At 61.8% G+C, this 57,671-nt stretch carries 21 protein-coding genes and 2 pseudogenes (2 of these 23 running past the window's edge); 11 read left to right on the top strand and 12 right to left on the bottom strand.

Annotation, left to right across the window (positions count from 1 at the left end; translation table 11 throughout):
• Both katG and ACI514_RS13210 read right to left on the bottom strand, forming a co-directional pair.
• Positions 1 to 1,546, bottom strand: partial view of a catalase/peroxidase HPI gene (katG, locus tag ACI514_RS13215; protein ID WP_405124022.1) — the 5' portion only. The gene continues 722 nt to the left of window position 1, outside the view; the window shows 1,546 of its 2,268 coding nt (coding positions 1-1,546); it begins with the start codon at positions 1,544 to 1,546; the stop codon falls past the left edge of the window.
• Between the two features lie 151 nt (positions 1,547 to 1,697).
• The gene (locus ACI514_RS13210; RefSeq protein WP_160057475.1) at positions 1,698 to 3,908 is read right to left on the bottom strand and encodes an LTA synthase family protein; all 2,211 of its coding nucleotides are present in this window, start codon (positions 3,906 to 3,908) and stop codon (positions 1,698 to 1,700) included.
• A 419-nt stretch (positions 3,909 to 4,327) separates the two neighbouring features.
• Between ACI514_RS13210 and ACI514_RS13205 the strand changes: the two genes are divergently transcribed.
• The gene (locus ACI514_RS13205) at positions 4,328 to 5,344 is read left to right on the top strand and encodes an ABC transporter substrate-binding protein (protein ID WP_127928543.1); all 1,017 of its coding nucleotides are present in this window, start codon (positions 4,328 to 4,330) and stop codon (positions 5,342 to 5,344) included.
• A 37-nt stretch (positions 5,345 to 5,381) separates the two neighbouring features.
• Here the strand turns inward: ACI514_RS13205 and ACI514_RS13200 are convergent, their stop codons facing one another.
• Both ACI514_RS13200 and ACI514_RS13195 read right to left on the bottom strand, forming a co-directional pair.
• Positions 5,382 to 5,579 carry a helix-turn-helix transcriptional regulator gene (locus tag ACI514_RS13200; RefSeq protein ID WP_160057476.1) on the bottom strand — a complete coding sequence of 66 codons (198 nt, stop codon included), beginning with the start codon at positions 5,577 to 5,579 and terminating at the stop codon, positions 5,382 to 5,384.
• A complete protein-coding gene (locus ACI514_RS13195) occupies positions 5,576 to 5,950 on the bottom strand; it encodes a hypothetical protein (protein ID WP_102899169.1) in 375 nt (124 codons plus the stop codon). Before ACI514_RS13195 ends, ACI514_RS13200 begins: the two co-directional genes overlap by 4 nt.
• A 234-nt stretch (positions 5,951 to 6,184) precedes the next feature.
• Between ACI514_RS13195 and ACI514_RS13190 the strand changes: the two genes are divergently transcribed.
• Complete coding sequence (locus ACI514_RS13190) at positions 6,185 to 6,685, top strand: hypothetical protein (RefSeq protein WP_160057477.1); 501 nt, start codon at positions 6,185 to 6,187, stop codon at positions 6,683 to 6,685.
• Positions 6,686 to 6,763: 78 nt separating this feature from the next.
• Here the strand turns inward: ACI514_RS13190 and ACI514_RS13185 are convergent, their stop codons facing one another.
• The 4 genes from ACI514_RS13185 to ACI514_RS13170 form a co-directional block, all read right to left on the bottom strand.
• The gene (locus ACI514_RS13185) at positions 6,764 to 7,243 is read right to left on the bottom strand and encodes a copper chaperone PCu(A)C (RefSeq protein ID WP_405124021.1); all 480 of its coding nucleotides are present in this window, start codon (positions 7,241 to 7,243) and stop codon (positions 6,764 to 6,766) included.
• Positions 7,243 to 7,848 (bottom strand): SCO family protein, encoded by a 606-nt coding sequence (locus tag ACI514_RS13180; protein WP_008079652.1) that lies wholly within the window; start codon positions 7,846 to 7,848, stop codon positions 7,243 to 7,245. The genes ACI514_RS13185 and ACI514_RS13180 overlap by 1 nt, the downstream gene beginning before the upstream one ends.
• Positions 7,849 to 8,004: 156 nt before the next feature.
• Positions 8,005 to 9,399: an efflux transporter outer membrane subunit gene (locus ACI514_RS13175; protein ID WP_405124020.1), complete on the bottom strand. Its 1,395-nt coding sequence runs from the start codon at positions 9,397 to 9,399 to the stop codon at positions 8,005 to 8,007.
• A 32-nt stretch (positions 9,400 to 9,431) separates the two neighbouring features.
• Complete coding sequence (locus tag ACI514_RS13170) at positions 9,432 to 10,226, bottom strand: helix-turn-helix transcriptional regulator (protein ID WP_405124019.1); 795 nt, start codon at positions 10,224 to 10,226, stop codon at positions 9,432 to 9,434.
• Between the two features lie 486 nt (positions 10,227 to 10,712).
• Between ACI514_RS13170 and ACI514_RS13165 the strand changes: the two genes are divergently transcribed.
• The 8 genes and pseudogenes from ACI514_RS13165 to ACI514_RS13130 all read left to right on the top strand — a co-directional run bounded on the left by ACI514_RS13165 (position 10,713) and on the right by ACI514_RS13130 (position 52,375).
• Complete coding sequence (locus tag ACI514_RS13165; RefSeq protein ID WP_405124018.1) at positions 10,713 to 17,123, top strand: amino acid adenylation domain-containing protein; 6,411 nt, start codon at positions 10,713 to 10,715, stop codon at positions 17,121 to 17,123.
• 259 nt (positions 17,124 to 17,382) lie between these two features.
• On the top strand, positions 17,383 to 30,399 hold the full coding sequence (locus ACI514_RS13160; protein ID WP_405124017.1) for an amino acid adenylation domain-containing protein: 13,017 nt from the start codon (positions 17,383 to 17,385) through the stop codon (positions 30,397 to 30,399).
• A pseudogene (locus ACI514_RS13155) lies at positions 30,396 to 30,491 on the top strand (hypothetical protein); the annotation flags it as partial. The gene ACI514_RS13160 and the pseudogene ACI514_RS13155, both read left to right, overlap by 4 nt.
• Before the next feature lie 96 nt (positions 30,492 to 30,587).
• Positions 30,588 to 46,493 (top strand): annotated as a pseudogene (locus ACI514_RS13150) (non-ribosomal peptide synthase/polyketide synthase); the annotation flags it as partial.
• A gap of 15 nt (positions 46,494 to 46,508) precedes the next feature.
• Positions 46,509 to 48,239, top strand: coding sequence for an alpha/beta fold hydrolase (locus tag ACI514_RS13145; protein ID WP_405124221.1), 1,731 nt, complete (start codon positions 46,509 to 46,511; stop codon positions 48,237 to 48,239).
• Between the two features lie 66 nt (positions 48,240 to 48,305).
• Positions 48,306 to 49,454 carry a macrolide transporter subunit MacA gene (gene macA, locus ACI514_RS13140; protein ID WP_405124016.1) on the top strand — a complete coding sequence of 383 codons (1,149 nt, stop codon included), beginning with the start codon at positions 48,306 to 48,308 and terminating at the stop codon, positions 49,452 to 49,454.
• A 2-nt stretch (positions 49,455 to 49,456) separates the two neighbouring features.
• Positions 49,457 to 51,415, top strand: coding sequence for a MacB family efflux pump subunit (locus ACI514_RS13135; protein WP_405124015.1), 1,959 nt, complete (start codon positions 49,457 to 49,459; stop codon positions 51,413 to 51,415).
• 594 nt (positions 51,416 to 52,009) lie between these two features.
• Positions 52,010 to 52,375, top strand: coding sequence for a DUF6124 family protein (locus tag ACI514_RS13130; RefSeq protein WP_405124014.1), 366 nt, complete (start codon positions 52,010 to 52,012; stop codon positions 52,373 to 52,375).
• 314 nt (positions 52,376 to 52,689) lie between these two features.
• On the opposite strand, the gene ACI514_RS13125 is transcribed toward ACI514_RS13130, so the two are convergent.
• Positions 52,690 to 53,436, bottom strand: a complete 747-nt coding sequence (locus ACI514_RS13125; RefSeq protein WP_405124013.1) for a response regulator transcription factor — start codon at positions 53,434 to 53,436, stop codon at positions 52,690 to 52,692.
• Positions 53,437 to 53,568: 132 nt separating this feature from the next.
• Positions 53,569 to 55,158: a sensor domain-containing diguanylate cyclase gene (locus ACI514_RS13120; RefSeq protein ID WP_160057487.1), complete on the bottom strand. Its 1,590-nt coding sequence runs from the start codon at positions 55,156 to 55,158 to the stop codon at positions 53,569 to 53,571.
• Positions 55,159 to 55,369: 211 nt separating this feature from the next.
• On the opposite strand from ACI514_RS13120, the gene ycaC reads away from it, so the two are divergent.
• Positions 55,370 to 56,002, top strand: a complete 633-nt coding sequence (gene ycaC, locus ACI514_RS13115; RefSeq protein ID WP_007916011.1) for an isochorismate family cysteine hydrolase YcaC — start codon at positions 55,370 to 55,372, stop codon at positions 56,000 to 56,002.
• A gap of 85 nt (positions 56,003 to 56,087) precedes the next feature.
• Here the strand turns inward: ycaC and ACI514_RS13110 are convergent, their stop codons facing one another.
• Positions 56,088 to 57,110 (bottom strand): alpha/beta hydrolase, encoded by a 1,023-nt coding sequence (locus ACI514_RS13110; protein WP_405124012.1) that lies wholly within the window; start codon positions 57,108 to 57,110, stop codon positions 56,088 to 56,090.
• 180 nt (positions 57,111 to 57,290) lie between these two features.
• On the bottom strand, positions 57,291 to 57,671 hold the final stretch of the coding sequence (locus ACI514_RS13105) for an MFS transporter (RefSeq protein WP_405124011.1). It continues 876 nt past the right edge of the window; only the last 381 of its 1,257 coding nucleotides appear in the window; its start codon lies off the right edge, out of view; the stop codon is at positions 57,291 to 57,293.

Raw genomic sequence — 57,671 nt, 5'->3', positions numbered from 1 at the left:
GACGCAGGCGACCACCGTTGGCGCCGCCGCGCTTGTCTGAGCCGCGGAACGTCGAGAGTGCCGCCCAGGCGGTGGAGACCAGTTGCGACACCGACAGGCCTGAGGCGAGTACTTTGCTTTTCAGCGCCGCCGCATCGCTGTCGTCGATCAGCGGATGAGTGACATCCGGAATCGGATCCTGCCACAGCAATTCTTCGCTCGGCAGTTCCGGGCCGAGGTAGCGCGACAGCGGGCCCATGTCGCGGTGGATCAGTTTGTACCAGGCGCGGGCGAAGGCGTCGGCCAATTGATCCGGGTTGGCGAGGAAGCGCCGCGAGATCTGCTCGTAGGCCGGATCGAAACGCAGCGCCAGGTCGGAGGTGAGCATGGTCGGCGAAAGTTTTTTGCTCGGATCATGGGCATGCGGAACGGTGCCAGCACCGGCGCCGTTTTTCGGAATCCACTGGTGCGCACCAGCCGGGCTTTTGCTCAACTCCCACTCGAAACCGAACAGGTTTTCCAGGTAGTTGTTGCTCCACTTTGTCGGTGTGGTGGTCCAGGTCACTTCGAGGCCGCTGGTGATGGTATCGCCACCCTTGCCGGTGCCGAACGCGTTGCGCCAGCCGAGGCCCTGTTCTTCGAGGCCGGCCGCTTCCGGTTCCGGCCCGACGTTATCGGCAGGGCCGGCACCGTGGGTTTTCCCGAAGGCGTGGCCGCCGGCGATCAACGCGACGGTTTCTTCATCGTTCATGGCCATGCGGCCAAAGGTTTCGCGGATATCGTGGGCCGACGCGACCGGGTCCGGATTGCCTTCCGGACCTTCGGGGTTTACGTAAATCAGGCCCATTTGCACCGCAGCGAGCGGGTTTTCCAGATTGCGTTCGCCCTGATCGGTGCGGCTTTCCTCTTTACCGTGTAAATCCGGCTCGGCGACCAGCGTGCCGTCTCCGGGCTCCTGCATGGCGGACTTGTCTTTGCCATAACGGCTGTCGCCACCCAGCCATTCGTGTTCCGAACCCCAGTAGACGTCTTCGTCCGGCTCCCACACATCGGGGCGGCCACCGGAGAAACCGAAGGTCTTGAAGCCCATGGATTCCAGCGCAACGTTACCGGTCAGAACGATCAGGTCGGCCCAGGAAATATTGCGGCCATATTTCTGTTTGATCGGCCACAGCAGGCGGCGGGCCTTGTCGAGGCTGACGTTGTCCGGCCAGCTGTTCAGCGGCGCAAAACGTTGCTGGCCGGAGCCGGCGCCACCACGGCCATCGGCGGTGCGATAGGTGCCGGCGCTGTGCCAGGCCATGCGGATGAAGAGGGGGCCGTAGTGGCCGAAGTCGGCCGGCCACCAGTCCTGGGAGTCGGTCATCAGCGCATTGAGATCTTGTTTCAGGGCTTGAAAGTCGAGGCTCTTGAAGGCTTTGGCGTAGTCGAAATCCTTGCCCAGTGGGTCGGACTTTGGCGAATGCTGACTGAGGATTTTCAGGTTGAGTTGATTCGGCCACCAGTCACGGTTCGTCGTACCACCACCGGCGGCGTGGTTGAACGGGCATTTCGATTCGTTTGCCATGTTCGGGTCCTTATCAGGTCTGCTACGGCCGGCTCGTGCCGACTTCGGACTAGTAAGGCTAGACCCGACTTGGGGAGTCAGCTAATAGGCCGACTATTGGACATTGATAGTCAGAACCTTTTACTGCGCGCTCGCCCGTATAGAACCTTGGTCAGGTGGATTGGGCGGTGTCGTCCTCCGGCACGTCGTCGAGAATATCCTCTTGCCCCGGCAATTCAGTAATCACACTGAAGTCCGTCACCTCAACCGCACCCAACCCATACCCCAGCAAATGGAAAGAAAACGCTTTGCGCTCTTGCGGGTTGTCGAAGCTGAAATTCATTTGCAGTGGCTGGTCGGCGGTTGCCACCATCTCCTGTGGCAAACCGATCTGTACGTCCTGTTCAAACTCCTTGGCCTTGAGCTGAATGTACGCAGCCTGCTGCGGGTCGACTGAACGTACGGTCAGGCGCACGCGGGTGTGCGAGCCTTTGGGCATTTCCAGGTACTGTGCGCCGATCAGATTGTCGGCCCAGTCATCCTTGATCTGCGCCTGCAGCGGGATGACGTTGGTGCTGCCGAACTGATAGCGATGATTGAGCGGCGTACGCAGCAGTGACAGGTCCAGCGCATTGGCGCGGGCGGCGATCTGCCGGGCCGGGTGGCCGCTGTAGTTGCCTTTGTATGTGGCACTTTCGGCGATGAAGCCGGCGCTTTCGTAATAGCGGCAACGGCGTGGCATGTCGCACTCGGAGAAGATCCCCTGACCGTTGTGATAACGCAGCTTGCCGTTGGTGAACGACATGATTTCGCGGCCGCTGTCGTAGTCGCGAAACAGCGAACGACCGCTCAGCGCGGAGGGCACCGGCAAGTCGAAGTAGTCGAGGATCGAGGTGCTCAGATCGACGTGGCCATACACGCCTTTATTCAGCCGCGGCAGCTGTTCTTGCTCCGGCGCCAAGGTCAGATTGAAGCCCCATGAAGAGGCCAGGCGCACGCCGTCGATGCCGTGGGATTCGTCGGAAGTGATCACCACCAGCGTGTCTTTCAGAACGCCCTGATGTTCGAGGCCGCTGAGGAACTGTTCCAGCGCATCGTCGAGATAACCGACGGCGGCTTGTTTCGGCGTTTCGTAGCGCTCCAGATATTCCTCAGGCGCGGAGTAGGGCTGATGGGTGCCGACGGTCAGCAACGTCAGCATCCACGGCTTTTTCTGCTTTTTCAGTTGGCCGACATAGTCCAGCGCGCCTTCGAAAAATGCCTTGTCATCCTTGCCCCACGGGAATTCCAGATAGTTGCTGTTGCTGAACCACTCCAGACCGTGGGTCGCATCAAAACCGATGTGCGGCATGATCTTGTCTTTGGCCATGAAACGCAGGCCGGCACCTTGCAGATAGTGCGTGCTGAAGCCGTGCTCCCGCAGTTGCGCCGGCAGGCAGGCCTGATTGCGTTCGTTGAGGGTGAGCATTTCCACGCCTTTGGGCGTGCCGTTGTTGAGTTTGTCGTAGTCACCGCAAAGCATCGCGTACAGACCGCGAATGGTCTGGTGGGTATGCAGCACGTAATCCGGGGTGTTCATGCCGCGCTCGGCCCAGCGGCTGAGGTTGGGCATCAGGTCTTCCTGATAGTGGCTGCCGATGGCCTCGCGGTTGGCGCGGATGTAGGCGCCGGGAATGCCTTCGAGGGCGATGATCAGTACGTTGCGCGCCTGACCTGGTACGGCCAGCAGTTTCTGCCCGTTGAGGTCGACGTCGGTGAGTCCGGCCATGGCCGGCGCGGGTTCTTCGACATCGCCATCGAGCCATTCCTCGGCCCGGATCTGCAGATCGGCCACTTCGGTCGCCAGCAACTGGTGCGGCAGATTGTACTGGCGCCACGGATCCGCTTCGCTTGGCCACAGGTTTTGCGCGCCCCAGTGCGCGGCGAACAGCGCCAGCGGCGCGCCCCAGACCGCGCGGGGCAGGGCTGGACGCTGCATGCCACGGCCGGCAAATTGAGTCAGCAGCCAAAACAGCAGGGCGAGCAGCAAGGTGATGCCCAATGCCGGATGCGCCAGCCCGCCGCCGGTGGAGTTCTCGACGAACTGCGGATCGATCAGGTAATGAATATCCGAAGGTGTCGGCAGACGCCCGACCGCGCTGACCAGCTCAGCCGTCGCCACCGCCAGCAATCCCCAGAACACCAATACCGGCAAGGCCAGCCACCACGCCCGGCGATGCAGCAACACCACCAACAGGCTGCCAATGGCCAGGTCCGACACATAGCCCAGCGGTGTTGACCAGCCCAGTGCTGCACGCAGGCACACCGGCACAATCAACACGAGAAAAATCAGCGAAAAGAGGCGGGCATACGGCTGCCGCAACCGGTTAAAAAGAGCGCTCACAAAAAAAGACCTTCCAGCCATTAAATCGTCATAAAAGTGTGCGCGATGATACCAAGGGTGGGCTGTCTGATCGCCCTTTTAAACGCTCAACTGATGCGCTGGTGCGCGAGCTTTCGAAGGTGATGTCGCGTCTGCAGCCCTGACCGGCCCTCGCGTGGCACGGCAATCGACGATATTGAGGCTGGTGGATTTATTGTTTCAGGCTGTTTAACCCTTCGAGCCGCCACCGAATTCCAATGTAGGAGCTGCGGGACGCTGCGATCTTTTGATCTTGTTATCGAAACCCGGAATCAAAAGATCGCAGCCTCATTCCGCTCAACAACCCGTGCTATCGATATGCGATAAAGATATTTAATTTCTATTTTTTATAGCGATAAAGTCAGGCCTTTCAGCAAACCACCCCATGCTGCGAGGTTGTCATGGCCACACCGTTCAAACGTTCCGCACTGACTCTGCTGGCCGCTTCTCTGGCCGCGAGTGCGTTGTTCAGCACCGGCGCTCAGGCCGAAGGCAAGATCAGCATCGCCCAGCAATTCGGCATCGGTTACCTGATTCTCGATGTGGTGCGCGATCAGAACCTCATCGAAAAACACGGCAAGGAGCAGGGCCTCGATATCAAGGTCGACTGGAACAGCATTTCCGGCGCTACAGCAATGAACGAGGCGCTGCTGACTGGTTCGCTCGATGTGGTTTCGGCGGGCGTGCCGCCGATGCTCACCGTGTGGGATCGCACCAAAGGCAAACAGAACGTCAAAGCCATCGCCGCACTGGGTTCGATGCCCAACTATTTGTTGACCAATAACCCGAACATCAAGACGCTCAAGGACTTCACCGACAAGGACCGAATTGCTGTGCCGGCCGCCGGTGTCGGCTTCCAGTCGCGTACTTTGCAGATCGAAACCGCCAAGGAGTTCGGTGACGCGCAGTACAAGAAATTCGATGACATCTCAGTCAGCCTGCCGCACCCCGATGCGACCGCCGCGCTGATCGCCGGCGGCTCGGAAATCAACTCGCACTTCTCCAGTCCGCCGTTCCAGTACCAGGCTTTGCAGAATCCCAACGTACACAAAGTGCTGAGCTCCTATGACGTGCTCGGCGGCCAGGCGACGTTCAACGTGCTCTACACCACAGAAAAATTCCACGACGAAAACCCGAAGACCTACAAGGCGTTCTACGACGCGCTGGCCGAGGCCGAGAAGATCATCAAGGCCGACAAACCGGCGGCGGCTCAGGCTTATATCCGTGTCGAGCAGTCGAAACTACCGCTGGCCCTGGTTGAGCAAATCGTCAAAGACCCGGAAATCGATTTCACCGTGGTGCCGCAGCGCACCTTTATCTACGCCGAGAAATTGCAGGAACTGGGCGTGCTGAAGAACAAGGCCGACAGCTGGAAGGATTACTTCTTTGAAGAGGCGCATGGCGGCGCGGGGAGTTGATACAACAGGGGGCAACGTGTGTTGCCCCTTTTTTCATTCAAGGTTCGCCATCATCAAAAATGCTTTCAATCGGCATCTCGAACGCCCGGGCAATCTGAAAAGCCAATGGCAGACTCGGGTCGTAGCGTTCGTTTTCAATCGCGTTGATGGTCTGACGCGACACGCTCAGGCGTTCAGCCAGATCGACTTGCGACCACTTGCGCTCGGCGCGCAATTCCTTAAGGCGGTTTTTCATTGGTAGCGGCGTCGCGCAATTTGCAGGCCGACAATCCACATCAGCCCCATCACCGGCCACACACACGTCCACGGAATGTGCGGAGCGCCGACGTTTTCCAGAAAACCGTAGCTGAAGGTCAACAGTGCCGAGGCGGCGAAGGCGAAGCCCAGCGCTTCGAACTGGATGCGCAGATGCATTTCGTCCATGCGCCGCATGTTGCGCACAATGGCCCAGCACATCAGTCCCGCCGGAATGATCGGCGTCAGTGCGACGGCCGAGCGCAGCACGATGGGGGCGTCCATCAGGTATTGCGAGGCAATCAATGAGGCTGTCAGGACCAGCATGTAGATGATTAATGCTGCGCCCAATTCGAGGTAGTACCGGTTCATTCTTCACTTCCTATGTAAAAGACCCTTTACATGGTCGCTGAAGATTTATTCGATGTAAAGCACACTTTCCATCATGGCTGGTAGCCTAGAACAGACTCATGCCGGAGGATTTTCGCCTAGGTCAGTAGCTTAAAAGCACGCCTTCTGGACAGCGTAATAACCACTCAGTAGCATTCGAGCCCAACGGATTATCCCTTCGCACGTCGTCCGACGTGGAACGCTCAAGGAATCGACATGCGCGACACCCGCATTGACCAAAAACGAACGGTCGTGACCCAGGTCAACGGCGAGATTCACTATGAAACCCAGATCAGTTTCAGCTCCACGTCGCTCGTCGATGGCGACATTCGGGGGCATCGTGCTGAAGGCAATCAGCTAGACATTCCGGTGGCCGGGGCGGACTTCGCTTGGCGCATTGATCTGGATGGCGTGCATAGAGTGCCGGTGACGCAGCAGGCAGCGGTTGAACCGGTTGAACCGTTGCCTGCTGATGACAGCTTGAAGCTGTTCACCTCGAAAAACGTGTGGATCACCCTCGGGCTGTGGTTCTTCGTCAGTTCGGTGTTCGGTTGGCTGGGGATTGTGGCGGCAGGCGGATATCTCGGTTACCAGTGGCGTGAGGTGGAAAAGCGCAAGGGACAGTTGGCCAAGGCGCCCGTAGAGAAAGCCGTGACCCGTTCCGGCTCGGGGATGTCACGGGAAAGCGTGCGCAAGGCATTGGCCCGCAAGCGTTAATTCGGCACACATCAAAAACAAAAAAAGGGGCGGCCTGATCATCGATCGGGCCGCCCCTTTTTTACTGCCGCTCAGTGATCAATGCATCTTGCTGTGATCGTGACCTTCCATGTTGGTCAGCGCACGAACCGGTGCCTTAACTTCGATGGTTTGTTTCTCGCCCTTGGCGTTTTCCACGGTCAGGGTCAGCGGCACTGTTTCGCCTTCCTTAAGCTGACCGGTCAGGCCCATCAGCATCACGTGGTAGCCGTTCGGATCAAGCTTGACGGCTTTGCCGGCCGGCAGCTCGACGAACTTCACCGGGCCCATGCTCATGACGTCGTTCTTCATGGTCATTTCGTGGATCTGCACATCTTTGGCCACCGGCGTCGCGACGCTGAGCAACTTGCTGTCGCTGTCGGCGGTGAGGGTCATGAACGCGCCGCTGGCGGTCTGGGTTGGCACGGTGGCACGCACCCAGGCGTCGTCGACTTTGGTCTGCGCGGAGACCTGGAACGCCAGGCCCAGCAGAGACAGACCGATAACAGCGCGTTTGAGGTGGTTCAGAACAGGTTGCATCAGCAAACCTCCATAACAGTAAGCAAATCTTCCGTGCATTGTTCTGCCGAAAGCGAGGTGGACAGACCCAGGCGCAAGCCGCCATTGGAGTCGTAAACGTAACTGGTGGCGGTGTGCGAGATGGTGTACGTGTCGCCGGCCGGGACTTTCTCGTAGAACACGTCGAATTCCTTGGCCGTGGCCGCGGTTTCCTCAAGCGTGCCGTACAGCGCAACGAAGGTCGGGTCGAAGGCTTTCATGTAGGCGTCGAGGATTTCCGGGGTGTCGCGCTCGGGATCGAGGCTGATGAAGATCACCTGCAAGCGATCGCCATCGGCGCCCATCAGTTTCTTGATTTTTGCTGCGCGGGCGAGGGTGGTCGGGCAGACCGCCGGGCACTGGGTGAAACCGAAGAAGACCATCGGCATCATGCCGCGAAAGCTCGACAGCGTCATGGTTTCGCCGTCGGTGTTCTTCAGTTTGAAGGTGCGCCCCATGATCTTGTTACTCAGATCCTTGCCGTACTTGTACGACAGTTGGCCGCGGGTGTCGCAGCCGGCGAGCAGGCCTAGCCCGAGCACGCCCATTCCCGCAAGCACCTTGCGGCGAGTCAACAAAGCCGTCATCTAATACCGCCTTTTGCAGCCCGTCAGTCAGCAGGACTGGCGGGGGGTTAACCGTAAAAGCGGCGCATGATACCAAACTGAGGGCAGAGGCCGGCCACGGATCGCCGCACGGCACAGGATCGAGCGACAAAAGGTGTAAGAAAAAGTGACGATGGCTCACTGCATTCGCGACTCGTCAGCGCTCCAGCCACCGCCCAGCGCGGTGTACAGATTGACCTCGGCGACCAGTTGCGCAAGGCGATCGGTGATCAGACCCTGCTGCGAACTGAACAACGAACGCTGCGCATCGAGGAACGTCAGGCTGCTGTCGACGCCATTCTGATAACGGTTCTGCGCCAGGTTGTAATAGGTCTGCGTGGCCGCGACCAGATCGCGCTGCGCCTGCAATTGCTGCTGATACGTACTGCGCGCGGCGAGGCCGTCGGCGACCTCCTGAAACGCGGTCTGAATCGATTTTTCGTATTCGGCCACTGCGACGTCTTTCTGCAACTTCGAATAATCGAGACTCGCGCGCAGGCCGCCGGCATTGAAGATCGGCAGGCTGATCTGCGGTTGAAAGCTCCATGCGCCCGAGCCACTGCCGAACAATCCGGACAGGTCACGACTGGAGGTGCCGGCATTCGCCGTCAGGCTGACACTGGGAAAAAACGCCGCCCGCGCTGCGCCGATATTGGCGTTGGCGGCCTTGAGTTTGTATTCAGCCTGGAGAATGTCCGGACGGCGCTGCAACAGGTCCGAAGGCAGTCCGGCCGGCAGTTGTTGCACCAGATCGCTGGCCAGCGGACGGCCGGGCAGGGCGTCCGGCACCGGTGCGCCGACCAGCAAGGTCAAGCTGTTCAAGTCTTGGGCGACCTGACGCTGGTAGCGCGCCAGATTGGCCCGGGAACTGTCGACGCTGGTCTGCGCCTGCGCCTGTTCCAGCGCCGACGATTTGCCGGCCTCGCGATTGCGCGTGGTCAGGTGCAGGCTCTGCTCATCGGCGGCAAGGGTGTCGCGGGTCAGTTCCAGCAGTTCCTGATCGGCGCGCCAGGTCAGGTAAGCGTTGGCGACGTTGGCCACCAGACTCAGCTCGGCACTGCGCCGCGCTTCTTCAGTCGAGAGCCAGGTCTGCAAGGCCTCCTCGCTGAGGCTGCGCACGCGCCCGAAGAAATCCAGTTCATAGGCGCTGATGCCGAGGTTGGCCGAGTACGTCGAGTTGATCAGCGCTTTGCCCTGGGTCACGCTCGGCGGCATCCGCTGGCGCAACTCGTTGGCGTTGGCCGACACCGCCGGGAACAGGTCGGCGCGCTGAATGCGGTATTGCGCCTGAAAGGCTTCGACGTTAAGAGCCGCCACGCGCAGGTCGCGGTTGTTGACCAAGGCGCTTTCAATCAGCTGTTGCAGCGCCGGGTCGGTGAACAGTGTGCGCCAGTCTTCGCCGTTCCTGGCCGCTTGCGTTGCTGTCGGATATTGCGCGGCGGTGGGGGATGCGGGGCGCTGATACTCGGGAATCAATGAACAACCGCCCATCAGCACCGCGATGGACAGCAGGGAAAGTCGCAACGTCAACATCGAACTGCCTCATGCATATAAGAGCGTTGTGCTCAGGCCCCGGCCATCCATTTCGCCAGACCATGGCGGCCACTGACGCCGAGTTTGGCGGTGGCACGCTTGAGATACGTCTCGATCGAACTGTTTTTGACTCGCAGTTTTTCCGCCATTTGCGGCACGGTGCCGCCGGTCAACAAACCGAGGCAGACTTCTTTTTCGCGCACCGACAGGGCGATGTCGCTGAGCGCCAAGCGCTCATCGAACACTTGCGCCAGCGGTGCCTGATCCAGCTCGGCCAAGGGTTGGCGAGGTTGCCTGGCAAGGATCTGCCGGCTGATCTGTGCGTGGCGTTCGATCAGTGGCAGCAGGGTGTCGGACAGACTTTTCAGAAACGACAACTCCGGCAGGGAAAACACCCGTTGTGTATGCGGTCGGTAAAACGAAATCACGCAACGGCGGTTGGACGTGCGCGAGACCAGATTGCATTGATGGGCGCTGTGTTGCGGATGGCGCGGCTGCAGCGAGGCTTTCAGTTGAATCAGCAGAGAGTCGTTCATCTCGATCATTTTCTGCAACAGCGGATGATCGTCGGGGCTTTCCAACGGATCGGCCGGTGCACAGGTCTGCGTCAGACCGGCACTGCCCAACGGTTTGATCTCGACCACGCTGGCCTGTCGCTCATCCAGCGTCCACTCACTGAGATCTACCCGGTTGACCGGCACCAGCGTGTCGACCAACTGGAACATGTTCGTGGCGAAGTGATCATCGCCGGTACTGGCAATCAGTTCACCGAGTTGCCAGTAGAAATGCGGGTTTTCGGTGTTGCGAATAGTGCCGGTCAGATTCATATCCTTCATCCCTGGTTCAGAGCCATCACTGAATCGTCTGCCGTCTCTGTAAAAGCCGCCCACGCAGTCATTTCTCCTTGAACATGATCTGGAGCGGGATTTAAGCCTATGGATTTGTCCTACGTCTGTAGGGGAAAACAGGGACACAAAGTGCCACTATTTCTGAATCTTGGCGCCGGGGTTCTGACGCCGCTGAACCCAGGTGTACCGGCATGAGTGACTGTTCAGTCACGCTCAAGCCCCGGAAAACCTGGCGAAGGGGAGTTCTGATCGGCAGCGCTCGGGCAAATGGCGGCGCTGCTATGTGGTTTTTTTCCTACAAGCTTTTCAGTATTTCCTCTCCGAGCTTTTCGACAGTGCCTACGATAAACACGCCCGTAACGTCAGACAGGCGTGTTCGAGCCTCGCGGTTGTCCGGGTTTCAGGTGTCATGTCAGCCTCGGGGCCGATGCTTGAATACCGGCAAAATCACATGAGAAGGATCTTATGCAGCCTACTTCTGCCAACGTGGCGGACGATCTGTCCGTGCCTGTCGAGACATTCGCGCTGACTGCCGCTCAACGGGATATCTGGCTGGACCAACTGAGCCGTGGAGATTCGCCGCTGTATAACATTGGCGGTTATGTGGAGCTGACCGGGCCGCTGGATCCGGCATTGCTGCAATCGGCGCTTGAGTGTCTGGTGGAAGCGAATGATGCCTTGCGCATTGTTCTGCGATCGGAAGTTGGTCACGACGGGCTGCCGTTGCAAGGGTTTGCCCAGGCGTTGCCGGTGGCCATGCCGCTGCATGACTTCAGTGGACACCCCGATCCGCAGTCGGCGGCCCGCACGCTGGTCGAAGAGCAGATGGCGCATGCCTTCGTGTTGCACGGGCAAGCGTTGTTCCGCTTCACTCTGATTCGCCTCGATCGCGATCGCCACTGGTTGGCAGCGCAGGCCCACCACTTGATTATCGATGGCTGGGCTTTCGCTCTGCTGTTCAAGTCGCTGGGCGACATCTACAGCGCGTTGTGCCTTGGCGAGCGTCCGAGTGGGGCGGCACCGTCCTACGTCGGCTTTATCGAAGATGACGCGCGCTACCACCAGTCACCCCGTTATGAGCGAGATCAACGCTACTGGCTGGACAAGTACCGCAGCTTGCCCGAACCCTTGTTGACTGCCCGCCATCGCGAATCCCTCGACGTTGAAGCCGCCCCCAGTCGCATCCACGTCGAGGCTTTTCCAACCGTGCTGCACGAGCGCATGAAGGACTGCGCGCGGCAATTGGGTGGCTCGGCCTTTCACGTGTTGCTGGCGGCGCTGCACGTGTATTTCAGTCGCACCGCGCAACGTGACGAGTGGGTGGTCGGGTTGCCGATTCTCAATCGCTCCGGTGCCCGCTTCAAAAGCACTCTAGGGTTATTCACCCAGGTCAGTGCAATGCGTATGGAGTTTGGCCGGGCACTGTCATTTGGTGAATTGATCAAGGCGATCGGCGCTGGCCTGAAGCAGGATTTCCGCCATCAGCGCTACCCGCTGAGCGAGATGAACCGCGCGCTGGGCCTGTTGCGTGAAGACCGTGCGCAACTGTTCGAACTGTCGGTGTCGTACGAACAGGACGACCATGACTACCGTTACGGTGAGGCGTCGGGACACTCGGTCAAGGTCTCCAACCAGTACGAGGCGACACCGCTGGCCCTTCACCTGCGCAGCAACCGTTACACCGATAAGGCCTGGTTGCATCTGGTGTACTCGCCGGCCTGTTTCACGGCAGACGAGATCGCGTCGTTGACCGAACACTTGTTGTTGATACTGGAGCAAGGCCTGGAATGCCCTGCGCTGGCAATCGCCGATTTCAACCTCAATAGCCCGGCAGAGCTGGCCCTGCTCGATGAGTGGAACGACACCCGAGTCAGTTATCCGCAGGGCCAGCTGATTCAACGGCGATTTGAATCCCGAGTGACCGAACAACCGGACGCTGTGGTCGCGACTTGTCAGGGGCGGACGCTGAGCTACGCCGAACTGAACCGGCAAGCCAACGCGTTGGCCCATCATCTGCTGGGCCTCGGTGTACGGCCGGATGACCGGGTAGCGATCGTTGCCCGCAGAGGCCTCGATACATTGGTCGGGTTGCTGGCGATTCTCAAGGCTGGCGCCGCTTATGTGCCGATTGACCCGGCGCATCCGCCCGAGCGCCTGAGCTATTTGCTCAGTGACAGCGCTCCGGTGGCGTTGCTGAGCCAAAGCGATCTGCGTGAGCGTTTGCCCGCCACAGCGCTGCCGGTGATCGAGCTCAATCGGCGCGAATGGTCGCTCGATAACATGGTCGATCCCGACGTGCCGGGGTTGACCACGAAAAACCTCGCTTATGTAATTTACACCTCCGGCTCAACCGGATTGCCCAAAGGTGTGATGGTCGAGCACCGCACACTCGGCAATCTGGTCGACTGGCACTGCGAGGCATTCGGTCTCGGCACCGGACAGCACACTTCGAGCCTCGCCGGCTTCGGTTTCGACGCGATGGCGTGGGAGGTCTGGCCGGCGTTGTGTGCCGGGGCGACATTGCACTTGTCGCCCGCAAGCGAAGGCAACGAAGACATCGACGCGCTGCTCGACTGGTGGCGTGCGCAGCCGCTGGACGTGAGCTTCCTGCCAACGCCGATTGCCGAATACGCTTTCAGCAAACAACTCGACCACCCGACCTTGCGCACCTTGCTGATCGGCGGTGATCGTCTGCGCCAGTTCAACCGTGCGCCGGGTTTTGCGGTGGTCAACAACTACGGGCCGACCGAAGCCACGGTGGTCGCCACCTCGGGGCTGATCATGTCCGGGCAGGCGTTGCACATCGGCAAACCAGTGAGCAATGCCACGGCGTATTTGCTCGATGATCAGCAGCGCCCGCTGCCGATCGGCATCATCGGCGAGCTGTATGTCGGCGGCGCCGGGGTTGCCCGGGGCTATCTGAATCGCCCGGAGCTGACCGCCGAACGCTTTCTCGACGACCCGTTCAGTGCACAGCCGGATGCGCGCATGTATCGCACCGGCGATCTCGCCCGCTGGCGCGCCGACGGCAATCTTGAGTACATCGGTCGCAACGATGACCAGGTGAAAGTCCGTGGCGTGCGTGTCGAACTGGGCGAAATCGAAGCGGCACTCGCCAGCCATGACGCGGTGCAGGAAGCCGTGGCGTTGGTGCGTGACGGCCAGCTATTGGCGTGGTTCACCGAACGTGAAACGCTGGACATCCTGCAACTGCACGCGCACCTGACATCGCGCTTGCCAGCCGCGATGCTGCCGGCCGCCTATATCCGTCTGGCGACGTTGCCGCTGACGGCCAACGGCAAGCTCGATCGCCAGGCCTTGCCGGCGCCGGGGCCGGAAGCGCTGATCCGGCGGCAATACGAGGCGCCCCAAGGTGACGTAGAAATTGCTTTGGCACAGATCTGGGCCGAGGTCTTGCAAGTCGAACGGGTAGGGCGTCACGACCACTTCTTTGAGCTGGGCGGCCACTCTTTGCTCGCCGTCGGCCTGATCGAACGCATGCGCCAGATTGGCATGAGCAGCGATGTTCGCGTGTTGTTCAGCCAACCGACACTGGCCGCATTGGCAGCAGCGGAGGGCAGCGGCCGCGAAGTCGAGGTGCCGGCCAACCGCATTGCGCCCGATTGCACGCACATCACGCCGGATCTGCTGCCGCTGGTGCAACTGGATCAGCCGATGATCGAGCGCATTGTCGCGACGGTGCCGGGTGGTGCCGCCAATGTGCAGGACATCTACCCCTTGGCGCCGTTGCAGGAAGGCATTCTCTATCACCACATCACCGCTGCGCAGGGTGATCCGTACCTGCTGCAATCGCTGCTGGCGTTCGACAGCCTCGAGCGGGTCGAGGCCTTCGCCGCTGCGTTGCGTCAGGTCATGGCGCGGCACGATATCCTGCGTACGGCGGTGGTTTGGGAAGGGTTGACGTCGCCAGTGCAAGTGGTGTGGCGCGAGGCCATTTTGCCGGTGGAGGAAGTCGAACTCGACCCTGTTGGCGGCGCGATCATCGATCAGTTGCACGAGCGTTTCGATGCACGGCGTTATCGCCTCGACGTCAGTCAGGCGCCGCTACTGCGCCTGATGTATGCCCGTGATCCCGCGCACAACCGGGTGGTCGGCATCTTGCTGTTCCATCATTTGGCGATGGATCACATTGCGCTGGAGGCGATGCGCGAAGAAATCCACGCCTGCCTGTCCGGGAGCGCTGAACCGCTGGCGCCGCCGGTGCCATACCGCAACTATGTGGCGCAGACGCGACTGGGTGTCAGTGAACAGGAGCATGAAGCGTTTTTCCGCCAGATGCTCGCCGACATCGACGAGCCGACCTTGCCGTTCGCTTTGCAGAACGTACAGGGTGACGGCAGCAACATCGAAGAAGCCGAGCAAACCCTGGCGAGCGATCTCTATCAGCGCATGCAGCAGCAGGCACGTCTGGCGGGCGTCAGCGTCGCCAGCCTGATCCACCTCGCCTGGGCGCAAGTGTTGGCGACGACATCCGGCCAGCAAAGCGTGGTGTTCGGCACAGTGTTGATGGGGCGCATGCAGGGCGGCGAGGGTGCCGACCGGGCGCTGGGGGTGTTCATCAACACCTTGCCGCTGCGGGTCGACGTCGGTGAAGGCGCGCGCGCGGCGGTGAAGTCCACCCATGCACGGCTGACCGCTTTGCTCGCCCATGAACATGCCTCTTTGGCGCTGGCCCAGCGTTGCAGTGGCGTTGCCGCGCCAGCGCCGCTGTTCAGTGCCTTGCTCAACTACCGGCACAGCGATGATGTCGAGCAAAAGACTTCCCGGCAAACCTGGCAGGGCATCGAGACCCTGGCCAACGAGGAACGCACCAATTACCCGTTTGCCCTGAGTGTCGATGATCTCGGCACGGGCTTGCGTCTGACCACCCGAACCCTGTCGAGCATTGGTGCGCAGCGCATTTGCAGTTATGTGCAGTCGGCGCTGAATGGCTTGGTCGCGGCGCTGGAGACCACGCCGCAGCGGGCGCTGGATAGCTTGCCGTTGTTACCACAGGAAGAACTGCAACGGCTGCTGATCGAGTTCAACGATACGGCGGTCGACTGCCCGATGGACCAGCCACTTCAGGCGCTGTTTGAACAACAGGTGCAGCGCAAACCGAATGCCATCGCCGTGCAATTCGCCGAGCAACGCCTGAGCTATCGCGAGCTGAATGAGCAGGCCAACCGCTTGGCCCATCATCTGCGCGGGCTCGGCGTACAACCGGATTCGCGAGTCGCGATCTGCGTCGAGCGTGGGCCTGAGTTGGTGATCGGTCTGCTGGGCATTCTCAAGGCTGGCGGTGCTTATGTGCCGCTCGATCCGGATTATCCGCTGCAACGCCTGAACTACATGTTGCAGGACAGCGCACCGGTCGCGTTGCTGGTGCATGCCGCAACGCGCGATCTGCTCGGCGAGCCCGGCGTGCCGCTGATCGATCTCGACCTCGGTGCCTGGCAGGAGCAGCCGCACGATAATCCGCAGGTTCCGGGTCTCGGCGCGGCGAATCTGGCCTACATGATCTACACCTCCGGCTCCACCGGCACGCCGAAGGGCGTGATGATCGAACACCGCAGCGCTTGCAACATGGTGCACTGGGGCTCGCAGTTGTCGCCGCCGACTGAACACGGCGCGTTGCTGCAAAAGGCTCCGTACAGTTTCGACAGTTCGGTGTGGGAGATCTTCTGGCCGCTGTGCTCGGGCATGCGCCTGGTCTTGGCGCGGGCCGACGGCAACCGTGATTCGGCGTATGTCACGCAAGTGATCCGCGAACAGAATATTACCGTGGTCAAATTCGTGCCGGCGCTGTTGCAGCAGTTCATCGAACAAGACGACGTCAGCCAGTGCACCAGCCTCACCGACGTGCTCAACGGTGGCGGCGAGTTGACCGTCGCCCTGGCCCGGCAAGTGCGCGAGCGCCTGCCGTGGGTGCGTCTGCACAACGTCTATGGGCCGACCGAAACCACGGTCGACAGCAGCGGCTGGACCCTGGAGCCCGGCGAGCCGCTGCCGCCGACACTGGTGCCAATCGGCAAGGCGCTGAGCAACACGCGGCTGTATGTCCTCGATGCCTGCGATCAGCCAGTGCCGCTTGGCGTCAGTGGGCATTTGCACATTGGTGGAGTGGGCGTTGCGCGCGGCTATCTGGGCCTGCCGCAATTGCAGGCCGAACGCTTTATCGACAGTCCGTTCGTGGCCGGTGATCGCTTGTATCGCACCGGTGATCTGGTGCGTTACGGCGCCGATGGCAACCTCGAATTCCTCGGTCGCAACGACTTTCAGGTCAAGCTGCGCGGGGTGCGCCTTGAGCTGGGCGAGATTGAAGCGCGGCTGCTGGAACATCCGGCGATCCGTGAGGCAGTGGTGCTGGTGCGCGATGAGCGGCTGGTGGCTTATTACACCCTGCGTACCGAGCTGGCTGCGCCAACGCTTGAAGCATTGCGAGCGCATGTGTTGGCGCAGTTGCCGGAGTTCATGGTGCCCGGCGCCTACGTGATGCTGGCGGCGCTGCCCCTGACGCCCAACGACAAAATCGACCGCAAGGCATTACCGGAGCCGGGGGCGGAGGCACTGCTCAGCCGTCCTTACGAGGCACCCGAAGGTGACGTGGAAAGTGCTTTGGCGCAGATCTGGGCGCAGGTGCTCAACGTCGAGCAGGTGGGGCGTCACGACAACTTCTTCGAACTGGGCGGGCATTCGCTATTGGCGGTCAGTCTGGTCGCGCGCATGCGTCTGGCCGGCCTGCATGTCGACGCGCGCACGCTGTTCAGTCAGCCGACACTGGCCGCGCTGGCGGCACAGACCTCGCGGCAGGCCAGGCAGGTCGAGATCGCCCCGACCACCATCCCCAACCTCAACCGCAAACGCCGCCTCTAACGGCGCACACAAACCCTGTAGGAGTGAGCCTGCTCGCGATTGCGGTGGGTCAGTCACGAACATATCGCCTGACCTGACGCCATCGCGAGCAGGCTCACTCCTACACGGGGGGTTATGTGGCTCCTGTCCGGTATGGCTTGTCCCCGCTTCCCATGTCAGACACCCACGCCCCGATGTTTTAGTTTTTCCAGGCTGCGCGCCGTCTGCACGGACTCGCTGCTGCGCGCTCCTTTTTTCCGTATTTACAGCAGGTTACCTCATGCATTTCAGCGAACTGATGGCTGTTATTTCCACCCATGCGATCCGCCTTCAACAGGAAGATGAAGACCTGGTCATTCTGGGCAGCGACGACGCGCTGGATGACGCGTTGTGGGACAGCCTTTCGGCGCACAAGGCGCAACTGCTGGAGCTAGTAGCCCAACATGGCGGCGACTGGCTGAGCCCGGCCTTTCGCATTACCCCGGACATGCTGCCGCTGGTGACGCTGAATCAGCACACCCTTGACCGCATCGTTGCCACGGTGCCGGGTGGCGCGGCCAACGTGCAGGACATTTATCCGCTGTCGGCGTTGCAGGAAGGCATGCTGTACCACCATCTTTCGGCCGCTGCCGGTGACCCTTACATCTCGCAGGCGCGCTTCGTGTTCGACAGCCAGCAACGGCTGGACGCCTTCGCCGACGCGCTGCGTTGGGTGGTCAAACGTCACGACATCCTGCGCACCTCGTTTGTCTGGGAATACCTCGACGAGGCGGTGCAAGTGGTCTGGCGCGAGGCGCCGCTGCTGTGTGAGGAAATCAACGTCGACAGTGGTGCCGACGTACTAACGCAATTGCTCGAACGTCACGATCCGCAGCACTTTCGTCTGGACATGCAGCAAGCGCCCTTGCTGCGCATGGTCTACGCGCAGGATCCTGCTCAGGGCCGCGTGGTCGCGCTGTTGCTGTTTCATCACATGATCATGGATCACGTGGCGCTGGACGTACTGCGCCGGGAAATTCAGGCCTGTCTGCTCGGGCAGACTGCGCAAGTGCCAGCGGCGGTGCCGTATCGTGATCACTTGGCCAAGGCCCGCAGTGCGGGCAACGAGCAGGCACAGGAAGCGTTTTTCCGCGAGATGCTCGCCGATATCGACGAGCCGACGCTGCCGTGTGGTTTGCAGGATGTGCAGGGTGACGGCCATGCTATCGAGGAGTCTTCGTTGATGCTCGACAGCCGCTTGAGCCGGCAGTTGCGCGAGCAGGCGCGGCAGCTCGGCGTGAGCGTCGCGAGCCTGACGCATCTGGCGCTGGCGCGGGTGCTCGGGCAATTGTCCGGGCGCACAGCGATAGTGTTCGGCACTGTACTGCTGGGGCGGATGGACGCGGGCGAGGGCGGTGAGCAGGCGTTGGGGATGTTCATCAACACCTTGCCGCTGCGCGTTGATGTCGGTGAGCAAAGCGTGCGCGCCGGGGTCCTGGCGACCCATCGGCGGCTGACCGCGTTGCTGGCGCACGAGCAAGCCTCGCTGGCTTTGGCGCAACGCTGCAGCGCCGTCGCGGTGCCGACGCCGCTGTTCAGCGCGATCCTCAACTACCGGCACAGCAGCGTCGAAGAAGTCGCTGATGTGGTCGACATTGCTCCCGGTGTGCAGGTATTGGGTGCCCGCGAGCGCACCAACTACCCGCTGACCATCAACATCGATGACCTCGGCGCAGATTTGCGCATTACCGCGCTGGCAGATGCGGCGCTGGGTGCCGAGCGCATGGCCGCGTACCTGAATACGGCGCTGGAAAGTCTGCTCGCGGCCCTGCAAACCAGCGCCGATGTGCCGCTGCAAGAGCTGAAAATCCTCCCCGCCAGCGAACGCGAACACCTGCTGTACGGCAGCAATTTGCCGCTGTCGCAGTTCCCCGACACCCCGCTGATCCACCAGCAATTTGAAATCCATGCACAGGCCCGCCCGGACGCCACGGCGCTGATCTTCGAAGGGCAGACGCTCAGCTACGGCGAGCTCAACCGCCGCGCCAATCAGGTCGCCCACCATTTGCTGGCGCTGAACATTCGCCCTGACGACCGTGTCGCCATCTGCGTCGAGCGTGGCCCGCAAATGATCATCGGCCTGCTTGGCGTGCTCAAGGCAGGCGCCGGTTATGTGCCGATCGATCCGGCCTATCCGCTCGACAGAATCAGTTTCACCTTGCAGGACAGCGCCCTGGCGGCGGTTCTCATGCAGGCGGCGACCCGCGATCGCGTGGCCGCTCTCGATGTGCCGCAGATCGACCTCGGCAGCGCTCACCTCAAGGCCGAACTCGACAGCAATCCGCAGATCCCCGAGCTGACCCCGGCGCATCTGGCGTACGTGATCTACACCTCCGGCTCCACCGGTTTGCCCAAAGGCGTGATGGTCGAGCACCGCAACGTGGCGCGGCTGTTTTCTGCCACCCATGACTGGTTCCAGTTCAACCAGCAAGACATCGGGGTGCTGTTCCATTCCTTCGCGTTCGACTTCTCGGTGTGGGAAATCTGGGGTGCATTGGCGTTCGGCGGGCAATTGCTGCTGGTCCCGCAAGCCGTCAGCCGCTCGCCGGACGACTGCTATGCACTGCTCTGCGAAACCGGCGTCACGGTGCTCAACCAGACGCCGAGCGCATTCCGCCAACTGATCGCCGCTCAGGGCCGCAGCACCTTGCAGCATTCCTTGCGGGAAGTGGTTTTCGGCGGCGAAGCGCTGGAGCCTGGGCTGCTCAAGCCGTGGTACGCGCGGGTCGGCAATGCCGGAACGCGGCTGGTGAACATGTATGGCATCACCGAAACCACGGTGCACGTGACCTATCGGCCGTTGCAGGCCGCCGACGCGCAATTGCTCGGCGTCAGCCCGATTGGCGTGCGCATTCCCGACCTGCAACTGTATGTCCTCGATGCGCAGCGTGAACCGGTCCCCGTCGGCGTGATCGGTGAGCTATATGTCGGTGGCGCCGGGGTGGCGCGCGGTTATCTGAATCGCGAAGCGCTGACGGCGGAGCGTTTTATCAATGATCCGTTTGGCGCAAATGCCGAGGCGCGGTTGTATAAAACCGGCGACCTTGCGCGCTGGGCCGCTGATGGCAACCTCGAATATCTGGGGCGCAACGACGATCAGGTGAAAATTCGCGGTTTCCGCATTGAGCTGGGTGAGATCGAGGCGCGCCTGTCTACCTGCGAAGGTGTACGCGAAGCCGTGGTGATCGCCCGTGAGGACAGCCCCGGTGATCAGCGTCTGGTTGCCTACTGGCTGGCTGACGCCGATGCCGCGCCTGATGTGGCGCAATTGCGTGATCATTTGCTGGCGACGCTGGCTGACTACATGGTGCCAAGCGCCTTCGTGCGCCTGGACGCTTTTCCGCTGACTACCAATGGCAAGCTCGACCGCAAAGCCTTGCCGGCACCGGACAGCGAGGCCTTCGCCCGGCGTGGTTTCGAAGCGCCGGTCGGAGCAGTAGAGAATCTGATCGCCGGTCTCTGGCAGACATTGCTTGGTGTCGAGCAGGTCGGCCGCCATGACAATTTCTTCGAGCTCGGTGGTCACTCGCTGTTGGCAGTGAAGCTGATCGAACGCATGCGCCAACAGGATCTGCACTGTGACGTGCGCGTACTGTTCGGTCAGCCGAGCGTGGCAGCGCTGGCAGCGACCTTGAGCAGCGAACGTGCCATCGTTGTCCCGGACAACCTGATCGAACCGGGTTGCACGCGCATTACTCCGGCCATGTTGCCGCTGGCCAATCTCGATCAGGCCGCGATCGACCGTGTCGTTGCAACCGTGCCGGGTGGTATCGCCAATGTGCAGGACATCTATGCTCTAGCGCCGTTGCAGGCGGGGATTCTCTATCACCACTTGGCAACCAGCGCCGGAGACCCGTATGTGTTGCAGGCGCAATTCGCCTTCGACGGTCTGGCACAGATCAAAACCTTCGTCCGCGCCTTGAACGGCGTGATCAAACGCCATGACATTCTGCGCACCGGCGTGGTCTGGGAGGGGCTTGAGGAAGCCGTGCAAGTGGTCTGGCGCGAGGCGCCACTCGCGCTGGAACGCGTCGATGCCGATGACCTCGACGGCGACGTGCTCGAGCAGATGCAGGCGCGTTTCGATCCACGCCACTATCGTCTGGACCTCAATCGCGCGCCGCTGATGCGTTTTGTCTACACCGAAGATCAGCCGCACAACCGGTGGGTCGGCATTCTCCTGATGCACCATATCGTCCTCGATCACACCGCGCTGGACGTGCTGGTGGCGGAAATGAGCGACGTCATGCTCGGCTGCAGCAGCGACCTGCCGCCGCCGGTGCAGTACCGCCACTTTGTCGCGCAGGCGCGCCTTGGCGCCGATGATCAGGCGCATGAGGCGTTCTTCCGCGAAATGCTTGCCGACATTGACGAGCCGACCGTGGCCTTCGGTTTGCAGGACGTGCACGGCGACGGCAGCGATATCCTCGACAGTCATGCCGAGCTGGACGTCGGCCTCGGCGAACGCCTGCGCGAGCAGGCGCGGCGCCTGGGTGTCAGCGTGGCCAGTCTGGTGCATCAGGCCTGGGCTCAGGTGTTGGCGCAGGTGTCCGGCCAGCAGGATGTGGTGTTTGGCACGGTATTGCTCGGACGCATGCAGGGTGGGGAGGGCGCTGATCGGGCGCTGGGCATGTTCATCAACACCTTGCCGCTGCGTGTCAGCGTCGGTACTGAATCGGTAGAACTCGGCGTGCGTGCCACCCATGCACGTCTGGCGCAATTGCTCGGCCATGAGCAAGCTTCGTTGGCGCTGGCCCAGCGTTGCAGTGGTGTCGCCGGTTCGCAGACGCTGTTCAGCACCTTGCTCAACTACCGCCACAGTGCGCCGGAGTCGGCCGCTGTAACGTGGGATGGCGTGCAGATTCTCAGTTCGCGCGAGCGCAGCAATTATCCGCTGGTGGTCAGTGTCGACGACCTTGGCGAAGGGTTCCGCTTGAGCGTACAAGCCGTGCCTCAGGTGGATGGCGCGCGGGTCTGCGACTTCTTGCAAACCGCGTTGCACAGCCTGGTCACAGCACTGGAGTACACGCCAACGGCGCCGTTGCAGCAGCTATCGATCGTGTCGCCGGGCGAGCGGCAGCGTGTGCTGGTTGGTTTCAACATCAGCGGTCGTGAATACCCGTCCGCGCAGACAGTGCCGCGGCTCTTTGAAGCGCAAGTCTTGGCGTATCCCGAAGCATTGGCGGTGGTGCAGGGTGAGCGACAGTTCAGCTACCGCGAACTGAATCAGCGCGCCAATCGTCTCGCTCATCACTTGATCGGCCTCGGCGTGCAAACCGATGACCGAGTCGCGCTGTGCCTGCGTCGCGGCCCGAACATGCTTGTTGGAATGCTGGCGATTCTCAAGGCCGGCGCGGGTTACGTGCCGATCGATCCTGATTATCCGCGAGAACGCATCGCCTACCTGTTGCAGGACAGCGACCCGATTGCGGTACTGGCGCAGGCATCGACGCGCGACCTGCTCGGCGCTGTACCGGTGATTGATCTGGATGCCAGCGAGTGGCGGCACCTGCCTGACGACAATCCGCAACGGCCGGGACTGACCCCGGAAAATCTGGCCTACGTGATCTACACCTCGGGTTCCACCGGGCAGCCGAAAGGCGTGATGGTCGAGCACCGCACTCTGGAAAACCTCGTGCACTGGCACGCTGAAGCCTTCGATCTGCATGCCGGCAGCCACACCGCCAGCGTCGCCGGTTGCGGTTTCGATGCCATGGCCTGGGAAGTCTGGCCCGCGCTGTGCGTCGGCGCGACCGTGCACCTGCCACCGCCCGCGATCGGTAATGAACACCTTGATGAACTCCTCGAATGGTGGCGCGCGCAGCCGTTGCAGGTGAGCTTTCTGCCGACCCCGGTGGCCGAATATGCCTTCAGTCGCGGGCTGGGCCATCCGACCCTGCGCACGCTGCTGATCGGGGGCGACAAGTTGCGCCAGTTCCCACGGGATCAGACCTTCGACGTCATGAATAACTACGGCCCGACCGAAGCCACGGTGGTGGTGACGTCCGGGCGCATTGAGCCCGGGCGGGTTTTGCACATTGGCCGGCCGATTGCCAATGCCAAAGTCTATTTGCTGGACCGCCAGCAACAGCCGGTGCCGACCGGTGTGCAGGGTGAGTTGTACGTCGGGGGTGCCGGGGTCGCACGCGGCTATCTGAATCGCCCGGAACTGACCGCTGAACAATTTCTCGACGACCCGTTCAGCGACGAGCCGCACGCACGGATGTACCGCACCGGTGACCTCGCGCGTTGGCTGGCGGACGGCAATATCGAATACCTGGGACGCAATGACGATCAGGTGAAACTACGCGGTGTACGGATTGAACTGGGTGAAATCGAGGCGGTGCTGAGTACCCACGATGCGGTTCGCGAGTGCGTGGTGCTGGTGCGCGACGGACGATTGGTCGCCTGGTTCACTGAGATCGAGTCGGTCGAGATCAGCGACTTGCACCAGCATCTGCAAACGCGACTGCCCGACACTTTAGTGCCGGCGGCTTACGTGCGACTGGACAGCCTGCCGCTGACCGCACACGGCAAACTCGACCGTAAGGCCTTGCCCGAACCGGATCAGGATGCGTGGCTCAGCCATGAATATGAAGCGCCGCAAGGCCCGGTCGAGATCGCGTTGGCACAGATCTGGGCCGACGTGCTCAATATCGAGCAGATCGGCCGCCACGACAATTTCTTCGAACTGGGCGGCCATTCGCTTTTGGCGGTTAGCCTGATCGAACGCATGCGTCAGGTCGGTCTGAGCGCCGATGTGCGCGTGCTGTTCAATCAGCCGAACCTGGCCGCGCTGGCACGGGCCTTGGGCAGTGGACGGGAAATCGAGGTGCCGGCCAATCTGATTCCGATCGGTTGCACGCACATCACACCGGACATGCTGACCCTGACCACACTCGATCAGGCCAGCATCGAACGCATCGTCGCCACGGTGCCGGGCGGCGCCGCCAATGTGCAGGATATCTATCCACTGGCGCCGTTGCAGGAAGGCATTCTTTATCACCACCTCAGCGCCGAGCAGGGCGATCCGTATCTGCTGCAATCACGTCTGGCCTTCGACAGCCTCGAGCGTTTACAAACCTTCGCCACGCATTTGCAGCAGGTCATCGCCCGTCACGACATTCTGCGCACCAGCGTGGTCTGGGAAGGCTTGCCCAACCCACAGCAAGTGGTGTGGCGCGAGGCGCAGATGGTCGTCCAGCAAGTGTCACTTGATGCACAGGACGGCGATATTCTCGAACAGTTGCACGCGCGTTTCGATGCCCGGCATTTCCGCCTCGACCTCAATCAGGCACCGCTGATTCGCATGGTCTACGCCGAGGATCCGGCGCAACAGCAAGTCGTCGCCATCGTGCTGTTCCATCACTCGATTCTCGACCACACGGCCATGGACGTGATCGGCCGGGAAATGCACACGCTGATGTTCGATCAACTCGACACGCTGACGCCGCCGATGCCGTACCGCAACTACGTGGCGCAGGCCCGCCTGGGCGCCGACGAGCAGGAACATGAAGCGTTCTTCCGCGAGATGCTCAGCGATATCGACGAGCCGACCTTGCCCTTCGGCCTGCAGGATGTTCAGGGCGATGGGCGGGGCATCGAAGAAGCGCTGCAAGCGGTCGATGCCGGTCTCAATCTGCGCCTGCGTGAACAGGCGCGACAGTTGGGTGTCAGCCCGGCGAGCCTGATGCACATGGCCTGGGCGCAGGTCTTGGGCGTGGTCTCCGGACGCCGTGACGTGGTCTTCGGCACGGTGTTGATGGGGCGCATGCAGGGTGGTGAGGGTGCCGACCGCACGCTGGGGGTGTTCATCAATACCTTGCCGCTGCGCGTCGATCTCGCTGAAGGCGTGCGTGCCGGGGTGAAAACCACCCATGCGCGGCTGACGGCGCTGCTCGCTCATGAACATGCATCGCTGGCGCTGGCTCAACGATGCAGTGGCATGGTCGGTTCCGCGCCGCTGTTCAGCGCGTTGCTTAACTATCGACACAGTGCCGCCGAGCAACAGCCGCAGGACGGCCAGGGCATCTGGCAAGGCGTGCGCATGCTTGGCGGCGAGGAGCGCAGCAATTATCCGCTGACCCTGTCGGTGGATGATCTGGGCGAAGGTTTTGTCCTCGACGTGCTGGCGGTCGCCGAGATTGGTGCGCAACGGATCTGCAGTTACATGCACACCGCACTCGAACATCTGGTGACGGCACTGGAAGAGGCGCCGCAATGTCCGCTCAACCGTTTGCCAGTGCTTTCGGTGGCCGAGTACGAGCACTTGCTGGTCGGCTTCAACCAGCACTCAGCGGCTTATCCGCGTGGCGCGACGATTCAGAGCATGGTCGAGGCGCAGGCCGAGCAGCAGCCGGACGCACTGGCGGTGGTGCAGGGCACGCAGCACCTCACCTACGTGCAGCTCAATCAGCGCGCCAATCGCCTGGCCCATCACTTGCTCGGGCTTGGCGTGCAGCCCGATGACCGCGTCGCCGTGTGCCTGCGCCGTGGCCCGGAGATGCTCGTCGCGTTGCTGGCGATCCTCAAGGCCGGCGCCGGTTATGTGCCGGTCGACCCGGCGTACCCGGCGGAACGCATCGCGTATCTGTTGCAGGACAGCGCGCCGATGACGGTACTGGCGCAGGCTGCGACGGCTGATTTGCTCGGCGCCGTGCCGTTGATTGATCTGGACCGTCCCACTTGGCAGCACTTGTCCGAGAGCAATCCGCAATTACCGACGCTGACCCCGGCGCATCTGGCTTATGTGATTTACACCTCGGGTTCTACCGGCCAGCCGAAAGGCGTGATGGTCGAACACGCAACACTGGAAAACCTGGTGCACTGGCACTGCGAGGCGTTTGACCTGCGCGCCGGCAGCCACACGTCGAGCGTCGCCGGTTTCGGTTTTGATGCGATGGCGTGGGAGGTCTGGCCGGCGCTGTGTGTCGGCGCGACCCTGCACCTGCCGCCGCAAACGGTGAGCAACGAGCACCTCGATGAGTTGCTGGAATGGTGGCGTGCGCAGCCGTTGCAGGTGAGTTTCCTGCCGACTCCGGTGGCCGAATACGCGTTCAGTCGCGACCTCGGCCACCCGACTTTGCGTACGCTGTTGATCGGTGGCGACAAACTGCGCCAGTTCCCCCGCGAGCAGACCTTCGCGGTGATCAATAACTACGGCCCGACCGAAGCCACGGTGGTTGCCACCTCCGGCGCGGTCGAGTCCGGGCAGGTGCTGCATATCGGCCGGCCGATGGCCAACGCGAAAATTTACCTGCTTGACGACCAGCAGCGCCCGGTACCAATCGGCGTCGCGGGCGAGTTGTATGTCGGCGGTGCCGGCGTGGCGCGCGGTTATCTGCATCGCCCCGAGCTGACTGCCGAACGCTTCCTCGACGACCCGTTCAGCGACGAACCGCAGGCGCGCATGTACCGCACCGGCGACCTCGCGCGCTGGCTCGCCGACGGCACAATCGAGTATCTGGGACGCAACGATGATCAGGTGAAACTACGCGGTGTGCGCATCGAGCTGGGCGAAATCGAAGCGGCGTTGAGCAGTCACGCGGCCGTGCAGGATTGCGTGGTGCTGGTGCGCGACGGGCAGTTGCTGGCGTGGTTTACCGAACGCCTGAGCGTCGACATCGAGGATCTGCGCAGTCATCTGCAAACGCAATTGCCGCAAGCCCTGGTGCCCGCCGCTTACGTGCGCCTGCCAGCACTGCCGCTGACCGCCAACGGCAAGCTCGACCGCAAGGCGTTGCCGGAGCCGGATCAAACGGCGTGGCTGAGCCGCGAATACGCCGCGCCACAAGGTTCGGTGGAAATCGCCCTGGCGCAGATCTGGTCGGACGTCTTGAACGTTGAACAGGTCGGGCGTCACGATAACTTCTTCGAATTGGGCGGGCATTCGTTGCTGGCGGTGACGCTGATCGAACGCATGCGGCAGGTCGATCTGAGCACGGACGTGCGCGTGCTGTTCAGCCAGCCGACATTGGCCGCGCTGGCGGCAGCGGTGGGCAGCGGGCGCGAGGTTGCGGTACCGGAGAATCTGATTGCGACCGATTTCACGCACATCACCCCGGACATGCTGCCGCTGGTGCAACTGAATCAGGCCAGCATCGAACGCATCGTCGCTACGGTGCCGGGTGGCGCGGCCAATGTGCAGGATATTTATCCGCTGGCGCCGTTGCAGGAGGGGATTCTGTATCACCACCTCAGCGCCGTGAAAGGCGATCCGTATCTGCTGCAATCGTGTCTGGCGTTCGACAGTATCGAACGTTTTCAAGGGTTCGCTGCGGCGCTGCGTCAAGTCATGGCGCGCCACGATATCCTGCGCACTTCGATAGTCTGGCAAGGCCTTGCGGCGCCGGTGCAAGTGGTCTGGCGTCAGGCGGAGTTGCCGGTACAAGCTGTGGCGCTGGAGCCTGCGCAGGGAGAGGCCATCGATCAACTGCGGGCGCGCTTCGATGCGCGGCACTGGCGTCTGGAACTTGATCGGGCACCGTTGCTGCGTTTGGTGTATGCCCTCGATCCGGACAATCAGCGTGTCGTCGCCATGCTGTTGTTCCATCACATTGCCATGGACCACACCGCGCTGGCGGTGGTCAGCGAAGAAATGCAGGCGATTTTGCGCGGTGATGAACGATTGCCTGTGCCCGCAGTGCCGTACCGCAATTATGTCGCGCAGACCCGCCTTGGCGTCAGCGAACAAGAGCACGAAGTGTTCTTCCGCGAAATGCTCGGCGACATCGACGAACCGACGCTCCCATTCGGCTTGCAGGACGTGCACGGCGACGGCAATGACATCGAGGAAGTCTGCCAGCCGCTGCCTGCTGCGGTGGCACAGCGGCTGCGCAGTCAGGCGCGTTTGCTCGGTGTCAGCGTCGCCAGTCTGTTCCATCTCGCCTGGGCGCGGGTGCTGGCGGTAACGTCCAGTCAGGAACGCGTGGTCTTTGGCACCGTGTTACTCGGGCGCATGCAGGGCGGCGCGGGCGCGGATCGCGGCTTGGGCATGTTCATCAACACCTTGCCATTGCGCGTGGATGTCGACGAAAGCAACGTGCGCGCCGGGGTCAAGGCGACCCATGCGCGGCTCAGTGCACTGTTGGCCCACGAACATGCTTCACTGGCACTGGCCCAGCGTTGCAGTGGTATCGCGGCACCGTCGCCACTGTTCAGCGCGATGCTCAATTACCGGCATAGCGACAGTGAAACTCAGCAAAATACCAAGCGTGAGGCCTGGCAAGGCATCGAATCGCTGACCGGCGAGGAACGGACCAATTACCCGTTGACCCTCAACGTCGACGATCTGGGCAGTGGCTTCCAACTGACAGTGATGACGCCGTCGCGCATTGGTGCGGCACGCGTCGGTCAGTACATGCACAACGCGCTGATCGCACTGGTTGCAGCGCTGGAACAAACACCACTGCAACCGTTGAACCGCTTGATGGTGTTGCCGGAGGAGGAGCGGCAGGCGTTGCTGTTCGGCCTCAACGACACCAACGTTGATTACGACTTGCAGCAGACGCTGCACGGCTTGTTCGAGGCGCAGGTGCAGCGTACGCCAGAGGCTGTGGCCGTCGTCGCCGGCGAACACGCATTGAGCTACACGCAGCTGAACGAACGCGCCAATCGCTTGGCCCTGCACTTGATCAGCCTTGGCGTGCAAGTGGATTCACGGGTGGCGATCTGCGTTGAACGCAGCCTGGAAATGGTCATCGGTCTGCTGGCGATCAACAAGGCCGGCGCTGGTTATGTGCCGCTCGATCCGGCCTATCCGCCGGAGCGCCTGGCCTACATGCTCGAGGACAGCGCGCCGGCCGTGGTGCTGGTGCACGGCGCGACCCGCGCGCTGTTGGGAGATATCTCGGCACCGGTAATCGACCTCGACCAGAACACTTGGCAATCCTTGTCTGCCGAAAATCCACAGATCCCGGCGCTGACGCCACAACACAGCGCCTACGTGATCTACACCTCCGGCTCGACCGGCCAACCGAAAGGCGTGGTCAACGAGCATGCTGGTGTAGTCAACCGCTTGCTGTGGATGCAGGACGCCTATCGCCTGAGCGCAGCCGATTCGGTATTGCAGAAAACCCCGTTCAGTTTCGACGTGTCGGTGTGGGAGTTCTTCTGGCCGCTGATGACCGGCGCGCGACTGGTCATGGCGCGGCCCGGCGGACACAAGGATCCGCAATACCTCACTGAGGTGATCGAAACCGAAAACATCACCACGCTGCACTTTGTGCCGTCGATGCTCGACGTGTTCCTCGCCAACAGCGACACCACACGCTGCGAGAGCGTGCGGCAGGTGATGTGCAGCGGCGAGGCGTTGCCGGGCAGTCTGGTGCGACGTTTCAAACTGCAATTGCCGGGCAGTGGTTTGCACAACCTCTACGGCCCGACCGAAGCCGCCGTCGATGTCACCGCATGGGACTGCACCGGATCCATCGAGCAGACCCCGGACAACACACCGATCGGCAAACCGATTGCCAACACCCGCCTGTACATCCTCGATGCGCAGCAGCAACCGGTGCCGCAAGGCGTGGTCGGCGAGTTGTACATCGCTGGCGTGCAGGTGGCGCGCGGGTATCTGAACCGACCGCAGCTGACGGCCGAACGCTTCCTCGAGGATCCGTTTCATCCGCACGGGCGCATGTACCGCACTGGCGACGTCGCGCGCTATCGGCCGGACGGCAATATCGAGTACCTGGGGCGTAACGATGATCAGGTGAAGATCCGCGGCCTGCGTATTGAACTGGGCGAAATTCAGGCACGCCTGGCCCAGATCGAAGGTGTGCAGGAAGCCGTGGTGGTCGCTCGCGAAGAGGTGCCCGGCGACAAACGTCTGGTCGCGTATTACACCGGTGAACGCCTGGAAATCGACGTGCTGCACGCCCAACTGTTGGAAAATTTGCCGGATTACATGGTGCCTGCGGTGTTTGTCCATCTCGACGCTTTGCCGCTGAGCCCCAACGGCAAACTCGACCGCAAGGCCCTGCCGGCGCCGGACCGGCAAGCGCTGGAAACCCGCGAATACGAAGCCCCGGTCGGCGACGTCGAAATCACCCTCGCACGGCTCTGGGCCGAACTGCTCAACGTCGAGCGGGTAGGGCGTCACGATCACTTTTTTGAACTGGGTGGTCACTCATTACTGGCGGTCAGTCTGATCGGCCGGTTACGTCAGGAAGGCATGGAAGCCGATGTCAGGGCGTTGTTCGAACAACCGACCCTGGCCGGCTACGCCGCAATTACCGAAAGAATGGAGATCGTCCTGTGAATGTGCTGGAACTGTTGGCAACCCTGAAGGCAAAAGACATTCAGTTGGCGGTGACCGATGAGCAATTGCGCGTCAACGGCAACAAGCAGGCATTGAGCGATCCGGCGCTGCTGGCGGCGCTGCGCGAGCACAAACCGGCACTGATCGAACTGATCAAGGCCGGGCAATACTCGGCCACCCGCGTTGGCCAGATCGATGTGCCGGCCAACGGCATTCTTCCCGGCACCACGCACATCACGCCAGCGATGGTGACTCTGGCTGACGTGGATCAGCCGACCCTTGACCGCTTGCTCGCCGAGGTACCGGGCGGCGCCGCCAACGTGCAGGATATCTACCCACTGGCGCCGTTGCAGGAGGGGATTCTCTATCACCACGCGAGCAACGAGCAGGGCGATCCCTACGTCATGCAATCGTACTTCGCGTTCAGCAGCCATGAGCGTCTGCAGGACTTCGCTCAAGCCTTGCAAAAAGTCATCGATCGCCACGACATCCTGCGCACAGCGGTGCATTGGGAGGGGCTGGACGTGCCGCTGCAAGTGGTCTGGCGTCAGGCACAGTTGCCGATCGAAGAGGTCGTGCTGGCAGACGGCGCAAGCGCTGCGCTGCAGCAACTGCACGAGCGTTTCGATGCGCGGCATTTCCGTCTGGACGTCCGGTGCGCGCCGATGATGCGTCTGGCCTACGCATGGGACGAGGACGGTCAGCGCGTGGTCGCGACGTTGTTGTTTCATCACATGGCGTTGGACCACTCGGCACTCGATGTAGTGCGTCACGAACTGCTCGCCTGCCTCACCGGCCAGGATCAAACGCTCGGGCGCCCGGTGCCGTTTCGCAATTACGTGGCGCAAGCGCGGCTGGGCATCAGCGAAGCCGAGCACGAGGTTTTTTTCCGCGAGATGCTCGCTGACATTGCCGAGCCGACGCTGCCCTACGGTTTGCAGGATGTGCAGGGTGACGGCCTCGGCATCGCCGAACTGAGCCTGCCGATCAACCCGTTGCTCGGCCAGCGTCTGCGCGCGCAGGCGCGGCAGCTCGGCGTGAGTGCCGCGAGCCTGTTTCATCTGGGCTGGGCGCAGGTACTGGCGGTGCTCACTGGCAAGCAAAACGTGGTGTTCGGTACGGTGCTGATGGGGCGCATGCAGGGCGCCGAAGCCACCGAACGGGCGCTGGGAATTTTCATCAATACCTTGCCGCTGCGGGTCGATGTCGATGCGCAAGGCGTGCGTGCGGCGGTGGAGGCGACCCACAAACGCCTGACCACGCTGATGCGCCACGAACACGCGCCGCTGGCCCTGGCACAGCGTTGCAGTGGTGTGGTCGCGCCGACGCCGTTGTTCAGTGCCTTGCTCAATTACCGTCACAGCCACACGGCGGCGACGGCCAGTGCCGAGGTGCTTGCCGCCTGGGAAGGCATCAGCACGATCAGCTCCGAAGAACGCACCAACTATCCGCTGACCCTCAGCGTTGATGATTTCGGCGATGCGTTCAGCCTGACCTTGCTGGCTACCACCGAGGTCGATCCACAGCGTATCTGCGATTACTTGCACTGCGCCCTGGAAAGTCTGGTGCTGGCACTGGAGCAGGCGCCCGATACCGCAATCAACCAGTTGCCGATTCTGCCGGCGGCCGAGCGCGAGCAGGTGCTGTTGGCGTTCAATGCCACTCAGGCCGACTACCCGGCAACGTTGACCATTGCCCAACGTTTCGAGGCGCAAGTGGCGCAGCGACCAGAAGCGCTGGCAGCACAGTGCCTGGGTGAGCAATTGAGTTATGCCGAACTCAACCGGCATGCCAATGCCTTGGCCCATCATCTGATCGCACTGGGTGTGAAGCCCGACGATCGCGTCGCCATCGTCGCCCGCCGTGGCCTCGATACGCTGGTCGGGCTGGTCGCCATTCTCAAGGCCGGCGCCGGTTATGTACCGGTCGACCCGGCGCACCCGGCCGAGCGTCTGCACTACTTGCTCAGCGACAGCGCCCCCGTCGCAGTGCTCACCCAGAATAATCTGCGGGAGCGCTTGCCGGCGCTGGCGGTGCCGGTGATCGATCTTGACCCGCGCACCTGGCCGCTGAGCGAGACCCCTGATCCGCAGGTGCCGGCTCTGACCGCCGCTCATCTGGCCTACGTGATCTACACCTCCGGTTCCACCGGCCTGCCCAAAGGCGTGATGGTCGAACACCGCACCTTGTCGAATCTGGTCGATTGGCATTGCAGCGCGTTTGATCTGTGCGCCGGGCGCCACACTTCAAGCCTTGCCGGGTTCGGTTTCGACGCCATGGCCTGGGAAGTCTGGCCGGCGTTGTGTGCCGGCGCGACCTTGCACCTGGCACCGACTCACGAAGGCACCGAGGATATCGATGCGCTGCTCGACTGGTGGCGCGCGCAGCCATTGGACGTCAGTTTTCTGCCGACGCCCGTCGCCGAATACGCCTTCAGCCAGAACCTCGAACACCCGACGTTGCGTACGCTGCTGATCGGTGGCGACCGCTTGCGCCAGTTCAGCCGCAACCAGCAATTCGATGTGATCAACAACTACGGCCCGACCGAAGCCACCGTGGTTGCCACCTCTGGACGCATCGAGGCAGGCGATGCCTTGCACATCGGCAAACCGGTGACCAATGCCACGGTGTACCTGCTCGATGAACAGCAGCGTCCGGTGCCGATTGGCGTCATGGGCGAGTTGTACGTTGGCGGTGCCGGGGTCGCGCGCGGCTATTTGAATCGCGCCGACCTGAGCGCCGAGCGCTTCCTCCATGACCCGTTCAGTCCCGTGCCGAATGCCCGCATGTATCGCACCGGCGACCTCGCACGCTGGCGCGCGGACGGCACGATTGACTACGTGGGGCGTAACGACGATCAGGTAAAAATCCGCGGCGTGCGCATCGAACTCGGTGAAATCGAAACCCGCCTCAATCAGTTGCCCGGTATTCAGGAAGCGGTGTTGCTGGCGCGTGAAGATGAACCCGGCCAGCCGCGACTGGTGGCGTATTTTACCGAGCAGAGTCAGGTTGAACCGCTGGCCGTAGCCGAGTTGCGCACGCACCTGTTGACCCAGCTGCCGGAGTACATGGTGCCGGTGGCCTTCGTCAAACTCGACGCACTGCCGTTGACCGCCAATGGCAAGGTCGACCGCAAGGCCCTGCCGAAACCCGAGCGTGCGGCGCTGTTCACCCGCGAATACGCGGCACCGCACAACGAACTGGAAAGCGCCTTGGCACAGATCTGGGCGCAGGTGCTGCAAGTCGAGCGAGTCGGGCGTCAGGACCATTTCTTCGAACTCGGTGGTCACTCGCTGTTGGCCATGCGCATGGTGTCCCAGGTTCGCCAGCGTCTTGGCGTGGAACTGGCGCTGGGCGATCTGTTCGCCAACGCCGAACTGGCAGCGGTTGCCGAGGCGGTGGCGCAGGCCGGGCGCAGCACGCAACCGGAGATTGTCGCGGTGGCCCGTGACGGCGCGTTGCCGCTGTCGTTCGCCCAGCAACGCTTGTGGTTTCTCGCACAAATGGAAGGTGCCAACACCGCGTACAACATTCCCATCGGCCTGCGCCTGCGTGGGCAACTGAATGAGCATGCGCTGCAACAAGCCTTGGCGCGTATCGTTGCGCGTCACGAAACCCTGCGCAGCCGTTTCGCCCAGTTCAATGACCAGGCGCAAGTGCTGATCGCCCCGGTCGACAGCGGTCTGCTGCTGCGCGTTGAAGACCTGCGCCAACACCCGCAACCGGACCAGGCCTTGCAGGCGCTGATTCAGGGCGAAGCCTCGGGGCCGTTCGATTTGGAGGACGATGCGCTGATTCGCGGACGGCTGGTGCGTCTGGCCGACGATCATCACGTGCTGTTGCTGACGATGCATCACATTATTTCTGATGGTTGGTCGATGGGCGTTTTGACCCGCGAACTGATGGCGCTGTATCAGGCCTTCAGCCAGGGGCAGGCGGATCCACTGCCGCCGCTGCCGCTGCAATACACCGATTACGCGGTGTGGCAGCGACGCTGGCTCAGTGGCGAGGTGTTGCAGCGCCAGAGTGAATACTGGCAACAGACCTTGGCGGGCGTTCCGGCACTGTTGACGCTGCCGACTGACCGCGTCCGGCCGGCACAGCAGGATTACGCCGGCAGCACCGTCGACGTGGTGCTCGACGAACGCCTGAGTGCCGGGCTCAAGGCCTTGGCCCAGCGTCACGGCGTTACCATGTACATGCTCATGCTCAGTGCCTGGGCGAGTCTGTTGAGTCGTTTGTCCGGGCAATCGGAAGTGGTCATCGGTTCGCCGGTGGCCAACCGTACCCGCGCCGAGATCGAAGGCTTGATCGGCATGTTCGTCAACACGCTGGCCTTGCGTATCGATACCTCGGGCGCTTTGAGCACCGAGGCGCTGCTGGCGCGGGTCAAGGCGCGGACGTTGGATGCGCAAGCGCATCAGGATCTGCCGTTCGAACAAGTGGTGGAAATCACCCGGCCTGAGCGCAGCATGGCGCACAGCCCGTTGTTCCAAGCGATGTTCAGTTGGGACAGCGGCCATGGCGCGAGCCTGAGTCTGGGCGAGCTGACGCTGGAAAGCGTCGCCGAACCAAGCCACTTTGCCAAATTTGATCTGTCACTGACGCTGGCAGAGGTGCCGGACGGGATTCGCGGTGTGCTGGAGTACGCCGTTGCCTTGTTCGATGAGTCGACTATTCAACGTTACGTCGGCTACTTCCAGCGCCTGTTGCAGGCGATGGTCAGCAATGATCAAGCGGTGCTGGAGCAGGTGGCGTTGTTGGCGGATGACGAGCGTCAGCATCTGCTGTTCGATCTCAACGCAACCGCCGTCGCCCACGATCTCGAGCAGACCGTTCATGGTCGCTTCGAAGCGCAGGTGTTGCGCACGCCAGACGCTGATGCCGTGGTGGCCGGTGAATTGCGTTTGAGTTACTCCGAACTGAACCGCCGCGCCAACCAACTCGCCCATCACCTGCGCCAGTGCGGCGTGGGTAGCGATTCGCGGGTGGCGATCTGTGTCGAACGCGGGCCGCAGTTGCTGGTCGGTCTGCTGGCGATTCTCAAGGCTGGCGGCGCTTATGTGCCGCTCGACCCGGGGTATCCTGCCGAACGTCTGGTCTACATGCTTGAGGACAGCGCACCAACGGTGCTGCTGGTGCATGCGCCGACGCGTGCGCTGATCGGCGAGTGGGCGGGCGTGCAGGTCGATTTCGACCAGTGCACCTGGCAAAACCTGGCGCAAAACAATCCGCAGGTACCCGGCCTGAGCGCCGCGAACCTGGCTTATGTGATTTACACCTCCGGCTCCACCGGTACACCGAAAGGCGTGATGGTCGAGCACCGCAACCTGGGCAATCTGCTGCACTGGAGCGCCGGACTGTGTCCGCTTTCTACCGGCGCCGCGCTGTTGCAGAAAACCCCGTTCAGTTTCGACGCCTCGGTATGGGAACTGTTCTGGCCGTTGAGCTGCGGGATGCGCCTGGTTCTCGCCGGCCCGGATGATCACCGCGATCCGGCCGCGCTGGTGCAACTGATTCGTGAGCAACAGGTCAATGTCGTCCAGTTTGTACCGGCGCTGTTGCGGCAATTCCTTGAAGTGGAAGAGGTGGGCGAGTGCCGCAGTCTTACTGATGTGTTTTGTGGCGGCGGTGAGCTGACTGCCGCGTTGGTGCGCAGCGTCCGCGAGCGTCTGCCGCAGGTACGCCTGCACAACGTGTATGGCCCGACCGAAGCCACCGTCGACAGCACCGTGTGGACGCTGGAGGCGGATTCGCCGGTGCCGGACGGCACGCCGCCGATCGGCAAACCGCTGTGCAATACCCGCGTGTATATCCTTGATGCTCATCAGCAACCGGTGCCATTCGGTGTGGTCGGTGAGATGTATCTGGGCGGTGGGCAGGTGGCGCGGGGGTATCTGAATCGGCCGGAGCTGACGGCCGAGCGCTTCCTTGACGACTCATTCAGCGATCAGGCCGACGCGCGTTTGTACCGCACCGGGGACGTCGCACGGTATCTGGCTGATGGCAACATCGAGTACCTGGGGCGCAACGACGATCAGGTCAAGATCCGTGGTTTGCGGATTGAACTGGGCGAGATTCAGGCGCATCTCGCGCACATTGATGGCGTGCGTGAAGCGGCCGTGCTGGCCCGTGAAGACGTGCCGGGCGATCAGCGGCTGGTGGCGTATTACAGCGGCGAGCCACTGGAAACAGATCAGCTACGCAGCCAATTGCTCAAGCATCTGCCGGATTACATGGTGCCTGCCGTGTTTGTGCATTTGCAGGCCTTGCCGCTGAGCCCCAACGGCAAACTGGATCGTCAAGCCTTGCCGGCTCCCGACCAGACTGCACTGCTGACCCGCGAGTACGAAGCCCCGCTCGGTGAAGTTGAAACGGTCATTGCCGGCCTCTGGGCCGAGCTGCTGAAGGTCGAGCTGGTCGGGCGCTTTGATCATTTCTTCGAACTGGGCGGCCACTCGTTGCTCGCGGTCAATCTGGTTGCGCGCATGCGCCGGGCCGGACTGTCGGTGGATATCCGCGTGCTGTTCGGCCAACCGACGCTGGCCGCATTGGCTGCGGCGGTGGGCGGAGAGCCTGAGGCAGCGGTGCCGGCCAATCTTGTTCCGGCCGATTGCACGCGCATCACGCCCGAACTGCTGCCACTGGTGGCGCTGGATCAAGCGACGCTTGACCGAATCGTTGCGAGTATCCCCGGCGGTGCGCGCAACGTGCAGGATATCTACCCGCTGGCGCCGTTGCAGACCGGCATCCTGTTCCATCATCTGTCGGCTGCGCAGGGTGATCCGTATGTGCTGCAGGCGCAGTTTGCCTTCGCCGACGAGCAGCGTTTGCAGGTATTCACTGAGGCACTGCAACGGGTGATCGAGCGCCATGACATTCTGCGCACTTCGCTGTTCTGGGAAGGCCTTGAAGAACCGGTGCAAGTGGTCTGGCGTGAGGCTTCGCTGGGCTGCGAGGCCTTGCAGCTGGACACCGAAGCGGGCGACGCACTGAGCCTGTTGCGTGAGCGCTTCACCATCGATAACTACCGCATGCCCGTCACCGAGGCGCCGCTGATGCGCGTGGTGTACAGCCGCGATGTGTCCAATCACCGCGTGGTTGCGTTGTTGCTGTTTCATCATTTGGTCATGGATCACGTGGCGCTTGAGGTGTTGCAGCACGAGATGCAGGCGTTTCTGCTGGGCAACGCCGCACACTTGAGCGAGCCGGTGCCGTATCGCAATTACGTGGCGCACACCCGCGCCGGGCTTAGCGCGCAAGAGCACGAAAGCTTCTTCCGCGAAATGCTCGGCGCGATCAATGAGCCGACCTTGCCCTATGGCCAGAATCTGGCCCATGACGGGCCCGCGCAAGAAGCGCAGTTGGCGCTGGAAAACACAATCAGCCACAGCGTCCGGCAACAGGCACGGCGCTTGGGTGTCAGCGCCGCCAGCCTGATGCACCTCGCCTGGGCGCAGGTGCTGGGGCAATTGTCCGGGCGCGACGCCGTGGTCTTTGGCACGGTTTTGCTTGGCCGATTGCAGGGCGGCGAAGGAGCGGAGCGAGCGCTGGGTGTGTTCATCAACACCTTGCCGCTGTGCATCGAACTGAATGCGCACAGCGTTAAAGGTGCGGCGCTGGCGACCCATCAACGCTTGAGTCAGTTGCTCGCTCACGAGCACGCGCAACTGGCGCAGGTGCAACAGTGCAGCGCGATGCCGGCGGGCACGCCGCTGTTCAGCACGCTGCTCAACTATCGTCACAGCACCCCGGTCGGGCCGATATCCGCAGAGGTGCAAGCGGCGTGGCAGGGCATGCAATTGCTGGCAGCCGAGGAGCACAGCAACTATCGCCTGACCCTCAGCGTTGATGATCTCGGCGAAGACTTCCGCCTGAAGGTATTGGCCGGTGCGGGGATTGATGCACAGCGTATCTGCGGGTACATGCAGGGTGCGTTGATGACGTTGCTGGAGGCACTGGAGCACACGCCGCACGTGGGCTTTGACCGGTTGTCGATCCTGCCGGCAGATGAGCGCGAACAGTTGCTGGTGGATTTCAATGCGACCGAGGCTGACTACCCGCGTGAGCTGACGATTGCCCAGCGCTTCGAATCGCAGGTCACCGAGCGTCCGCAGGCTATTGCAGCGCTGTTTGCCGGACAGCCACTGACTTACTTGCAGCTCAATCGCCAGGCCAATGCCTTGGCTCATCACTTGATCGCCATCGGGGTGAAAGCCGATGACCGCGTGGCCATTGTCGCCCGCCGGGGGCTGGATACATTGGTCGGGCTGGTCGCCATCCTCAAGGCCGGCGCCGGCTATGTGCCGATCGATCCGGCGCATCCTGCCGAGCGGATCAGCTATTTGCTCGGCGACAGCGCGCCGGCTGCGGTGCTCACGCAAAGCGATCTGCACAAGAGACTGCCACTGCTGACCGTGCCAGTGATCGATGTCGACCTGTGCGCCTGGCCAGCGCAGGCGCAGCACAACCCTGCAGTGCCGGGCCTGAGCGCTACGCATCTGGCGTACGTGATCTACACCTCGGGTTCGACCGGTCTGCCCAAAGGGGTCATGGTCGAGCATCAGACGCTGTCCAATCTGGTCGACTGGCACTGTGATGCATTCGATTTACACGCCGGCAGCCACACCTCAAGCCTTGCCGGATTTGGCTTCGATGCGATGGCGTGGGAAGTCTGGCCGGCTCTGTGCGCGGGCGCCACGGTGCATCTGGCACCTACTCACGACGGCGCGGAAGACGTCGATGCCTTGCTCGAATGGTGGCGTGCGCAACCGCTGGACGTGAGCTTTTTGCCGACCCCGGTCGCCGAATACGCGTTCAGCCAGAACCTCGATCACCCGACTTTGCGCACTCTGTTGATCGGTGGCGATCGCTTGCGCCAGTTCAGCCGTCAGCAGCGCTTCGCGGTGATCAACAACTACGGCCCGACCGAGGCCACTGTGGTCGCGACTTCAGGACGTATTGAAGTCGGTGCGGCGTTGCACATCGGCCAACCGGTGGCGAACGCGGCGGTGTACTTGCTCGACGAGCAGCAACGTCCGGTGCCCATGGGCGTCATGGGCGAGTTGTACGTCGGTGGCGCGGGCGTGGCCCGGGGTTATCTGAACCGCGCCGACCTGACCGCCGAGCGCTTTCTGCAAGACCCGTTCAGCAACACGCCGAATGCGCGCATGTACCGCACCGGTGACCTTGCCCGTTGGCGCGAAGACGGCTCGCTCGACTACCTGGGGCGTAACGACGACCAGGTGAAAATCCGTGGCATGCGCATTGAATTGGGTGAAATCGAGACCCGCCTCAATCGGCTCCCCGGGATTAACGAAGCGGTGCTGCTGGCCCGCGAAGACCAACCCGGTCAGCCGCGACTGGTGGCCTATTTCACCGAACAGACGGGGGCCGAGCCACTGGCGGTGGGCGACTTGCGCGCACAGCTGTTGACGCAGTTGCCGGATTACATGGTGCCGGCAGCGTTTGTCCGGCTCGAAGCTTTGCCGCTGACCGCCAATGGCAAGGTCGACCGCCGAGCGTTGCCGAAACCGGATCTGGCCGCGTTGCCGGCCCGCGAATACGAGGCGCCGCAAGGCCAACTGGAAACCGCACTGGCGCAGATTTGGGCCGAAGTGCTGCAAGTCGAGCAGGTCGGCCGTCACGATCATTTCTTCGAACTCGGCGGTCATTCGCTGTTGGCGATGCGCATGGTCTCGCTGATCCGTCAGCGCCTCGGCGTCGAACTGGCGCTGAGTGACCTGTTTGCCGACGCGCAATTGAGCGCAGTCGCTGAAGTATTGAATCGCGCCGGGTGCAGCGCGCTACCGGACATTGTGCCGGCACCGCGTGATCAACCGTTGCCGATGTCCTTCGCCCAACAACGCCTGTGGTTCCTGGCGCAGATGACGGGTGGCAACTCGGCGTACAACATCCCTATTGGCCTGCGTCTGCGCGGTCGACTTGACATCGATGCCCTGCAAGCGGCGCTGGCACGCATCGTTGCCCGCCACGAAACCTTGCGCAGCCGTTTCATCAGCCTCGACGACAGCGCACACGTGTCGATTGCCCCGGTCGACAGCGGTTTACTGTTGCGCGTGGAAGATCTGCGCCAGGACTTGCAAGCCGAGCACACCGTGCAGGGATTGATGGCGCAGGAAGCCTCGACAGCGTTTGATCTGCACAACGATCCGTTGATTCGCGGACGGTTGGTGCGCCTGGCCGACGATCACTGTGTTTTGCTGTTGACCGTGCATCACATCGTCGCCGACGGTTGGTCGATGGGCGTGCTGACCGCTGAGTTGATGGCGTTGTATCAAGCGTTCAGCCACGGTCAGCCTGATCCGCTGCCGCCACTGACCTTGCAATACGGTGACTACGCCGTGTGGCAACGTCAGTGGCTCAGCGGTGAAGTGCTGCAGCGGCAAAGCGACTATTGGCAGCAGACCCTCGACGGCGCGCCGGCCTTGTTGACGTTGCCCACCGATCGCCCGCGCCCGGCGCAGCAGGATTACACCGGCGGCAACGTCGAGGTGTTGCTGGACGAACGCTTGAGCACTGGCCTTAAAACGTTGAGCCAGCGTCACGGCACGACCCTGTTCATGACCTTGACGAGCGCCTGGGCGCTGCTGATGAGTCGTCTGTCCGGGCAAACCGATGTGGTGATCGGTGCGCCGGTGGCCAACCGCAGCCGCGCTGAAATCGAAGGCTTGATCGGCATGTTCGTCAATACACTCGCTTTGCGCATCGACACCTCGGACGCGCCGAGTGTCGAAGCGCTGCTGGCGCGGGTAAAGGCGCGGACACTGGAGGCGCAAGCGCATCAGGATTTGCCGTTTGAACAAGTGGTGGAAATCGCCCGACCGCTGCGCAGTCTGGCGCACAGCCCGTTGTTCCAGACCACGCTGAGCTGGGACAGCAGTGTCGGCCCGCAACTGGCGTTGGGCGAGCTGACACTGGAGGGTGTTGCCGGGCCGGGCGAGGTCGCCAAGTTTGACCTGACGCTGACACTGGGCGAGGTCAACGGGGTGATTCGTGGCACGCTGAACTACGCCACGGCGCTGTTCGATGCGCTGACGATCAAGCGTTACATCGGCTACTTCGAACGTCTGCTCGACGCGATGGTTATCGATGATCAAACGGTGCTGGAACGTGTGCCATTGCTGGCAAACGATGAGCGCCAGCGCTTGCTGTACGACTTCAACGCCACGGCGCGTGACTACCCGCAAACACTGACCGTACACGGGGTTTTCCAACAGCAGGCAGCCGCGCATCCCAAGGCTGTGGCGGCAGTGCATGGTGCACATTCACTGAGCTACTTTGAACTCAACGCGCAAGCCAACCGCTTGGCCCATCACCTGATTGCTCACGGGGTGCAGCCGGGCGATCACGTGGCGATTCTGCTGCCACGTTCGCTGGAGTTGCTGGTGGCGCAACTGGCCGTTGCCAAATGCGCGGCGGCCTATGTGCCGCTGGACATCAATGCACCGAGCGAGCGCCAGGCGTTCATGGTCGATGATTGCCAAGCGGTGGCGCTGTTGACCTTGAGCGGCGAAGTCATCGACTACGCCGCACCGCGTATCGATCTGGACATGCTGACCCTCAGCGGTCAGCCGACGCACAACCCGAACCTGCTGCAGTCGTCCGAGGCCCTGGCGTACATCATGTACACCTCGGGTTCCACCGGCACGCCGAAAGGGGTAATGGTGCCGCACCGGGGCATCGGCCGCTTGGTGCTCAACAACGGTTACGCCGATTTCAATGCACAGGATCGCGTGGTGTTCGCCTCGAATCCGGCGTTCGATGCGAGCACCATGGACATCTGGGGGCCGCTGCTCAATGGCGGTCGCGTGGTGATCATTGACCATCAAACCCTGCTCGATCCGAATGCCTTCGGCCGCGAACTGAGTGCCAGTGGCGCGACGATCCTGTTCGTCACCACCGCGCTGTTCAACCAGTACGTGCAGCTGATTGCGCAGGCGCTCAAGGGCTTGCGCATCCTCTTGTGTGGTGGTGAACGTGGTGATCCGGCGGCGTTCCGTCGACTGTTGGCCGAAGCACCCGCGTTGCGCATCGTGCATTGCTACGGCCCGACCGAAACCACCACCTACGCCACCACATTCGAAGTGCAGGAAGTGGCGCAGGACGCCGAGAACGTGCCGATTGGCGGCCCCATCGGCAACACGCAGGTGTACGTGCTCGACGCGTATCAGCAACCGGTGCCGATGGGCGTCACCGGGGAGCTGTATATCGGCGGGCAGGGCGTGGCGCTGGGTTACCTGAACCGGCCGGATCTGACCGCCGAGAAGTTCCTCCGCGATCCGTTCAGCGAGACGCCTGGTGCGTTGCTCTATCGCACCGGCGATCTCGCACGCTGGCTGGCACCGGGGCAACTCGACTGCATCGGGCGTAACGATGATCAGGTGAAGATCCGTGGCTTCCGCATCGAACTGGGGGAAATCGAAAACCGCCTGTTGAAATGCCCGGGGATCAAGGAAGCGGTGGTGCTGGCGCGCCGCGACGGTCAGGACGCCACGCGTTTGGTGGCGTACTACACGGCGCACGATGAACCCTTGGATAACGCCGATCTGCACGCGCAGCTGCACGCACGACTGCCGGAATACATGCTGCCGACGGCGTGGGTGCAACTCGACGTATTGCCGTTGAACAACAACGGCAAGGTCGACCGCAAGGCACTGCCGGCACCGACGCAGGAGGCGCTGCTCAGCCGGGTTTACGAGGCGCCGACCAATCCACTGGAAATCAGCCTCGCACAGGTCTGGGCCGAGGTGTTGCAGGTCGAACAGGTTGGGCGCCATGACAACTTCTTCGAACTCGGCGGGCATTCATTGCTGGCCATGCGCATGCTGTCCCAGGTGCGCCAGCAATTGGGTGTGGAACTGGCGCTGGCTGATCTGTTCGCCAACCCGGAACTGGCGGCAGTCGCCGAAGTGTTGAGTCAGGCCGAACGCAGCAGCTTGCCGCAGATTCTGCCGGCGCCGCGCGATCAGGTGCTGCCGTTGTCGTTCGCCCAGCAACGCTTGTGGTTCCTCGCGCAGATGGACGGCGGCAATACCGCCTACAACATTCCTTTAGGCCTGCATTTGCGCGGCCGACTCGACGCCGTGGCCCTGCAACGGGCATTGGCGCGGATCGCCGCTCGTCACGAAACCCTGCGCAGTCGTTTTGCGCAATTGAACGACGAAGCACAGGTGCTGATTGCTCCGGTCGACAGTGGCCTGCCGCTGATTGAAGAGGATTGGCGGCAACAGCCGCAGACCGACGAGGCATTGCGCGCGCTGATCGAAACTGAAGCTCGCGGACCGTTTAATTTGCAGGACGGTCCGTTGATTCGGGGACGGTTGGTGCGGCTGGCCGATGAGCACCATGTGCTCTTGCTGACGATGCACCACATCATCTCCGACGGCTGGTCGATGGGCGTGCTGACTCGTGAATTGATGGCGTTGTATCAGGCGTTCAGTTACGGCGAGGACGACCCGCTGCCGCCGCTGGCCTTGCAATACGCCGACTACGCGGTGTGGCAACGTCGCTGGCTCAGCGGTGAGGTGCTGCAGCGCCAGAGCGATTACTGGCAGCAGACGCTGGCCGGCGCCCCGGCCTTGTTGAGCCTGCCGACCGACCGTCCGCGCCCGGCGCAACAGGATCATCGCGGTGGCAGTGTCGAGATCGTGCTGGACGAGCAGACCAGCGTCGGTCTCAAGGCGTTGTGTCAGCGTCACGCCGTGACACCGTACATGGTGCTCATGAGCGCCTGGGCAATGTTGCTCGCTCGTTTGTCCGGGCAGTCCGATGTGGTCATCGGCTCGCCGGTGGCCAACCGTACCCGCGTCGAGATCGAAGGGTTGATCGGCATGTTCGTCAACACCCTTGCGTTGCGTGTCGATACCTCAGGTGATCTGACGGGCGCAGCGCTGCTGGCGCGGGTCAAGGCCCAGACCCTGGCCGCGCAGGCGCATCAGGATCTGCCGTTCGAACACGTGGTGGAAATCACCCGACCGCTGCGCAGCCTTTCCCACTCCCCGTTGTTCCAGACCCTGGTGAGCTGGGACAGCAGCGTCGCGCCGGCCCTGGCATTGGGCGGTCTGACGCTGGAAGGCGTGGCCGGGGAAAATCACTTTGTGAAGTTCGACCTGTCGCTGAGCCTGGGGGAAAACCCGCAAGGCATCCGTGGCGCGCTGCGCTACGCCACGGCGTTGTTCGATGAGGCGACCGTGCGGCGTTTTAGTGGTTACTTGCAGCGCTTGCTGAAAGCGCTGGTCAGCGATGACCAAGCTGTGTTGGCGCAGGTCAACCTGCTCGCGGCGGATGAACAGCAGCGCTTGCTCGGCGACTTCAACGCGACGGCGGTTGATTGCCCGGTCGAACAACCGATTCAGAGCCTGTTTGAAGCGCAGGCGCAGCGTCAGCCGGATGCCATCGCCGTGCAGGCTGGCGAACACAGCCTGACCTATCGCGAGCTGAACGCCCGTGCCAACCGTCTCGCGCATCACCTGCGCGAGCAGGGCGTGGGGCCGGATGCGCGGGTGGCGCTGTGCGTCGAGCGTGGACTCGATCTGGTGGTCGGGCTGCTCGGCATTCTCAAGGCCGGTGGCGCCTACGTGCCGCTGGATCCGGCTTACCCGACGGAGCGCCTCGACTTTATGCTCAGGGACTGCGCGCCGGTGGCAGTGCTGGTTCACTCGGCCACCCGATCGCTGTTTGCCGGGACCGACGTAGCTGTGATCGACTTTGACCAATGCAACTGGCACGCGCAATCGGAGGGCAATCCGCAGGTGCCTGGCCTGACGCCTTCGAATCTGGCGTACATGATCTACACCTCAGGTTCTACCGGCACACCGAAAGGCGTGATGCTCCAACACCGTGGCTTGTGCAATCTGGTGCATTGGGGCTCGCAGATTTGCCCACCGACCACAGACGGCGCGCTGTTGCAGAAAGCGCCATTCAGTTTCGATGGCTCGGTGTGGGAGTTCTTCTGGCCGCTGACGGCCGGCGTACGCCTGGTACTGGCACGGCCGGGCGGTCATCGGGAACCGGCGTATCTGGCGCAAGTGATTCGTCAGCAACGGATTACCGTAGTCAAGTTTGTGCCGGCGCTGTTGCAGCAGTTTGTTGAGCTGCAGGAGGTCAGTGAATGCACCAGCCTCAGCGATATTTTCTGTGGTGGCGGCGAACTCACGGCGGCACTGGCCGCTGCCGTGCGCCAGCAACTGCCGTGGGTGCGCCTGCATAACGTGTATGGCCCGACCGAAGCCACGGTCGACAGCACGGCATGGACACTGGAACCGCACATGCCGGTACCGTCATCCGAATTGCCAATTGGCAAGGCCATCTGTAACACCCGTGTGTACGTGCTCGATGCGCATGACCAACCGGTGCCGATTGGCGTCGTCGGCCAGTTGCACATTGGCGGCATCGGTGTGGCGCGCGGTTACATGGGGCTGCCGCAGATGCAGGCCGAGCGCTTTATCGACAGCCCGTTCGTGGCCGGTGATCGCTTGTACCGCACCGGCGATCTGGTGCGTTACCGCGCCGACGGCAACCTCGAATTCCTCGGGCGCAACGACTTTCAGGTCAAGCTGCACGGCTTGCGTCTGGAACTCGGTGAAATCGAAGCGCGATTGATCCAGCACCCGCAGGTGCGCGAGGTGGTGGTGCTGATGCGCGACGAGCGTCTGGTCGCGTATTTTACTGTGCGCGAGGGCAGTGCAGTGCCCGCTATCGATACGTTGCGCGCGTTCATTCTCGAGCAGTTGCCGGAGTACATGGTGCCGGGCGCGTTTGTTGCGCTCGACGCCTTGCCCTTGAGTCCCAATGGCAAAATCGATCGTCAGGCACTGCCGGCACCGAGCTTGGACGCGGTGCTTAGCCGCCACTACGAAGCACCGCAAGGCGAGATTGAAACCTTGCTTGCGCAGGTGTGGGGCGAGGTGCTCAAGGTCGAGCAGGTCGGACGTCACGACAATTTCTTCGAATTGGGCGGGCATTCGCTGCTGGCGATTCGTCTGGTCAACTTGCTGCAGCGGGCGGGGCAACAGGTGACGCTGGCGGAGCTGTTCCAGCGGCCGAGTATCGAATCACTGGCAGCGCTGATCAGCCAGCGCAGTGGCGTGCCTGAACAGCCGGAAGGACTGGTCGTGGTGCGGCCGGGCGAGGGCGGTAATGCGCTATTCCTGATTCATGAATTCAGCGGCCGGGACGTATATTTCCCGGCATTGGGCCTGCATATCGAGGGCGAGTTTCCGATTTACGGCTTGCCCGGTGTGCCACTGGGGCAGCCGCAACTGCGCACCCTTGAGTGCATGGCCACGCGGATGGTCGGGATTATCCGCTCGGTGCAGCCGCATGGGCCGTATCATCTGGCCGGGTGGTCGTTTGGCGGCTTGCTGGCGTACGAAGTCGCGCAGCAATTGCTCGGTCTCGATGAGGCGGTGGCGTTTGTCGGCCTGCTTGATACTTACGCACCGCATCCAGCCAGCCAGGATAAAACCCGCTGGAGCGGCGAGCATCGCGACAAGCGTCAATTGCTCGAACATTGCCGGGCGCGCTCACAGATGCGCGGTGAAGAAGGGCAGCAAGCATTGACTGACGTCGAAAGGCTTGAGGCTGAAGTCGAGCTGACCGGCTTCGACGAACTGTTCCAGCGCTGCTGCGAACAGCAATTGCCTGACCCGGAACTGGCCGCACTAAGCGCAGCGGATGCCTGGAGTTACTTTGATCGTGAGGCCGCTCATGGCCTGGCGCTGGCGCATTACCGCGTCAGCCCGGCCAGCCAGCCGGTGCACTTGTTCCGCGCCCAGGCATTGATGCCGGGACAGGCACAGCCGAGTCCGACCCGTGGTTGGGAGAACAAGGTCGGTACAGGTTTGCTGCGCTGCATCGATGTGCCGGGGGATCACCGCAGCATGATGAAAAACCCGGATATCCAGGCGCTCGGCCAGGCTTTGAGTCAGGCCATGGCGGCGGCGCGGGTCCCGCAACCACAGGTGTATCAGCCAGTATTGACGATCCAGAGTGGGCACGCCGGGCATGCGCCGATCTTCTGTGTGCCGGGGGCGGGCGACAGTGTCACCGGGTTCATTCACCTGACCGAAGCGCTCGGTCCTGAGTGGCCGATCTATGGTCTGCAACCGCGTGGCCTGGATGGTCACGGCGTGCCGCACAGTCAGGTAGAAGCGGCAGCGGCGTGTTATCTGCAAGCCGTCGAGCAACTGTATCCGCAAGGCCCGGTGCATTTGATCGGCCATTCGTTCGGCGGTTGGGTCGCGCATGCCATGGCCACGCAGTTGCAGGCGATCGGACGTGAGGTAGCGTCGTTGACCCTGATCGACAGCGAATCTCCCGGCGGCAACGGCACGGCAGGCAAGCCGTACACCGGTACGGCGGCGCTGGAACGCTTGATCGAGACGCTGCAATTGTCCAGCGGCAAGTCCCTGGGCATCGATCCGCTGGCGTTCGCCGAGGCTGACGACACCACGCAAATGCGCCTGTTGCACGAGGGCATGGTGCGTGCGGGTGTGTTGTCTGCGCGTTCGTCAGCGCAGGCGATGCACGGCCCGGTGCGCACCTTCGCCACGGCATTGCGTACGGTCTATCAACCGCAACTGGCCTACACCGGCCCGGTGCGGCTGGCACTGGTCGATGACCCGACGCTGGATGCGTGGGGCAATCAGCGCGAGCAAGCGGCGATGGTCGAGGGTTGGCAGCGTCAGGTTGCGGATCTGGCGGTGTGGTACGGGCCGGGCAACCACTTCACGATTCTCAAGGCGCCCAACGTCTTCAGTCTCGCGGCGTGGTGGCATGACGGCCTGAAAGTGCCGGCCGGCCAAGTGGTTTCCTGATTGTTGTTTATCTACCAGAGCCCGGCCGCTGGCCGGGCTCACCCCTGAACGGACTTGTGGTCATTTATGGAAAAGTCGAAGTTGCGCAAAGTCGGTATGGGTCTGGCGTTGGTGGCGGTCGCGGGATTGGCGTTCTATGCGGTGCAGGCACCGGCCGAGGCGCCGCAATATCTGACGGCGCCCGTTGAACGCAGTGATATTGAAAACGCGGTGCTGGCCACCGGGTTGCTTGAAGGCATCAAACAAGTGGACGTCGGCGCGCAAGTGTCCGGGCAATTGAAGTCGCTCAAGGTCAAGGTTGGCGACAAGGTGAAGAAGGGCCAGTGGCTGGCGGAAATCGATCCGCTGGTGTTGCAGAACACCCTGCGTCAGGCCCAGGTCGATGAGGAAAACCTGCAAGCGCAAAAACGCGCCACTCAGGCTCAACTGAGGCAGACCAAAGCGATTTACGAGCGCTACAAGAACTTGCAGGACGACGCCTCGATCTCCCGTCAGGATTTCGAAACCGCCGAGTCGAACTATCAGGTGCAGCAGGCCAATCTGATGTCGCTGGATGCGCAGATCAAAAGCGCGCACATCCAGATCGACACGGCAAAGGTCAATCTGGCCTACACGCGGATTGTTGCGCCGATCGATGGCGATGTGGTCGGCGTGGTAACACAGGAAGGGCAAACGGTGATCGCCAGCCAACTGGCGCCGGTCCTGCTGAAACTGGCGGATCTGGACACCATGACGGTGAAAGCGCAGGTGTCCGAGGCCGATGTGATCCACATTGCGCCGGGGCAAGAGGTGTATTTCACCATTCTTGGCGAGGACAAACGCTACTACGCGAAGCTGCGCGGCACGGACCCGGCGCCGCAGAACTTTCTTGAAACACCGCCCGCCGGCACGCCTAAGCAAAGCAGCGCGGTGTTCTACAACGCCTTGTTCGAGGTGCCCAATCCCGATCATCGCCTGCGCATCTCGATGACCGCGCAGGTGCGCATTATCCTCGACACCGCCAAGTCGGTGCTGACCGTGCCGGTGGCGGCGCTCGGTCCGCGCAATGCCGATGGCAGTTTTCCGGTACGGGTGCTCGACGCCAAGGGCCACGCGCAGTCGCGCAATGTGCAGACCGGGATCAACAACAACGTCAAAGTGCAGATCAATGATGGCTTGGCGGAAGGTGATCGCGTGGTCATCGGTGATCCGCTGACGAATGTGGCGGGGGCCTGAGCATGACTGAGCCGCTGCTACAGCTGACCGGCATCACCCGCAGCTTCACCGCCGGCGACCGCGAGTTTCTCGCGCTGAACAACATCAATCTGACGATCAATGCCGGGGAAATGGTCGCGATCATTGGTGCCTCCGGTTCCGGCAAATCGACGCTGATGAACATCCTCGGTTGCCTCGATTACGCCACCGCCGGCAGCTACAGGATCAACGGCCAGGAAACCCGCGATCTGGACAATCAGGCCCTGGCCGAGCTGCGCCGTGACTACTTCGGCTTCATCTTCCAGCGTTATCACTTGCTGCCGCATTTGAGCGCGATGCACAACGTCGAGATGCCGGCGATTTACGCCGGCACACCGCAGCTTCAGCGCCATGCCCGCGCCCGTGAGCTATTGGCGCGATTGGGTCTGGAAGGGCACCTGACGCATCGGCCGAGCCAGCTTTCCGGCGGTCAGCAGCAACGGGTGAGTATCGCCCGGGCCTTGATGAATGGCGGCGAAGTAATCCTCGCCGACGAACCGACCGGCGCTCTCGACACGGCCAGCGGCAAAGAGGTGATGCGCATCCTGCTGGAGCTGCACGCGGCAGGGCACACGGTGATTCTGGTGACCCACGACCCGAAAGTCGCGGCCAACGCTGAGCGCATCATCGAAGTCAGCGATGGCGAAATCCTCAGCGACCGCGCCAACGAACGCGACACCACGCAGCTGCTCAGCGACGAACCGGTGACGCCGAAAGCCACCGCCTCTCGACGTCTTGTTGCCAGTCTCGGTTTGTTCAAAGAGGCGTTCGCCATGGCGTGGGTGGCGTTGATTTCCCATCGCATGCGCACCTTGCTGACCATGCTTGGCATCGTCATTGGCATCACCTCGGTGGTGTCAATTTCAGCGGTGGGCGAGGGCGCCAAGAACTACGTGCTCAAGGACATCGCCGCGATTGGCAGCAACACCATCGATGTCTATCCCGGCAGCAGTTACGGCGACAAACGTGCAGCGGCCATCGAAACCCTGACACCGGCCGATGTCACCGCGCTGAATCAGCTGTACTACGTCGACAGCGCCACGCCGATGATCGGCCGCAGCCTGTTGCTGCGCTATCGCAATATCGACCTGGATGCGCAGGTCAACGGCGTCAGCGATCAGTACTTCAAGGTGCGCGGGATCAAGATGGCAGCGGGTATCCCGTTCAGCGAAAACGATGCACGGCGCCAGGCGCAGGTGGTGGTCATAGATCACAACACCCGGCAGCGCCTGTTTGGCCAGGATGTCGACCCGTTGGGCCAGGTGATCCTGATCGGTAACCTGCCTTGCACGGTGATCGGCGTGGCCGCGCAGGATAAAAGCCTGTTCGCCTCGGGCAAGACCCTCAACGTCTGGGTGCCCTACGAAACGGCAGCCGGGCGGGTGTTGGGTCAGCGTTATCTGGACAGCATCAGCGTGCGCATGAAGGACGGCCAGCCGAGCAAAGTGGTGGAAGAGCACGTCACTCAACTGTTGCTGCAACGCCACGGCACCAAGGATTTCTTCACCAACAACCTCGACAGCGTCCTGCAGACCGTGCAGAAAACCAGCCGCTCGCTGGCGCTGTTGCTGTCGCTGATTGCGGTGATTTCGTTGGTGGTGGGCGGTATCGGCGTGATGAACATCATGCTGGTGTCGGTGACCGAACGTACCCGCGAGATTGGCATTCGCATGGCGGTGGGCGCGCGGCAGTCGGACATTCGTCAGCAGTTTTTGGTGGAGGCGGTGATGGTCTGTTTGTTGGGCGGGGCGATCGGAATTTCCCTGTCGTATGCGATCGGGCATCTGTTTTCGGTGTTTATCAAGGAATGGGAGATGGTGTTTTCGTTGGCGTCGGTGCTAACGGCGGTGGTGTGCTCGACGTTGATCGGGATTGTGTTCGGGTTTGTGCCGGCGCGGAATGCCTCGCGGCTTGATCCGATTGAGGCGTTGGCACGGGATTAAGAGCTGACCCTCACCCTAGCCCTCTCCCAGAGGGAGAGGGGACAGAACGCGGTGTTTGCTGGAGATACACCGACGTGGGATACCGAGTCGAACTCAGGTTTTGAACAGCACAAAAATCGGCTCCCTTTCCCCCTCGCCCCCCTTGGGGGAGAGGGCTGGGGTGAGGGGGTAGATCCAACTGACACACCGCAAAAACTCGAACCACCGCCATCCAGAATTTCCATCAATAAACACGATACCGTGAGTGCGTTTAAATTACACGACCCGTTACGTCATACCGCCTACAACACCTTGCGTCGTTACCTACGCGTACGCCAGAATCCGCCGGCTTACGCGGCTATGGGTCGGGATATATCGTTTGCCTGTCACTGCAAATCAGTGATCGGGTTTGGTAGCCCGCTTCGGTACCGCCGTATGGCGCCCCCTTATGCAGTCTCTTTTTTGCGGCTGCGTTTTATATGGTGGACATGCGTGGGGCTCATTCATGAGCGCCGGGTTTCCGTATCGACCGGTCTACCAACCCGCGCATGGCCGCCACCTTCGTTTGGTAGCGAAAGTGATGGCTCCGGTTAATTTCGATACGAGACTTTATCTATGTTCAAAGCCACACCCAACCCACCAGATACCGATCCAATCCCCTACGACGCCGCACTGGAACCTCAAAACATCAAAGAGGCCACAGAACGGGCGATCAATTTCTACCTCAATCCTTCCGCGCTCAAAACCTCAAAACCTACTCGCAAAACCGGCAAGATCTACCTGATCGACCCCACCATCGACGACGAAACCCTGCTCGTTGAAGCCTACGAATCGTTGTCATCGGCCAGTGACATGGCCCGCGACCTTGCCGACTTGGTCGACAGTCCTCACCGCAAAAAAATGCTGATCCTGCAACAGGTGATCATGCTGAGTGAATTGGTGGTGAGTCGCGTCCTCCACAACCAGCGCTTGCCCAACTAATTGCGAAACAGCCGCGTGAGGGAGCTGCTCCCTCGCATCGTGCAAGTGGTGATGTTGGGGGAATTGGCGGTGAATCAGGCTTTGGAGCACGTCGCTGGATTGCCCTCACCCTAACCCTCTCCCAGGGGGAGAGGGGACTGACCGAGGTGTTCTTTCGAGGTACACCGACGTGGGATACCGAGCCGAACTCAGGTTTTGAACAGTGCAAAGATCGGCTCCCTTTCCCCCTCGCCCCCTTGGGGGGAGAGGGCTGGGGTGAGGGGGGAATCTCACTGACACACCCAAAAAACCGAAACCCTCTCAATCCCTGCGTATCAAGCCGCACTCGACGCCAACGCCTCCAACGGCGAATACATCCAGCGCATCAACGAATGCCGTCCGCTGATACCCAACTTGATCGCCGCCCGTTTCAGATAACTCTCCACGGTGTTGACCTTCAACGCCAATTGTTCCGCCAGTTCCGGCGCCGTGCGGCCGGCGAGCAGGCCGACACACACTTCGGTTTCGCGGTTCGACAGGCTCAGCCCCAGTTGCTCAAGGCGCTCGTCAAAGCGCAGGCGCAAGGTTTCCAGGCCGTTGCCTTCGGTTGCTTCGGGCGGGGTTTGCGGATCAGGAGTGGCCGGTTGCAGGGCGTTGATGTGTTTTTCCACCATCGGCAGCAGCACCGGGGAGATGTCCTGCAACAGGCTGCGTTCCTGCGCGGAAAAGCGCTGCGATTCGCCGTTGCGGTACACCGAAATCACGTAGCGGTAGCCGTCCTTGCGCCGGGTCAGGTGCAGTTGTGAGGCGTCCGCGCTGGTCGCGGCCGGCGGATTCTGTAAATGGTGGGCCGCCGCACTGTGTTCGGAAAACACCGTTTCGGCGATCAGGGCCGGCCCTTTCAGCGGCTCCGGCTCACTGCGACTCGACGTGCGGCCGACCGGTTCGACACGCATCTGCCGGATGTGCGTGGCGTCGACCGCCAGTTGCGTCAGGATCAGGTCATGCAGCATGCGCGGAAAGTGCCGGCTGCCGGTGCTGGCAATAACCTTGCCGATGTGGGGGAACAAGTGTGAATTCATTTGCGTGTCATCCCTGAGAGACGTTAATTCATAAACATCTGCCGCACTGTCGACGATCTCCTTGGTCGACGAAATACCGCAGACTTGGATCCTATCCTAGTACAACGTTTGAGCGACGGTTTAATGAAGGTGTTATTTGCTCATAACCGCGACGTCGGGTTGCTTGCCCTGTGAGCACCAGCGGTTGCGGCCTTGCTGCTTGGCTTGATACAGGCAGGTATCGGCTGCTTTCAACAGGGTCGCCGGGGTTACCGTGTCATCGACTGGATGCCAAGTGGTAATCCCGGCGCTGGCGGTGACATAACCCAAAGGATGCCCGGCGTGCTCCAGTTTCAGTGCACGGATGGCCTGCAGTATGTCTTCGGTAACCTGAATGGCGCCGGCATTGTCGGTGTTGGGCAGCAGCACGGTGAACTCTTCGCCGCCGTAGCGCACCGCCAGGTCGCTCGGTCGTTTGACTGCTTGCTGGATCGCCTGCCCGACAGCGCTCAGGCAATCATCACCCGCCGCATGGCCATACTGATCGTTGTAGCGTTTGAAGTGGTCGACATCGAGCATGATCAATGACAGCGCCGAACCTTGTCGCCGCGCTAGACGGATTTCGTCCGCCAGCGCATTGTCCAGACGTCGGCGGTTGCCCAGTCCGGTCAGGCTGTCAGTCAGCGCCATGTCACGCATGGTCTGGTGCGCGTAGCGAATTTCCCGCTCCATGGCCATGCGCTGGCGCAACTGGTGCAGCACCACCAGGCCGAAACCGCTGAGCACCAAAATCAGAAACACCAGCACGAAGCCGTTTTTCAGCAAATCCTGCTGCCACGGTTCGATGATCGAGTCCCGTGAAAGCCCGGCCTCGACCACCAGCGGATAGGTGGTGAGCGCGCGATAGCCATACAACCGCTCAGTGTCGTCGACCACCGCGCGGACTTGCGCAATACCGGCGTTGGCGTTGGGCAGGTAGACCTTGAAGATCTCGCTGTTGGCCAGGCTTTTGCCGATCACCGAGGCGATGAACGGCCGGCGCACGAGGATGGTGCCGTCGCGTCTGGCCAGCACCAGTGCGCCTTTGTCATCGATTCTGAAGTCGCCGTAATAGTCGACAAAGTAGCTGACCTTGACCGTGCCCAGCAGCACCCCGGCGAACGAGCCGTCGGGATTGTTCAGACGACGGGAGACGGGAATGATCAGGTCATGGGTCGATCGGCTTTCCACCACATCACCGATGCGCACCTGCCGATCATCATGGCTGCGGTGGTATTGAAAGTAATCGCGATCGGCGTTGTTAGCGGTCTCGGGCGTGACTTCCTTGTCGGTGACGAGCCACTGCCCATCCGCCCCGTAGATAAACAAGCCATGCAGCTGCGGCATGATTTTCGATTGCTGCACCAGCAGTTTGTGAATACGCGGCACGTCGAGATTCTGCAGGCCATCGCCTTCGATCCGCTCACTCAGGGCGGCGGTCAGCACATCCATTTGCCGAATGGTGTCTTCGGCGTGCTGCGCGGTGGCGCGGGCCAGGTTGGTCACCGAATCGCGCGCCGAGGCGAATGCAGCGCGATAGTCGCGCCAGGTGCGCCAGCTCTCGACCGTCAAAAAGGCCAATACCACCACCAGCATAAAGCTGACCGTCAGGCGGAATGTCGAGCCGGCGCGCACGGCGTTGCGGGCAGAGGCGGCTCTGCTTGGGTCTACGGTGTTCGGCTCTGGCGGACGGCGTCCGAGCATGAACATCTCCTTTTTTCATACGTAATGCATCGCAACAGTATGACAAGGATCGCCAGAAAGTTCGGCGCGGAGCGTGTTTTATTGCCTGATTGTCCTGTTCGAGTTGACGGTGAAACGCTTTTCAGCCGATTTATCCCGTCCCTGTGCGTCAGTAATCTGTACCCAACTTGAACGCAACAACAACTTCAAAAACTCAAAAGGGACGCACACCATGACTACTCCAACCTACAACCGCCTGAACAAAGATGACGCCATCGTGCTGCTGGTCGACCACCAGACCGGCCTGATTTCCCTGGTGCAGGACTTCTCGCCAAACGAATTCAAGAACAACGTGCTGGCCCTGGCTGATCTGGCCAAGTTCTTCGAACTGCCGACCATCCTCACCACCAGTTTCGAACAAGGCCCGAACGGCCCGCTGGTGCCAGAGTTGAAAGAGATGTTCCCGGACGCGCCGTACATCGCTCGTCCAGGCCAGATCAACGCGTGGGACAACGAAGACTTCGTCAAAGCGATCAAAGCCACCGGCCGCAAGCAGATCATCATTGCCGGTGTAGTAACGGATGTCTGCGTAGCGTTCCCGACCTTGTCGGCGCTGGCAGAAGGGTTTGATGTGTTTGTGGTGACCGACGCTTCCGGCACCTTCAACACCACCGTGCAACAAGCCGCATGGAGCCGCATGACTCAGGCCGGCGCACAGATGATGAACTGGTTCTCGGTGGCCTGTGAGCTGCACCGCGACTGGCGCAACGACATCGAAGGGCTGGGCAATCTGCTGTCGCAGCGGATCCCGAACTACCGCAACCTGATGAACAGCTACTCGGCGCTGACCGCTCAGCAGAAGTAAGCTGACGCGACCGAACAAAAGCCTGCCCTGAAAGCAGGCTTTTGTCGTGTCTGCGCTTGAAAGCGCTGGCAGCGTTGCGATGGCGTTACTTCAGGTTATGGCTGAAGAACGTGGTCAATTTGGCGAAGGGAATCAGGTTGACCCGGTCGTACAAGTCGACATGGCCGGCCCCCGGAATGATCAGCAGCTCTTTGGGCTCGGCCGCGCGCTGGTAAGCGTCTTCACTGAACTCGCGGGAGTGCGCCTGAGCGCCGGCAATGAACAGCAGCGGGCGCGGGGAGATGCTCTCGATGTCATTGAACGGGTAGAAGTTCATGAACTTCACATTGCTGATCAGTGTGGGCATGGTGGTGGTCTGCGGCGAAGCGCCGGCCGGGGTGACCTGGCCACGCGGGGTGCGGTAGAAATCGTAGAACTCGTCACCCACCGCGTTGCCGGTGAGTTTCAGCGGTGTGCCGCCGGTGTAGCGCACCGGGCCGCCCCAGGACTGCGCGTTACGCTGCTGCGCCGTCTGTTCAATGATGGATTGGCGTTGCGCTGGCGTGAGCGAATGCTTGAGGCCGTTACGGTTGGCGGCGCCCATGTCGTACATGCTCACGGTGGCAATCGCCTTCAAACGTGGGTCGATCTTGGCGGCACTGATGGCGAAGCTGCCGCTGCCGCAAATACCGATAACGCCGATACGCTCGCGATCGACCAGCGGGCGAGTGCCGAGAAAGTCCACCGCCGCGCTGAAGTCTTCGGCATAAATGTCCGGTGCAACCGACTGGCGTGGCAGGCCCTCGCTTTCGCCCCAGTAGGACAAGTCGAACGACAGCGTGACGAAACCCTGTTCCGCCATTTTGGTCGCGTAGAGATTGGCGCTTTGCTCTTTCACTGCGCCCATCGGGTGGCCGACGATGATCGCGGCATTTTTTGACTGCGGGTCAAGGTTCTTCAGGTTGAACAGATTGCCTGCGACCTTCATCCCGTACTGGTTCTTGAAGGTGACCTTTTCCACGGTCACTTTATCGCTGGTGTAGAAGTTGTCTGCGCCGTTCGACATATCGGCTCCCATGGCTGAAAAAGTACTGAAGAGCAGCCCGAAGGCCAAGCAAAAACCTTTCACTGGAATGTCCTTGCGATTGAGGGTTTATTCGTCTGAGCCTGTGCACGAACATTCTCTCGATCAGCGCCTCAGCGCCGTAGTGCATTCCTCTGGATTGCTTGCCTGATCCACTGAGTCTGCATTTTCAACGCCGCGCAGACACGATATGGCGGCGATCAGAGGGCAGGCACCGGATATGGATTACGCTGAGGATTCAGCGCTGGCGTCGGCCACTCCGGTTTCAGCCTGACGGCCACTGCGCAGGGTTTCCGGAACCCCAATCCCAAGCAGCACAACCGCCACCGCCGCAATACCGGCCAGGGTCAGAAATGCCGCGCTGTAACCGGCCTCCTGCACAACGAACCCGGCAAGTCCGTTGCTCAGTGCTGCGCCCAGCCCGAACACCGTGGTCAGTGCGCCGAGGCTGACGTTGAAGTGGCCGGTGCCCTGGGTGAGGTCTTTGACCATGATCGGAAACAAGGCGCCGAACAGACCGGCGCCGACGCCGTCGAGCAGCTGCACCGCGACCAGCCAATAAGCATCGTCCGACAGCGTGTAGAGCACACCGCGCAACGGCAGGAT

Origin of the sequence: Pseudomonas sp. M20, from assembly GCF_045037865.1 — a bacterium.
Classification (GTDB): domain Bacteria; phylum Pseudomonadota; class Gammaproteobacteria; order Pseudomonadales; family Pseudomonadaceae; genus Aquipseudomonas.
Note: the sequence above shows the minus strand (reverse complement) of the source record. Positions and strands in the feature narration are given on the sequence as shown.

What these genes read in the sequence shown, in the direction of transcription:
- ACI514_RS13205 (WP_127928543.1), top strand. Translation starts at nt 4,328, where the DNA reads ATGGCCACACCGTTCAAACGTTCCGCACTGACTCTGCTGGCCGCTTCT.
- ACI514_RS13200 (WP_160057476.1), bottom strand. Translation starts at nt 5,579, where the DNA reads ATGAAAAACCGCCTTAAGGAATTGCGCGCCGAGCGCAAGTGGTCGCAA.
- ACI514_RS13195 (WP_102899169.1), bottom strand. Translation starts at nt 5,950, where the DNA reads ATGAACCGGTACTACCTCGAATTGGGCGCAGCATTAATCATCTACATG.
- ACI514_RS13190 (WP_160057477.1), top strand. Translation starts at nt 6,185, where the DNA reads ATGCGCGACACCCGCATTGACCAAAAACGAACGGTCGTGACCCAGGTC.
- ACI514_RS13185 (WP_405124021.1), bottom strand. Translation starts at nt 7,243, where the DNA reads ATGCAACCTGTTCTGAACCACCTCAAACGCGCTGTTATCGGTCTGTCT.
- ACI514_RS13180 (WP_008079652.1), bottom strand. Translation starts at nt 7,848, where the DNA reads ATGACGGCTTTGTTGACTCGCCGCAAGGTGCTTGCGGGAATGGGCGTG.
- ACI514_RS13175 (WP_405124020.1), bottom strand. Translation starts at nt 9,399, where the DNA reads ATGTTGACGTTGCGACTTTCCCTGCTGTCCATCGCGGTGCTGATGGGC.
- ACI514_RS13170 (WP_405124019.1), bottom strand. Translation starts at nt 10,226, where the DNA reads ATGAATCTGACCGGCACTATTCGCAACACCGAAAACCCGCATTTCTAC.
- ACI514_RS13165 (WP_405124018.1), top strand. Translation starts at nt 10,713, where the DNA reads ATGCAGCCTACTTCTGCCAACGTGGCGGACGATCTGTCCGTGCCTGTC.
- ACI514_RS13160 (WP_405124017.1), top strand. Translation starts at nt 17,383, where the DNA reads ATGCATTTCAGCGAACTGATGGCTGTTATTTCCACCCATGCGATCCGC.
- macA (WP_405124016.1), top strand. Translation starts at nt 48,306, where the DNA reads ATGGAAAAGTCGAAGTTGCGCAAAGTCGGTATGGGTCTGGCGTTGGTG.
- ACI514_RS13135 (WP_405124015.1), top strand. Translation starts at nt 49,457, where the DNA reads ATGACTGAGCCGCTGCTACAGCTGACCGGCATCACCCGCAGCTTCACC.
- ACI514_RS13130 (WP_405124014.1), top strand. Translation starts at nt 52,010, where the DNA reads ATGTTCAAAGCCACACCCAACCCACCAGATACCGATCCAATCCCCTAC.
- ACI514_RS13125 (WP_405124013.1), bottom strand. Translation starts at nt 53,436, where the DNA reads ATGAATTCACACTTGTTCCCCCACATCGGCAAGGTTATTGCCAGCACC.
- ACI514_RS13120 (WP_160057487.1), bottom strand. Translation starts at nt 55,158, where the DNA reads ATGCTCGGACGCCGTCCGCCAGAGCCGAACACCGTAGACCCAAGCAGA.
- ycaC (WP_007916011.1), top strand. Translation starts at nt 55,370, where the DNA reads ATGACTACTCCAACCTACAACCGCCTGAACAAAGATGACGCCATCGTG.